This is a genomic window from Kitasatospora kazusensis (assembly GCF_039529945.1).
GTDB lineage: Bacteria > Actinomycetota > Actinomycetes > Streptomycetales > Streptomycetaceae > Kitasatospora > Kitasatospora kazusensis.
In genome coordinates this window covers 1-54,556 of record NZ_BAAANT010000014.1, presented here as the reverse complement: position 1 = coordinate 54,556, position 54,556 = coordinate 1, and the positions used below count along the sequence as shown (strand labels likewise).

The 54,556-nt window shown below is 73.0% G+C and carries 52 protein-coding genes and 3 pseudogenes (1 of these 55 cut by a window edge); 30 read left to right on the top strand and 25 right to left on the bottom strand.

Going from position 1 to position 54,556, the window contains the following annotated elements; translation table 11 throughout:
- From ABD330_RS14685 to ABD330_RS14670, 4 genes and pseudogenes are all read left to right on the top strand, one after another.
- Nucleotides 1-404 carry the 3' portion of a GDSL-type esterase/lipase family protein gene (locus tag ABD330_RS14685; protein WP_344464906.1) on the top strand. It extends 202 nt beyond the left edge of the window, so only the last 404 of its 606 coding nucleotides appear in the window; its start codon lies off the left edge, out of view; it ends in the stop codon at nt 402-404.
- Nucleotides 405-487: 83 nt separating this feature from the next.
- Nucleotides 488-1,303: a class I SAM-dependent methyltransferase gene (locus tag ABD330_RS14680; RefSeq protein WP_344464904.1), complete on the top strand. Its 816-nt coding sequence runs from the start codon at nt 488-490 to the stop codon at nt 1,301-1,303.
- A gap of 225 nt (nt 1,304-1,528) precedes the next feature.
- Nucleotides 1,529-1,858: a hypothetical protein gene (locus ABD330_RS14675; protein ID WP_344464902.1), complete on the top strand. Its 330-nt coding sequence runs from the start codon at nt 1,529-1,531 to the stop codon at nt 1,856-1,858.
- 289 nt (nt 1,859-2,147) lie between these two features.
- Nucleotides 2,148-2,737 (top strand): annotated as a pseudogene (locus ABD330_RS14670) (IS5 family transposase); the annotation flags it as partial.
- Here ABD330_RS14670 and ABD330_RS14665 read toward each other — a convergent pair.
- Genes ABD330_RS14665 through ABD330_RS14655 form a run of 3 tightly spaced genes read right to left on the bottom strand, consistent with a single transcriptional unit; the run spans nt 2,724 to nt 5,404 of the window.
- Complete coding sequence (locus ABD330_RS14665) at nt 2,724-3,980, bottom strand: multidrug effflux MFS transporter (protein ID WP_344464900.1); 1,257 nt, start codon at nt 3,978-3,980, stop codon at nt 2,724-2,726. The pseudogene ABD330_RS14670 and the gene ABD330_RS14665 sit on opposite strands and share 14 nt — an antisense overlap.
- Nucleotides 3,981-3,983: 3 nt before the next feature.
- Nucleotides 3,984-4,628: an NAD(P)-dependent oxidoreductase gene (locus tag ABD330_RS14660; RefSeq protein ID WP_344464898.1), complete on the bottom strand. Its 645-nt coding sequence runs from the start codon at nt 4,626-4,628 to the stop codon at nt 3,984-3,986.
- 23 nt (nt 4,629-4,651) lie between these two features.
- Entirely contained in the window at nt 4,652-5,404 is a 753-nt protein-coding gene (locus tag ABD330_RS14655; protein ID WP_344464896.1) for an MBL fold metallo-hydrolase, read from the bottom strand.
- An 81-nt stretch (nt 5,405-5,485) separates the two neighbouring features.
- Here ABD330_RS14655 and ABD330_RS14650 point away from each other — a divergent pair, with 81 nt between their 5' ends.
- On the top strand, nt 5,486-6,115 hold the full coding sequence (locus tag ABD330_RS14650) for a winged helix-turn-helix transcriptional regulator (RefSeq protein ID WP_344464894.1): 630 nt from the start codon (nt 5,486-5,488) through the stop codon (nt 6,113-6,115).
- Nucleotides 6,116-6,176: 61 nt separating this feature from the next.
- On the opposite strand, the gene ABD330_RS14645 is transcribed toward ABD330_RS14650, so the two are convergent.
- The 3 genes and pseudogenes from ABD330_RS14645 to ABD330_RS14635 form a co-directional block, all read right to left on the bottom strand.
- Nucleotides 6,177-6,785, bottom strand: coding sequence for a recombinase family protein (locus ABD330_RS14645; RefSeq protein WP_425555535.1), 609 nt, complete (start codon nt 6,783-6,785; stop codon nt 6,177-6,179).
- Nucleotides 6,782-8,674 (bottom strand): annotated as a pseudogene (locus tag ABD330_RS14640) (Tn3 family transposase); the annotation flags it as partial. The gene ABD330_RS14645 and the pseudogene ABD330_RS14640, both read right to left, overlap by 4 nt.
- 219 nt (nt 8,675-8,893) lie before the next feature.
- Nucleotides 8,894-9,481, bottom strand: a complete 588-nt coding sequence (locus ABD330_RS14635; RefSeq protein WP_344464890.1) for a hypothetical protein — start codon at nt 9,479-9,481, stop codon at nt 8,894-8,896.
- Between the two features lie 173 nt (nt 9,482-9,654).
- Between ABD330_RS14635 and ABD330_RS14630 the strand changes: the two genes are divergently transcribed.
- A complete protein-coding gene (locus ABD330_RS14630) occupies nt 9,655-10,251 on the top strand; it encodes an HD domain-containing protein (protein WP_344464888.1) in 597 nt (198 codons plus the stop codon).
- A gap of 24 nt (nt 10,252-10,275) precedes the next feature.
- Here the strand turns inward: ABD330_RS14630 and asnB are convergent, their stop codons facing one another.
- Together asnB and ABD330_RS14620 are read right to left on the bottom strand one after the other, a co-directional pair.
- A complete protein-coding gene (gene asnB, locus ABD330_RS14625; protein WP_344464886.1) occupies nt 10,276-12,126 on the bottom strand; it encodes an asparagine synthase (glutamine-hydrolyzing) in 1,851 nt (616 codons plus the stop codon).
- Between the two features lie 63 nt (nt 12,127-12,189).
- Entirely contained in the window at nt 12,190-13,176 is a 987-nt protein-coding gene (locus tag ABD330_RS14620; protein WP_344464884.1) for an alpha/beta fold hydrolase, read from the bottom strand.
- Nucleotides 13,177-13,615: 439 nt separating this feature from the next.
- Here ABD330_RS14620 and ABD330_RS14615 point away from each other — a divergent pair, with 439 nt between their 5' ends.
- Entirely contained in the window at nt 13,616-14,791 is a 1,176-nt protein-coding gene (locus tag ABD330_RS14615) for a serine hydrolase domain-containing protein (RefSeq protein WP_344464882.1), read from the top strand.
- Nucleotides 14,792-14,807: 16 nt separating this feature from the next.
- On the opposite strand, the gene ABD330_RS14610 is transcribed toward ABD330_RS14615, so the two are convergent.
- A complete protein-coding gene (locus ABD330_RS14610; RefSeq protein ID WP_344464880.1) occupies nt 14,808-15,524 on the bottom strand; it encodes a TetR/AcrR family transcriptional regulator in 717 nt (238 codons plus the stop codon).
- Nucleotides 15,525-15,668: 144 nt separating this feature from the next.
- Between ABD330_RS14610 and ABD330_RS14605 the strand changes: the two genes are divergently transcribed.
- The 4 genes from ABD330_RS14605 (at nt 15,669) to ABD330_RS14590 (ending at nt 19,481) form a co-directional block, all read left to right on the top strand.
- Complete coding sequence (locus tag ABD330_RS14605) at nt 15,669-16,691, top strand: NADP-dependent oxidoreductase (RefSeq protein ID WP_344464878.1); 1,023 nt, start codon at nt 15,669-15,671, stop codon at nt 16,689-16,691.
- 92 nt (nt 16,692-16,783) lie between these two features.
- Nucleotides 16,784-17,413, top strand: a complete 630-nt coding sequence (locus tag ABD330_RS14600; protein ID WP_344464876.1) for a DsbA family oxidoreductase — start codon at nt 16,784-16,786, stop codon at nt 17,411-17,413.
- 134 nt (nt 17,414-17,547) lie between these two features.
- Nucleotides 17,548-18,483 (top strand): NADP-dependent oxidoreductase, encoded by a 936-nt coding sequence (locus ABD330_RS14595; protein WP_344464874.1) that lies wholly within the window; start codon nt 17,548-17,550, stop codon nt 18,481-18,483.
- Between the two features lie 317 nt (nt 18,484-18,800).
- Nucleotides 18,801-19,481 carry a hypothetical protein gene (locus ABD330_RS14590; protein ID WP_344464872.1) on the top strand — a complete coding sequence of 227 codons (681 nt, stop codon included), beginning with the start codon at nt 18,801-18,803 and terminating at the stop codon, nt 19,479-19,481.
- An 86-nt stretch (nt 19,482-19,567) separates the two neighbouring features.
- Here the strand turns inward: ABD330_RS14590 and ABD330_RS14585 are convergent, their stop codons facing one another.
- The 3 genes from ABD330_RS14585 to ABD330_RS14575 form a co-directional block, all read right to left on the bottom strand.
- Nucleotides 19,568-19,858: a muconolactone Delta-isomerase family protein gene (locus ABD330_RS14585; RefSeq protein ID WP_344464871.1), complete on the bottom strand. Its 291-nt coding sequence runs from the start codon at nt 19,856-19,858 to the stop codon at nt 19,568-19,570.
- A gap of 118 nt (nt 19,859-19,976) precedes the next feature.
- A complete protein-coding gene (locus ABD330_RS14580; RefSeq protein WP_344464869.1) occupies nt 19,977-20,306 on the bottom strand; it encodes a UBP-type zinc finger domain-containing protein in 330 nt (109 codons plus the stop codon).
- A gap of 109 nt (nt 20,307-20,415) precedes the next feature.
- A complete protein-coding gene (locus tag ABD330_RS14575; protein ID WP_344464867.1) occupies nt 20,416-21,099 on the bottom strand; it encodes an NADPH-dependent F420 reductase in 684 nt (227 codons plus the stop codon).
- A gap of 292 nt (nt 21,100-21,391) precedes the next feature.
- Between ABD330_RS14575 and ABD330_RS14570 the strand changes: the two genes are divergently transcribed.
- On the top strand, nt 21,392-22,270 hold the full coding sequence (locus ABD330_RS14570; protein WP_344464865.1) for a hypothetical protein: 879 nt from the start codon (nt 21,392-21,394) through the stop codon (nt 22,268-22,270).
- A 96-nt stretch (nt 22,271-22,366) separates the two neighbouring features.
- Here the strand turns inward: ABD330_RS14570 and ABD330_RS14565 are convergent, their stop codons facing one another.
- Complete coding sequence (locus ABD330_RS14565) at nt 22,367-22,777, bottom strand: organic hydroperoxide resistance protein (RefSeq protein WP_344464863.1); 411 nt, start codon at nt 22,775-22,777, stop codon at nt 22,367-22,369.
- Nucleotides 22,778-22,891: 114 nt separating this feature from the next.
- Here ABD330_RS14565 and ABD330_RS14560 point away from each other — a divergent pair, with 114 nt between their 5' ends.
- The 3 genes from ABD330_RS14560 to ABD330_RS14550 all read left to right on the top strand — a co-directional run bounded on the left by ABD330_RS14560 (nt 22,892) and on the right by ABD330_RS14550 (nt 27,932).
- Entirely contained in the window at nt 22,892-23,359 is a 468-nt protein-coding gene (locus ABD330_RS14560; protein WP_344464861.1) for a MarR family winged helix-turn-helix transcriptional regulator, read from the top strand.
- A 142-nt stretch (nt 23,360-23,501) separates the two neighbouring features.
- Nucleotides 23,502-25,154, top strand: a complete 1,653-nt coding sequence (locus tag ABD330_RS14555; protein WP_344464859.1) for a phospholipase D-like domain-containing protein — start codon at nt 23,502-23,504, stop codon at nt 25,152-25,154.
- A gap of 282 nt (nt 25,155-25,436) precedes the next feature.
- Complete coding sequence (locus tag ABD330_RS14550) at nt 25,437-27,932, top strand: RICIN domain-containing protein (RefSeq protein ID WP_344464857.1); 2,496 nt, start codon at nt 25,437-25,439, stop codon at nt 27,930-27,932.
- Nucleotides 27,933-27,977: 45 nt separating this feature from the next.
- Here ABD330_RS14550 and ABD330_RS14545 read toward each other — a convergent pair whose 3' ends face one another.
- A complete protein-coding gene (locus tag ABD330_RS14545; RefSeq protein WP_344464855.1) occupies nt 27,978-28,559 on the bottom strand; it encodes a GNAT family N-acetyltransferase in 582 nt (193 codons plus the stop codon).
- Nucleotides 28,560-29,069: 510 nt separating this feature from the next.
- On the opposite strand from ABD330_RS14545, the gene ABD330_RS14540 reads away from it, so the two are divergent.
- The gene (locus ABD330_RS14540) at nt 29,070-29,390 is read left to right on the top strand and encodes a hypothetical protein (RefSeq protein ID WP_344464853.1); all 321 of its coding nucleotides are present in this window, start codon (nt 29,070-29,072) and stop codon (nt 29,388-29,390) included.
- Between the two features lie 228 nt (nt 29,391-29,618).
- The gene (locus tag ABD330_RS14535; protein ID WP_344464851.1) at nt 29,619-30,236 is read left to right on the top strand and encodes a hypothetical protein; all 618 of its coding nucleotides are present in this window, start codon (nt 29,619-29,621) and stop codon (nt 30,234-30,236) included.
- Nucleotides 30,237-30,368: 132 nt separating this feature from the next.
- Here the strand turns inward: ABD330_RS14535 and ABD330_RS14530 are convergent, their stop codons facing one another.
- Nucleotides 30,369-31,322: an AraC family transcriptional regulator gene (locus tag ABD330_RS14530; RefSeq protein WP_344464849.1), complete on the bottom strand. Its 954-nt coding sequence runs from the start codon at nt 31,320-31,322 to the stop codon at nt 30,369-30,371.
- Nucleotides 31,323-31,421: 99 nt separating this feature from the next.
- On the opposite strand from ABD330_RS14530, the gene ABD330_RS14525 reads away from it, so the two are divergent.
- Nucleotides 31,422-32,348, top strand: coding sequence for an MBL fold metallo-hydrolase (locus ABD330_RS14525; RefSeq protein WP_344464847.1), 927 nt, complete (start codon nt 31,422-31,424; stop codon nt 32,346-32,348).
- 97 nt (nt 32,349-32,445) lie between these two features.
- On the opposite strand, the gene ABD330_RS14520 is transcribed toward ABD330_RS14525, so the two are convergent.
- On the bottom strand, nt 32,446-33,198 hold the full coding sequence (locus ABD330_RS14520; RefSeq protein ID WP_344464845.1) for a hypothetical protein: 753 nt from the start codon (nt 33,196-33,198) through the stop codon (nt 32,446-32,448).
- A 253-nt stretch (nt 33,199-33,451) separates the two neighbouring features.
- On the opposite strand from ABD330_RS14520, the gene ABD330_RS14515 reads away from it, so the two are divergent.
- The 6 genes from ABD330_RS14515 to rox all read left to right on the top strand — a co-directional run bounded on the left by ABD330_RS14515 (nt 33,452) and on the right by rox (nt 38,737).
- Nucleotides 33,452-34,855 (top strand): S53 family peptidase, encoded by a 1,404-nt coding sequence (locus ABD330_RS14515; protein ID WP_344464843.1) that lies wholly within the window; start codon nt 33,452-33,454, stop codon nt 34,853-34,855.
- A 95-nt stretch (nt 34,856-34,950) separates the two neighbouring features.
- Nucleotides 34,951-35,223 carry a hypothetical protein gene (locus tag ABD330_RS14510; RefSeq protein ID WP_344464841.1) on the top strand — a complete coding sequence of 91 codons (273 nt, stop codon included), beginning with the start codon at nt 34,951-34,953 and terminating at the stop codon, nt 35,221-35,223.
- A 178-nt stretch (nt 35,224-35,401) separates the two neighbouring features.
- Nucleotides 35,402-35,812: a VOC family protein gene (locus tag ABD330_RS14505; RefSeq protein ID WP_344464839.1), complete on the top strand. Its 411-nt coding sequence runs from the start codon at nt 35,402-35,404 to the stop codon at nt 35,810-35,812.
- A 167-nt stretch (nt 35,813-35,979) separates the two neighbouring features.
- Nucleotides 35,980-36,444, top strand: coding sequence for a helix-turn-helix transcriptional regulator (locus ABD330_RS14500; protein WP_344464837.1), 465 nt, complete (start codon nt 35,980-35,982; stop codon nt 36,442-36,444).
- 5 nt (nt 36,445-36,449) lie between these two features.
- Nucleotides 36,450-37,076, top strand: coding sequence for a glyoxalase (locus tag ABD330_RS14495; protein ID WP_344464835.1), 627 nt, complete (start codon nt 36,450-36,452; stop codon nt 37,074-37,076).
- A 236-nt stretch (nt 37,077-37,312) separates the two neighbouring features.
- Nucleotides 37,313-38,737 (top strand): rifampin monooxygenase, encoded by a 1,425-nt coding sequence (rox, locus tag ABD330_RS14490; protein WP_344464833.1) that lies wholly within the window; start codon nt 37,313-37,315, stop codon nt 38,735-38,737.
- A 54-nt stretch (nt 38,738-38,791) separates the two neighbouring features.
- Here the strand turns inward: rox and ABD330_RS14485 are convergent, their stop codons facing one another.
- The 5 genes and pseudogenes from ABD330_RS14485 to ABD330_RS14465 all read right to left on the bottom strand — a co-directional run.
- Complete coding sequence (locus ABD330_RS14485; protein ID WP_344464830.1) at nt 38,792-39,556, bottom strand: GbsR/MarR family transcriptional regulator; 765 nt, start codon at nt 39,554-39,556, stop codon at nt 38,792-38,794.
- A gap of 277 nt (nt 39,557-39,833) precedes the next feature.
- Nucleotides 39,834-40,496 carry a hypothetical protein gene (locus tag ABD330_RS14480; RefSeq protein WP_344464828.1) on the bottom strand — a complete coding sequence of 221 codons (663 nt, stop codon included), beginning with the start codon at nt 40,494-40,496 and terminating at the stop codon, nt 39,834-39,836.
- Nucleotides 40,493-41,785 (bottom strand): 2-isopropylmalate synthase, encoded by a 1,293-nt coding sequence (locus ABD330_RS14475; protein WP_344464826.1) that lies wholly within the window; start codon nt 41,783-41,785, stop codon nt 40,493-40,495. Before ABD330_RS14475 ends, ABD330_RS14480 begins: the two co-directional genes overlap by 4 nt.
- Nucleotides 41,786-42,076: 291 nt before the next feature.
- Entirely contained in the window at nt 42,077-42,817 is a 741-nt protein-coding gene (locus ABD330_RS14470) for a dienelactone hydrolase family protein (protein WP_344464824.1), read from the bottom strand.
- A gap of 276 nt (nt 42,818-43,093) precedes the next feature.
- Nucleotides 43,094-43,702 (bottom strand): annotated as a pseudogene (locus ABD330_RS14465) (saccharopine dehydrogenase NADP-binding domain-containing protein); the annotation flags it as partial.
- Nucleotides 43,703-43,838: 136 nt separating this feature from the next.
- On the opposite strand from ABD330_RS14465, the gene ABD330_RS14460 reads away from it, so the two are divergent.
- Nucleotides 43,839-44,444 (top strand): DUF4190 domain-containing protein, encoded by a 606-nt coding sequence (locus ABD330_RS14460; RefSeq protein ID WP_344464822.1) that lies wholly within the window; start codon nt 43,839-43,841, stop codon nt 44,442-44,444.
- 57 nt (nt 44,445-44,501) lie between these two features.
- On the opposite strand, the gene ABD330_RS14455 is transcribed toward ABD330_RS14460, so the two are convergent.
- Nucleotides 44,502-44,801, bottom strand: a complete 300-nt coding sequence (locus tag ABD330_RS14455; RefSeq protein WP_344464820.1) for a hypothetical protein — start codon at nt 44,799-44,801, stop codon at nt 44,502-44,504.
- A 90-nt stretch (nt 44,802-44,891) separates the two neighbouring features.
- On the bottom strand, nt 44,892-45,560 hold the full coding sequence (locus tag ABD330_RS14450; RefSeq protein WP_344464818.1) for a Type 1 glutamine amidotransferase-like domain-containing protein: 669 nt from the start codon (nt 45,558-45,560) through the stop codon (nt 44,892-44,894).
- 562 nt (nt 45,561-46,122) lie between these two features.
- Here ABD330_RS14450 and ABD330_RS14445 point away from each other — a divergent pair.
- Nucleotides 46,123-46,533: a hypothetical protein gene (locus tag ABD330_RS14445; RefSeq protein WP_344464816.1), complete on the top strand. Its 411-nt coding sequence runs from the start codon at nt 46,123-46,125 to the stop codon at nt 46,531-46,533.
- 509 nt (nt 46,534-47,042) lie between these two features.
- Nucleotides 47,043-47,606: a GNAT family N-acetyltransferase gene (locus ABD330_RS14440; RefSeq protein ID WP_344464814.1), complete on the top strand. Its 564-nt coding sequence runs from the start codon at nt 47,043-47,045 to the stop codon at nt 47,604-47,606.
- An 883-nt stretch (nt 47,607-48,489) separates the two neighbouring features.
- On the opposite strand, the gene ABD330_RS14435 is transcribed toward ABD330_RS14440, so the two are convergent.
- Nucleotides 48,490-51,249, bottom strand: coding sequence for a GH92 family glycosyl hydrolase (locus tag ABD330_RS14435; RefSeq protein ID WP_344464812.1), 2,760 nt, complete (start codon nt 51,247-51,249; stop codon nt 48,490-48,492).
- A 610-nt stretch (nt 51,250-51,859) separates the two neighbouring features.
- On the bottom strand, nt 51,860-52,840 hold the full coding sequence (locus tag ABD330_RS14430) for a GlxA family transcriptional regulator (protein ID WP_344464810.1): 981 nt from the start codon (nt 52,838-52,840) through the stop codon (nt 51,860-51,862).
- A gap of 299 nt (nt 52,841-53,139) precedes the next feature.
- On the opposite strand from ABD330_RS14430, the gene ABD330_RS14425 reads away from it, so the two are divergent.
- From ABD330_RS14425 to ABD330_RS14415, 3 genes are all read left to right on the top strand, one after another.
- Nucleotides 53,140-53,373: a hypothetical protein gene (locus ABD330_RS14425; RefSeq protein ID WP_344464808.1), complete on the top strand. Its 234-nt coding sequence runs from the start codon at nt 53,140-53,142 to the stop codon at nt 53,371-53,373.
- Nucleotides 53,374-53,564: 191 nt separating this feature from the next.
- Complete coding sequence (locus ABD330_RS14420; protein ID WP_344464806.1) at nt 53,565-53,903, top strand: hypothetical protein; 339 nt, start codon at nt 53,565-53,567, stop codon at nt 53,901-53,903.
- Nucleotides 53,904-53,933: 30 nt separating this feature from the next.
- The gene (locus ABD330_RS14415) at nt 53,934-54,443 is read left to right on the top strand and encodes a hypothetical protein (RefSeq protein WP_344464804.1); all 510 of its coding nucleotides are present in this window, start codon (nt 53,934-53,936) and stop codon (nt 54,441-54,443) included.
- Nucleotides 54,444-54,556: the final 113 nt, after the last annotated feature.

The window sequence follows — 54,556 nt, the reverse complement described above, 5'->3', positions numbered from 1 at the left end:
GCACGGACAGCCGCCTGGTGCTCTCCTTCGGCAGCAACGACGCCGTCGAGGAGAACGGCGCCGTACGTGTCGGCGCCGCACGCTGCCTGGAGCGGCTCGACACCCTCCTGACGGCGGCCGGACACCGGGAGATGCGCGTTCTCGTGGTGGGGCCGCCCCCGGTGACCGGGGCGGGTGCCGACCACCTCGGCCGGCTGCTGGAGCTGGCCGAGGAGATGGCGGCGCTGTGCGAGCGGCACGGAGTCCCGTTCGTCCCGGTGACCCGTGCGCTGGCCGACGATCCGCTGTGGGTGGCCGAGGTGATGGCCGGCGACGGTGCCCATCCCGGCGCCGACGGCTACCGGCAGCTGGCCGACCTCGTGTTGCGCGGCGGCTGGGCGGAGTGGATCCGATCTGACCGCTGACCGCTGACCGCTCGCGCTGACCGGCCGGCGGCCGGTGGCGCCTGCCGCTGCGCGAGCCGGCTCCGATGGGGGAGAGTGGGAAGATGAGGCCGTTGCCGGGCGGACTGTTCGGGTCGACGGTGCCGTACTACGCGCGGTTCCGGCCCGGGTACGACCACCGGCTGTCCGGCCTGCTGCGCGAGCGCTTCGGCCTGGACGGGACTCAGCGCGTGCTGGACCTGGGAGCCGGGAGCGGCGCGCTCACGCTGCCGCTCGCACGGATGGTCCGTGAGGTGGTCGCGGTCGACCCCGAGCCCGCGATGCTCGCCGAGGGCCGCCGGCTCGCCGCCCGGGCGGGCCTCACCGGGATCGACTGGCGGCTCGGCGACTCCGGCGCGCTGCTCGCGCTGGACGTCGGGCCGGTGCTGCTGGCCGCGATGGGCGCCTCGTTCCACTGGATGGAGCGTGAGCGGCCGCTGCGCGACCTGGACACCCTGGTCACAGCCGGGGGAGCGGTGGTCCTGGCCTCCTGCGGCGCCCGGCACGACGACCTCGAACCCCCGCCCTGGCAGCGGGTGGTCGACGAGGTCCGGGAGCGCCACCTCGGCCCGGACCGGCGGCCCGGGGCCGGGCTCGCGGCCTATCCCGAGGTACGGCACCAGGACGTCCTGGCCCGCTCGCCGTTCTCCCGGTTGGAGGAGGCCCACTGGGACGGCACGGTCAGCCGGACGGTGGACCAGGTGATCGGGCTCCAGCTCTCGTTCAGCTTCAGCAGCCCGGCGGCGCTCGGCCCCGACCGGCCCGCCTTCGAGCGCGACCTCCGCGCGGCGCTGACCGGCTTCCAGCCGGACGGCCGGTCCGGCGCTGCCTCCTTCGACGAACGGGTCCGCACCGAGGTGGTCATCGCGACCCGTCCCTGACGGTCGGTCGGTCGGCCGTGCCGGGCTGCGCGGCCTGACCCTGCGGGACGCGGTCCGGGCAGGCGGCCGGGGCGCGTCCGGCAACGGCGTCGGGAGAACGACGCGGCTGGCAAAGTCGGATGAACACACTACATATCTCCCTCTTTCGGCGGGCCGCCCCTTGCCCCTACTGTCGATACACCGCCCACGAACCGAATCGTGGGCGTCGAGGGATGGGAGCCGACCATGCCGCGTATCGCTCGCCAGTACTGGGGGCCCAGGAACGGACGCAACGTCCTCAACTTCAACTGGCCGGGAGTCATCGACTCCCACTCGACGGTGATCGTGACCGCCGGCGAGTACGCCCGCAACGACGACCCGCACGCGCCGCACACCGACTACCCCCGGTTCGTCGGCGCCGCCGACATCCGCGTCTGCAACATCTCGCCGCACGGCGACACGCCGGGCGACGTCGGGGGCGTGACCTTCGTGGTCGACGTCGACTGGGGCGCCCCGCTGCACATCGTCACCGACATCATCGTCCTGGACCCGCCCGAGGACATCGAGATCCAGTAGACCGGATCCGGCACCGCTCCGGGCCCGGAGCAACTGTTCCCTCCGGCGGAAGAACACCGACTCCCGGGAGCTGCTGCCCCTCCGTCAGCCCCCGGGAAGTCCGGGACGGTACCCGGCACCGGTCACAGCCCCGTCGGCCGCCGCGCCCGGTCAGGTCCCCCGAGGAGGCCCCGGTGTCCTATCCCTGACCCACGGTGCAAAGTAGCTGAGACTGATCATGGCTCCGGGGTGGCCGACGACGTCGCCCGCCTAGGCAGTGTCTCTCCGATCATCTGCTCGTTAGCTTTGTATGACTGGTTGCGGTGATCTGACGGACGCTGAGTGGGCTCGCCTGGAGCCGCTTCTACCGGTGAGCAATGGACGTTGTGGCAGGTGGCGGGATCACCGGCAGGTGATCAACGGGGTTCTACACCGGGTGCGAACCGGAGTGCAGTGGCGTGACCTGCCCGAGAGGTTCGGTCCGTGGAAGACCGTGCACAAGAGGCACCTGCAATGGTCGGCAGACGGCACCTGGGAGCGACCCTTGCAGCAGGTCCAGGCCGTCGCAGACGCCGAGGGATCCATCGACTGGGATGTCTCGGTTGACTCCACGGTGATGCGCGCCCATCAGCACGCCGCCGGCGCCCGCAAGGCTGCCCCGCCGCAGGTCGCCTCAAAGGGGGCGACCGTGACGGAACATCAGATCGATCCGGCGTGGACAGGCCTGGCAGGCCATCTGGAGGAGGTGGTGCTCCAGGTGAGGGCCTGGGCCGCTCGCGCGGCGGCTTCACCACCAAGGTCCACCTGAGCGCGGATGGCCGTTGCCGCCCGCTGCCGCTGCTGGTCACACCCGGACAGCGGGCGGACTGCACCCAGTTCGAGCCGGTCATGGAGAAGATCCGCGTGGGTGCCGGCGCGGTCGCCGGTGTCCGGCAGGTCCTTGGCGAGCCGGCCTGCGAGTGCGCTCACCGGGCATCGACCGGGTGAGGACGCCGAGTGTGAGCAGAGCGAGCGCCGGCAGCACGGCGACGATGATTCCCATCGGCAAGGCGTCGGTGGCGCCACCCGCGCTGGCCAGCGGAGCAAGTGCCCCGCCGAACATGAACTGGCTGAAGCCGAGCAGAGCGGCGGCCGACCCGGCGTGTCCGCCGTGGTCGGCCAGGGCCTGGGCCGTGGCGTTCGGCATGACCAGGCCCACGCTGGAGACCAGGACGAACAGGCCGATCAGGAGCACGGGCAGGGGTGCCCGTGTCAGCACCGCGCCCAGGACCGTGGTGCCACCGGCTGTCGCGCCCAGCAGACCGGCGAGCAGCAGCACGCGGGCGCCGGCCCGGGCCACCAGCCGGCCGCTGATCTGGGCGGCCGCAATGAGTCCGGCGGCGTTGACGGCGAACACGGCGCTGTACTGCTGCGGTGACAGGCCGTGGATTTCCTGCAGGACGAACGGCGAGCCGGAGATGTAGGCGAACATCGCCGCGAAGACCAGGCCGTTGGCCAGGACGTACCCGGTGAAGACCCGGTCGCTGAGCAGCTGCCCGACGACAGCCAGCAGCGGCTGGCGTGACGCGGAGGGCCGGGTCTCCGGCAGTCCTGCGGCGGAGGCCGCCAGCATCACGGCGCCGAGTACGGCCAGGGCCACGAAGATTCCAGGCCAGGCCGTGACGCGCAGTAGCTGGCCGCCGAGGACCGGCGCGAACACCGGCGCCAGGCCGGTGATCAAGGTCAGTGCGGAGAAGAGACGTGCGGTGCGGGTTCCGGAGGTGCGGTCGCGGACCATGGCGTTGGCGATGACGATGCCGAACGCCCCGCCGATGCCCTGGACCAGGCGTAGGCCGACGAAGGTCCGGACGTCGGGTGCCACCGCGCAGAGCGCGCTGGCGATCGTGTAGAGGGCGAGGCCCGCCAGCAACGGACGCCGCCGGCCGTAGGTGTCGCTCAGCGGCCCGGCGATCAGCTGCCCGATGGCCAGCCCGGCCAGACAGGCGGTGATGGTGAGCTGGGTGGCCGCGGCGCTGGCGCGCAGGTCGCCGGCGAGGTCCGGCAGTCCGGGCAGGTAGCCGTCGATGGACAGTGGTCCCAGGGCCACGAGCGCTGCGAGCAGGACGATGACTCGGGTGTGCCGGCCGGCGGCGTCGTTGCTCATGGCTCAGTACGCCACGGTGATGCGGCGGCGGATCGCGGTGCCGCTCTCGATCGTGTCGGCCAAGGCGATTGCGTAGTCGGCGTACGAGATGCGGCTGTTGCCGTCGTCGTCGGTGAGCAGGGTGTCCCCGGCGCTGCGGTAGGCCCCGGTCCGCTCGCCCGCTGCGATGACCGCGGCGGGCGACACGTACGTCCAGTCGAGGTCGTGCACGCCGCGGTAGAGGTCGAGCGCTTCGGACTGGGCCTCGGCGTTGGCCTTCCACAGCGCGGGGAAGTCCGGGTCGTCCATGACCCGGGCGCCGGTCGGCGTGCGCAGGCTACCGGCGCCGCCGATGGTGACCAGGCGGGTGACGCCGGCTCGGCGGAGTCCGTCGATCAGCGCACGGGCGGCACCGACGATCGTGGCGCGGTCGTTCTCCTGGCCGATCCGGGGGCCGACGGCCGACAGTACGGCGTCGTGGGAGGCGGCGAGGCCGGCGACCGCGGCGGCGTCTGTGACGTCACCGGTGGTCACGGTCAGGGCCTTGTGCTCGAGTCCGTCGACGTGGCCGGCTCGGGTGACCGCGGTGACGGTGTGGCCGCGACGCAGGAGTTCCTCCGTGGTGGGCCGGCCGATGTTTCCGCTGGCACCGAACAGGACGATCTTCATGTGTTGCTCCTTGTTTCTGATGGTCACAGGACGGGCTGGCCGTCGGCGATGATGGCCGCGGTGATGCCGCGCTCGGCGGCGGCGTGCTGGAAGCGCTGCTCGATGTCGGGTTGTTCGGTGTAGAACGGCGGGTTGTGGAACAGGCCGTAGTGCATGGCGCAGACGGTGGCGGCGCCGAGTGCGACGGCGGCCTCGACGCCCTGCTCGGGGGTCATGGTCGCCGGGACGTTGGCCGCGTAGCCCTCGAAGTGGGCGATGACGCCGTTGACCGGGACGAACGCGACGTCGAAGGGGCCGTGGTCGCGGGCGATCTGCCACCAGCTGCCGTGCCACTGGGTGTCGCCGCAGTGGATGACCCGCCGGCCGGCGCCTTCGACGACCCAGGCGACCTGGTCGCAGTCGTTGCCGCGCCAGTCCAGCGAGGTCACCGGGGTGACGGTCAGCTTTCCGATGCGGCGTGGCTGGCCCAGGTCCTGGGCAACGGGGGTGATGCCCGCCTCGTGCAGCGCCGCCGCGCTCGGGGTGTGGCAGCCGATCGTGCCGGTGGCCGCGATCCGGGCGATCAGGTCGTGGTCGTAGTGGTCGGGGTGCAGGTGGGTGATGAGGGCGTGGGTGCCGGGCGGGGTGTCGACCGGGTCGACCGGCCGGTGCGGCGGTCCCATCACCGGTGCCAGCGGAGCGACGTTCTCGAGCGGGTCGATCAGCAGGCGGGTGTCGCCGAGACGGATCTCGACGCCGGCCCAGGCCAGCCGACGCACGGAAAGGGTGGGGGTCATGGGCAGTGACGCTAGACCGACCTTGTTGAGAAAGTCAACAAGGGAGTTTTGAATCTCAACACCACGATGTAGGGTGGTGGCATGCGCACCTACGGGCAGTACTGCGGCATCGCGAAAGCACTGGACACCATCGGCGACCGATGGACCCTGCTGATCGTCCGTGAACTGCTCGCCCTGGGTCCGTGCCGGCACACCGACCTGCGCAATGGGCTGCCCGGGATCGCCAGCAACCTGCTGGTCGACCGGCTCCGCGAACTCGAGGAAGCCGGCCTGATCCACCGCGAGGCCGCCCCGCCGCCGGTGGCCACCACCCTGTTCTCCCTCACCGAGCGTGGCCGCGCGCTGGAGCCGGTGCTGCAGGAGCTGAGCCGGTGGGGCGTGCCGCTGTTGCGTGAGCCGGGCGGCAGCGACACCTTCCGCACCCACTGGCTGGACATGCCCGCCCGGGCACTGACCGACCACCGCCCCGACCAGCCGGCAATCGCCCTGCAACTGCACGCCGACGGCAACGAAGACCTGGTCATCGAAGTCAAGGACGGCTCGGTGCACACCCACGCCGGCCGGGTCGACCACCCCACCGCGTCCCTGACCGGACCGCCGCACCTGCTGGCCGCGACCCTGCTCGGCGACCTCGATCTGAGCGTCGCAGTACAGCAAGGCCTGCGGCTCAGCGGCGAACACGAGGCAGTACTGCGCATCCTGCCCCGCTGATCCGGGTGTGAGTAGTTGCCGTACAGAAAGTGCCGCTGAGATTGATCTTGCTCGTGCTGGGCTACTTCGCGGGGGCTTCGAGCTGGCGGGGGCCGGCGCCCGCGCGCAGTTCGCGTAGGTCGGGGATGTGGTTGTACAGGGTGCCCGGGGAGACGCCGAGCAGCTTGGCGATCGAGGTGATGGAGCGGCCGGGGTCGGGCAGCAGGTCGCGTGCGGCCCGGATGACTTCCTCGGTGGCGACTGTGGGGCGTCCGCCGACGCGGCCCCGGGCGCGGGCTGCGGCCAGGCCCTCGTTGGTGCCGATGACGATGAGTTCGCGGATGAACTCCGCGAGGGCGGCGAAGACGTGGAAGACGAGCCGGCCGCCGGGGGTGGTGGTGTCCAGGTTCTCGTGCAGCGAGGTGAAGCCGATCCCGCGCTCGCGCAGCTCGGCGACCATGTTGATGAGGTCCTGGAGGCTGCGGCCATAGCGGTCAAGCGAGGGGACCACGAGGGTGTCGCCAGGGTCGAGGAAGGCGTGGCACGCCTTCAGCTCGGGGCGCAGCGCGTTCTTGCCGGACTTCTTGTCCGCGAAGATCTTCCGGCACCCGGCGGCGGTGAGCGCGTCGATCTGCCGTTCGACCCGAACTTCTTCGAGTCCGACGCGCACGCGGTGCCCTGGCCCCACCAGTCGGCGTCGCGGGCCGCGAAGGTGCCGTTCACCAGCCGGGTGACGGCGGCGCGGAGGTTGTCGACGGTGATGAAGTGCCGGCGCACGTGGCGCAGGGCGGCTTCGGCCTCGCCGTGCTCGCCGGTCGCCACGATCGCCCGGATGCCCATATTGGTGCCCAGGGCGAACAGCGCGAGCAGCAGGCGCCGCTGGAGGGTCGCGCGGTCGATGCGCTCGTAGGCGGCGACCGAGGTGAACTCGTCGGTGAAGCCGGTGAGGAAGTCAGCGTTCTTCAGCACGTCCAGGAGGTCGAGCACGCCCCATCGTCGTACGACCTCGTCCTTGAGGGCCGCAAGTCCGGTGGGCTCGTCCAGCGGCTCCAGCTTGGGCACCGTGATCCACGGCTCGCCCTTGCGGGTGGTGACCTTCACCCCGCCCGCCGAGCCGTCCGCGAGCGCGGCCGACAGCCGGTCCAGGCCGTCCGTCATCCGCCGCTTCAGCCCGGCGATGAACTCCTTGGGGTCCTCGGGCTGCCGGATCGCGGCGTAGTGCACGGTGCGGGCCGACTCGAAGTCGCCGGGCAGGTCGTCCTCCGGGTCGCCCCACCGCCTGGCGCCCTTGATGTAGATCTCCCGGCGGCGGATCGCGTCCCGCAGTGCCACCAGGACGCACAGCTCGTACGGGATGCGCTCGACGCGGCTCTTGTCGTCGACGACCGCCTCGCGCCAGTCCTTGCGCACGACGCCGTCCAGCGGCACCACGTCGCCGGCGTCGTAGAAGCGGGTCTTGCCATCGACGTCGGCGTACCTGGCCAGCAGCGCGAGCGCGTCCATCACCGGCCGGTAGGCGGTGTTGTTGCACTGGAAGCCCAGCGTGTTCAGCAGCGGCGGCAGCATCTGCCGGTAGTACGAGCTGTACGAGGAGCGCAGGGTGGTGCGGACCTTGACCTTGAAGACCTTCTCGTTCGCCTTCGCCTCGGCCACCAGCTCGCGCAGTGTCCTCTCCCCGACCACCGGGAACAGTGCCCGGCGTACGACCTCGTCGGGCTTGTCGACTGCGGCCGTCGCCAGCTTGAAGAGGATGCCCTCCTTGCCGCGGACCTTCTTCAACTCGGCGGTCAGCTGCTTCTCCACCCGCCGCTCGGCACGGGCGTTGATCTTGTGGACCAAGGCGACCAGCAGTTCCACCAGGGCATCGGTGATCTCACCCTGGCGGGACGCGCACAGCGCGGCCAGCAGCGTCGTCCGTACGTCCTCCCCCGCATCCCGGAAGTCCGAGGGGTACATCTTGATCGCCCGTGCCCGCCAGGCGGCCACCAGCTTCTCCGAGCAGTCCGCGAACAGTCCCTCCGGCAGACCCAGATGCCGGACGGCGGTCAGCTTGGTGATCTCCGTCAGGAGCGAGTCAAGCCCCACCGCGCCGGGGTCCCGCTTCAGCGCGGCCAGCAGCGCGGTGCCGTCCTCATTGCCCTCCGCCACCAGCTCCAGCAGGCGCCGGGCGCACACGTCACCCAGGCGTGCGACGGTCCTCGCGCAGAAGACCCGGTCCGCCCGCGCCCGCGCGGCGGCCACGATCCGCTCGATACGGCCCGGGGGCTCGATGCGGTCGCTGCGACACTGCACGAGCAGGGCCTCGCGCAGCCGGTCCTCGACCAGCTCGACGGGGCAGACCTCATCGGCGAGCCAGCCGGTCAGCCGTTCCTCGTCGGCGCGGGTCGACGGGCGGAAACCGAGGGCTTCACGGATCTGCGTACGGTGCCCCTTCGCGGACCGGGACGACAGGTCGTACTTCGCCAGGTCCCCTCCCGGCACCTTGACCACGTCGGCGACGTAGTCGACCGCGGCCGGGGGGAACTCCTCCAGGAACTGGGGGAACCGGCCCTCCAGCTCGAAATACTTCAGCATCAGCATCAGCATCAGCATCAGCATCAGCATCAGCACGAAGCCGAGCCGGGTCGGGCCCGACTTGTTCGCGACCAGGTCCCAGTCACTCCCCACCGGCGTCCAACACGCCACCACGTCCTCGGGCGACCACTCCCGGCGCATGAACCCCTACCCTCCACCGACTACTCGTTCGGCCTAACGAACAGGCGGGGCCCGAAGCAACGGGAGGTCGGAGGTCAGCGGCAGCTACTTTGCACCGTGGGTCACGGATAGGACACCGGGGCCGAGGACTGCGGACGGGTCGAGGGAATCCGAAAAGGCCGCGAGAGCCGCGAAGTCGTCGCTGCGCAGACCGATCCGCGGATTGACGTGCCACAGAAGGGCGGGCGACCGGTGACGGGCGGCCATGTAGGCGTGATCGGCCTCGCCCTGCTCGTCGTCCACCCAGGCGAAAGGCCGGCCGTCGGCGTGGGCCAGCAGCGGTCCGGACTTCCAGTGCACCCCGTCAGGACGCTCGTCGAAGAGGGCGTCGCCGAAATCGACGAACGGCAACTCGGGCAGACCCAGGACGGGCCCGATCCACCGGTTGGCGTCACTCATCCAGCTCGTGGCCCAGCAGAGTTCGTAGTCGAGAGCGGTCAGTGCCCGTCCGTGCCCGGGGTTGAGCCATACCTGCAGTGGCCTCCGACGGCCTGGCGAAATCCCGGACTCTGTCGCGCTGCCGCCCGCCCGCGGGACCCGGATCGTCGTGTATCCCTCGGGTCGCCTCTCGGGCTGTGCCGCATAGGGATTGAGCGGCCCGTCGACGTCGAGGAACAGCAACGGCCTGCTCATGGCACCCCCGACCTCGCTTCCGCCTCGCCGTGTCGCCGAAGTCTATCCGTCGTGGCCGGTGCCACCGGCGCGTCCGGCGGATTCGGTGCAGGGAGGGAAAGCCGCCAGTGGCGGGGTGCCATGACGGACAGGCTCACCCGGGCCGGTGCTCATCGGCGGGCTAGGCTGTCCGGGTGACTCTTCCCACCGCCCGGAGTCTGCGCGCTCTGCACGCGAAGTACGCACCGACGCCCGAGGCGCTCGCCCTGGTGCTGTCCCACTGCGAGATCGTGGCCCGGATCGCGATGGGGCTCGCGGCCCGGACCGGGTGCCGGGCCGACCCCGGCCTGGTGGAGATCGGTGCCCTGCTGCACGACATCGGGGTCTACCAGGTCGGCTCCGGCCACTACATCCGGCACGGCGTGCTGGGGCACGAGATCCTCCGCGCCGAGGGTCTGCCGGAGTCGCTGTGCCGCTTCGCCTCCTGCCACACCGGGGTCGGTCTGACCCGGCAGGACATCGAGTCCCAGCAACTGCCCATCCCGGCCGGGGACTACGTCGCCGAGACCGCCGAGGAGAGGCTGGTGATGTACGCGGACAAGTTCCACTCCAAGAGCACCCCGCCGAGGTTCCTCGACGCCGCCGCCTACGCCGCCCGGGTGGCCCGCTTCGGGCCGGACAAGGCCACCGGCTTCTCCGCCCTGGTCACGGAGTTCGGCGAACCCGAACTCGGCCCGCTCGTCGCCGAGTACGGCCACGCCTACGTCCGTGGCCCGGCCGTGCAGCGGTGAACCGCCGCGGCGGTACCGCAGGGTTCACAGGTCCAGCCATACGGGGTACAGGCGCAGCCACGACTCCAGGCAGAGCAGCAGCTCCGCGGCGGGCCGGAGCGCCTCGGCGGGGGTGCCGTCCTTGAGCGCCCGCCGGACGGCCTCGCGGTCGACGAGGCCGTGCAGGGCGCCGTCCGTACGGTCCAGCACCTCGCCCAGCTCGGTCCGCAGCGCCTCGGCGTAGGCCGGGTCCTGGGTGAGGGGGTAGGGGCTCTTGGTCCGCTCGGCGACCGACTCGGGCAGCAGGTCGCGGGCCGCCGCCCGGAGCAGGCTCTTCTCCCGGCCGTCGAAGGTCTTCATCGACCACGGGGTGTTGAAGAGGTACTCGACCAGACGGTGGTCGCAGAACGGCACCCGGACCTCCAGGCCGTGGGCCATGCTGAGGCGGTCCTTGCGGTCGAGCAGGAACGGCACCGAGCGGGTGAGGTGCAGGTGGAAGAACTCGCGCATGCGGCGCTCGGCGGCCGGTTCGCCCGCCAGGCGGGGCACGGCCCGCAGCGCCTCGTGGTAGCGGGCGGCCCGGTAGCCGTCCAGGTCCAGGCCGTCCAGCAGGTCCCGGCTGAGGAAGGACTCCCGCCGGGGCACTCCGGGCGGGGTGGCCAGGGCGAGGGCGGCCAGCCAGGGGAAGTCGTCGGCGCCGACCACCCGGGCCTGGTGGAACCACCAGTAGCCGCCGAACAGTTCGTCGGCGGCCTCGCCGGAGAGCACCACCGTCGAGCTGCGCCGGACCTCCTGGAAGAGCAGGTGCAGTGAGGTGTCGCCGTCCCCGAGCCCGATCGGGACGTCCCGGGCGCGGACCACGGCGTCCCGTTGCCGGGGGTCGGCGAGGGCCGCGGTGTCCAGGACGGCCTCGTGGTGGTCCGTCCCGACGTGCGCGGCCAGGGCGCGCGCGTACGGTCCGTCCGGGCTGGCCCGCTGGAGGTCCGGCGTGAAGTTCTCGGTGTGCCGGGCGAAGTCCACGGTGAAGGTGCGGAGTTGCCCGCCGCCCCGGGCCCGGAGGTCCCCGGCGGCCAGCGCCGTGATCACGCTGGAGTCGAGACCGCCGGAGAGCAGCGAGCCCAGCGGGACGTCGGAGACCAACTGGCGGGTCACCGCGTCCTGGAGCAGCGAGCGGACGGTCGCCACCGTGGCCGGCAGGTCGTCGGTGTGCTCGTGGGCTTCCAGCTCCCAGTACCGCTCCTCCCGCAGGCCCGCGCGCGAGCAGCGGACGGTGTGTCCGGGGCGGACCTCGCGCATGCCGCGGTAGACCGCGTGTCCGGGGGTCTTGGTGAGGCCCAGCAGCTCCCGCAGGCCGTCCTGGTCGACGGCGGCCTCGACGGCCGGGTGGGCGAGGATCGCCTTCGGTTCGGACCCGAACAGGACCCCGTCGGGGGTGGGGTGGTAGTAGAGCGGCTTGATCCCCAAACGGTCCCGTACCAGCAGCAGTTCCTCGGACCGGGTGTCCCAGAGCGCGAGCGCGTACATCCCGTTCAGCCGCTCGGTGAAGGAGCCGCCCCAGGCCTCGAACGCCCGCAGGACCACCTCGGTGTCGCTGCGGGTGCGGAAGTGGTACCCCTCGGACCGCAGTTCCTCCCGCAGCTCCTGGTGGTTGTAGACCTCGCCGCTGTAGCTGAGCACCGTCAGCGTCCGGCCGTCGTGCTCGGAGGTCATCGGCTGCCCGCCGCCGACCGGGTCGATGACGCTCAGCCGGCGGTGGCCGAGGGCCGCGTGCCGGCCGGTCCACAGGCCGGAGGCGTCCGGGCCGCGCGGGGCGAGGGCGGCGGTCATGGCCGCGGGCTCGGGTCGGTGACCACGCAGGTCACGGTCGAACGAAATCCATCCGGCGATGCCGCACATGGTGTCTCCTCCGTCCCGGGCGGCGCTGCCCGGAGTGTCGGTCCGGTGGTCGGCGGGCGGCCGTCAGCGGGCGTGGGGCAGGCGGACGAACCGCTCGACCGGGTTGGTGTACGGCAGGTCGTCGACCGACTCGCCGCCGCAGAACCGGGCCAGCAGGTCCGCGAACACGTCCGCCCGTTCGACCGGGGCCAGGTGGTCGGACTCGGTGACCGTCAGGAAGCGGGCGGCGGGGAGCAGCGCGGCCACCTCGCGGCCCATGGCCGGTGTGCAGAGGGTGTCGTACTCGCCGGTCGCCACCAGGCTGGGCACGGCGGGCACCGGCTCGGGGCGGAACCACTCGTGGCGCATCAGCCGGGTGTTGTGCTCGGCCGACATCCTGAGCTGCTCGCCGCTCTGGCCCGAGATCTGCTGGTACACCAGGCGCGACACGGCCGCGTGCCGGCGGACCACGCCGGTGCCGGGCGGGGACATGAAGCGCTCGGTGAGCTCACGGGCGATCGTCGAGGTCTCGCCCCGCTCGATCATGACCGCCCACCGCCGCATCGCCTCGGCATAGTCCTCCGGGATCCGCGCGGTCATCCCGACCAGGAGCAGCCGTTCGACCATCGCCGGATAGTGCTGGGCGAACCGCAGCCCGACCGCCCCGCCGTAGCACGCCGCCACCAGATTGACCCGCGGGATGTCGAGCTCCGTCAGCATGTGCCGGAGCGCGGCCGCCAGGAAGTCGGGGCCGTACATCGCCGGCAGGAAATCGGCGGTTCCGTAGCCGGGGAGGTCGACGGTGATCAGCGTCCCCAGCGGCACCAGCCGCTTCTCGTAGCGCAGCCAGGAGAAACGGTCCTGGGAGGAACCGCCGAGCACCAGGATCGGAGCCGTCGAGGGATTGTCCTGGTGGACCAGGCGGCAGACGAAGCGGAATCCGGCGAATACCAGTTCGCGTTCCTCCACCCGGCCGCCGGAGTCGGTCGAGGACTGCCCCGCCCATGCGCCGTCGGGCAGTGCTGCCGTGGAGAATCCCGATTCGGGCGTGGTGAGGGTCTCGGTGGCCATGGCGGGGTCTCCAGGGTTGAGAACGGGCGGGCCTGCCCACTATTACAATGAGCCAGTCCGGAGCGGGCTTTCTTCATCGATCGAGTGACATTCGGCCGTGTCTGATGAGTCAGTGAATTCGAAAACCGACTCTCTGTTCGGATCGGGCTCGCCCGGTTCGCCAACACCTTCGGGTACGGTTTTCCGCCGCCGCCGGGTCCGGTCTTCGCCGAGGTGGTTCCGGACGGAGAAACGGAGCCGGGGCGTGGGCGGGCGGAGTTCCGCGACCGTCAGCAGCCGGCGTCCCGCTGCGGCCGACGGAAGGTCAGGGCTCTGGGTGCGGTGGGTTCCCGCGGGCACGCGCCGCTGAGTCCGGCGCGCCTGCGGGCCCGGGGCCGGGCCGGCTGCTAGAGATGACGGTGACCCGTTGGCCTGCGGTGAGGGAAGTACGGCTCGTGCGATGACGTCGGTCGACTGGGAGCGCCTGCTCGCGGTGGTGTCCGGGCAGGTCGAGGCCGGTGCGGTGCCCGGGGCGGTGCTGGGCCTGTCCTGCGGCGGCCGGACGCGCATCGCCGGTCTCGGCACCCGGGCGGTCGGCGACGTGGCGCCGATGCCGCGCGACGCGGTCGTCCGGATCTCCTCACTGACCAAACCCCTGGCAGCGGCGCTGACCCTGGTGCTGGCCGAGGACGGCACCCTGGCCCTGGACGCCCCGATCGAACGGTGGCTGCCGGAACTCGGCGGCCGCCGGGTGCTGCGCCGCCTCGACGGGCCGGTGGACGACACGGTGCCCGCTGGCCGTCCGATCACCGTGGACGACCTGCTGACGATGCGGATGGGCTTCGGTTTCGTCTTCGACCGGCCGTGCCCGGTGGCCGACCGCGCCGCGGCGGCCGGCCTCGGACTGGGCCCGCCGGACCCGTCCGTCCCGATCGGCCCCGACGAGTGGGTGGCACGGTTCGCCGAGCTGCCGCTGATGCACCAGCCGGGCGCGGACTGGAGGTACGAGTTCGGCTTCGGCGTCCTCGGCGTGCTGCTGGCCCGGGCCGGCGGCCGACCGCTCGACCGGCTGCTGGGGGAGCGGCTGCTCGGCCCGCTGGGCATGGGCGACACCGGGTTCCAGGTCCCGGCCGGGGCCCGCTCCCGGCTCGTCCCCTGCTACACCGCCGGCGCGGACGGCCTGGCGGTCTTCGACAGTGCGCAGGACAGCCGGTGGAACCACCGGCCGGCCTTCCCGGACGCGCGCGGAGGGCTGGTCAGCACAGCATCGGACTATCTGCGGTTCGCGCGGATGCTGCTCGGCGGCGGCGGGCTGGACGGCGTGCGGGTGCTCTCCCCGGAAGCGGTCGCGCTGATGACCGGCGACCGGCTGGGAGCCGAACGGGCCGGGTCGGAGTCGGCGGAGGCCTTCCTGGAGGACGGCGCCGGCTGGGGTTACGGGGTCGAGGTCCTCGCCCCGGGCGGGCGGTCCGGGGCGGGGACCGCGCGCTACGGGTGGGGCGGCGGGCTCGGCACCACCTGGTACTCGTACCCCGAACTCGACACGGCCGCAGTCCTGCTGACCCAGTGCCTGCCCCCGCCCGAACCGCTGGTCACGGCGTTCTGGTCCGCGCTGACGGCCATGATCGGGGCCTGACCGACCGGCTGCCCGGTCACGCCACGCCGAGGGGCGCGCCCAGAGGTGCGGCGAGGGGCACGGCGTGCGGAACAGTGTGGGGCGCGGTGCCGGACACGGCGCCGGGTTCGCCGAGGGGCTCCGCCGCGCGGTCGTCCGGGCGGACTGCCGCCGGGCGCCTGATCAGCGCGAACGCCGAGTCCAGGGAGGCGGCGAGGCGGGCCGGGTCGGGGTCGGCCTTGCGCAGGATCTGCAGGCCCTGGACGAGCGCGAGCAGCAGGTGGGCGGCTTCCCGCGGGGTCACGGCGTCGTTGAGCTCCCCGGCGGCCTCCGCCCGGACCAGCTGCGCGGTGAAGGCGTCCTCCGCGCTGCGCAGGCTGGTGCGGGCCAGCTCGGCGACGGCGGCGTCGCCCGGGAGCAGTTCGGCGATGCTGTTGACGCTGAAGCAGCCCGCACCGCTGCACGCGGCATCGGCCCGCAGGAGGGTCTCGAACAGGTGGCGCAGCTGGGGCAGCGCGGGCTGCCGGTCGTCGAGCGCGGCGGCGAGCAGCTCGGACTGCCGGCCGAGGTAGCGGCCGAGCGCCTGGACGAACAGCCGGTGCTTGTCGCCGAACGCGGCGTAGATCGAACCCCGTCCCAGTTCGAGCTCCTCCACCAGGTCGTTCATGCTCGTGGCCTCGTAGCCCTTGCGCCAGAACAGGAGCATCGCCCGGTCCAGGATCGCTTCTTCGTCGAACGTCCGCGGTCTTCCCATGGCCCTACGGTACCCAAGTTCCGGGGGCGGGGCGGCCACTATTTGACCTCTCGTTCCAGAATCTGTACGTTTTGGAACGAGAGGTCAAGTACTGCGCTCGAAGCAGTCGACCGACACCGCCCGCCCCACCCCAGGAGAAGCGCCATGACCGCCGCCCCGTCCGTCCACCGCGAGATCCACCTCACCTCCCGCCCCGTCGGCGAGCCCACCGCCGAGAACTTCGCCCTGGTCGAGAGCGCGATCCCGGAGCCGGGCGAGGGCCAGCTGCTGGTCCGCAACACCTGGATGTCCGTCGACCCCTACATGCGCGGCCGGATGAACGCCGGCACCGGCTCCTACATCGCCCCCTTCGACCTCGGCGCGCCGCTGGGCGGAGGCGCGACGGGGACCGTGGTGGCCTCGAAGGCCGCCGCCGTCCCGGTCGGCACCGCCGTCCTGCACCAGCTCGGCTGGCGCGAGTACGCCGTGGTGGACGCGGCCGCGGTGATGCCGATCGACGTCTCGCTGGCCCCCGCCTCCGCCTACCTCGGCGTCCTCGGCATGCCCGGCCTGACCGCCTACGCCGGGCTGACCGAGGTGGCGCCCGTCGCCAAGGGCGACGTCGTCTTCGTCTCCGGCGCGGCCGGTGCGGTGGGCAGCGTGGCCGGGCAGATCGCCCGCCTGCTCGGCGCCTCCCGGGTGATCGGCTCCGCCGGCGGGCCGGAGAAGGCCCGGAAGCTGGTCGAGGACTTCGGCTTCGACGCCGCCATCGACTACCGGGCCGGCTCGCTGGCCGAGCAGCTCGCCGAGGCCGCGCCGGAGGGCATCGACGTCTACTTCGACAACGTCGGCGGCGACCACCTGGAGGCGGCCATCGCCGCCATGCGCCCCGGCGGCCGGATCGCCCTGTGCGGTGCCATCAGCCAGTACAACGCCACCGAGCCGGTCGCCGGCCCGCGCAACCTGGCCTACGCGATCGGCAAGCAGCTCACCCTGCGCGGCCTGCTGGTCGGCAGCTACTACCACCTCGCCCCGCAGTACGCCCAGCTCGCCGCCGGCTGGCTGGCGAGCGGCGAGCTGCGCACCGAGGAGACCGTGCTGGACGGCATCGACCGCGCCCCCGAGGCCTTCCTCGGCATGATGCGCGGCGCGAACACCGGCAAGATGCTCGTCCGCCTGGCCGGCTGACACCGGTCCGACCGCACACACCGGACGGGCGGCGCCGAGCAGACCGCAGCGCCGCCCGCCCGGACCGTCCCACCAGTTCAGGAGCAGCAGCAGTGAAGGTCGAGATCTATTCGGACCTCGTGTGTCCGTGGTGCTACATCGGCAAGCGGCGCTTCGAGAAGGCGCTGGCGGCCTTCCCCGGAGCCGCCGACGTCGAGGTCGTCTACCGCCCGTTCCAGCTCAACCCCGCCGCCGGCGAGGAGGGCGAGCCCTCGGCGCTGGTCTACGAGCGGAAGTTCGGACGGCCCGCGGAGAGCATCTTCGGCCCGCTCACCCAGGCGGCGGCGGCCGAGGGCCTCACCTTCCGGATGGAGCAGGCGGTGGCCACCAACACCTTCCAGGCGCACCGGCTGCTCTGGTTCGCGGCACGCCACCGGCTCCAGGACGAGGTGAAGGAACGGCTGCTGGCCCACTACTTCACCGACGGCGGCCACCTCGGCGACCACACGCAGCTGGCGGAGATCGGCGTTGCGGCGGGCCTCGACCGCGACCGGGTCGTAGCGTTCCTCGCGTCGCAGGACGGCGCCCGGGAGGTGCGCGCCGAGCTGGCCGAAGCCGCCGGGCTGGGCGTCACCTCCGTCCCGACCTTCGTCTTCGACGGCAGGGTCGCGGTCTCGGGGGCGCAGAGCCCCGAACTCCTGCTGGAGGTCCTGGAGAAGGTCGCGGCCGGGTCGAACGACTGACCGGCCGGGCCCGCAGGCCGGGGCCGCCCTCCGGGGACGGACAGCGCAGCACCGAAGCACCGAAGTCTGGAACACCTGGTCACCGAAGTACTGAACACCTCCGCATCCGACACCGAACGAAGAGGACGAGAACCGTGAAGGCAGCAACGATCGACAAGTACGGCCAGGTCGGCGACGTGGTGCAGGTCACCGACGCGCCCGTTCCCGGGGTCGGGCCCCAGGACGTCCTGATCGAGGTCAGGGCCGCCGGGGTCAACCCGGTCGACCACCTGATCGTCAAGGGCTTCATGCAGCCGGAGGGGCTCACGCAGACCCGGATCCTGGGCAGCGAGGTCGCGGGTGTGGTGACGGCGGTCGGGGACGACGTCACCTCGTTCGCGGTCGGTGACGAGGTCTTCAGCCGGGTCGACCCGAGGGTGGGCGGCGGGTTCGCCGAGGCCGTCGCGGTGCACGAGAGCCTGGTCGCTGCCAAGCCCGAGCGGCTCTCCTTCGAGGAGGCGGCCTCGCTGCCCCTGGTCGCGCTCACGGCCTGGCAGGCCCTGACGGAGCAGACGCAGCTGCGGGCGGGCCAGCGGGTCCTGATCCACGGCGGCCTGGGCGGCGTGGGATCCGCCGCGATCCAGATCGCCAAGCACCTCGGCGCCGAGGTCGTCACCACCGTGGGCACGGACGGCGTGGAGGCGGCCCGGCAGCTCGGCGCCGACCAGGTCGTCGACTACCGCAGCGAGAAGTTCGACGAGGTCGTCGGGAAGGTGGACGTCGTCCTCGACACCGTCGGCGGGGAGACCCAGGAGCGGTCCTTCGGCCTGCTGAAGCCGGGCGGCGCGCTGGTGTCGATCGTCGGCGCCCCCGATGCAGAGGCTCAGCGGGCGCGCTGGGGCGTGTCCGTGAGCGCGTTCCTCATGCACCCGGACGGCGCCCAGCTCGCGGCCATCGCCGGACTGGTGGAGTCCGGCGAACTGCGGCCCCTGGTCCAGCGGGTCTTCCCGCTCGACCAGGCCGTGGAGGCGTTGCAGTACGTCGAGGCCGGCCGGGCCCGTGGCAAGACAGTCATCAGGATCCCTTCCTGAAAGAAGGTGCCAGGCCGGATACCCCGGTCCTGGGCGGGCGTGGGCTGCCGCGGAACTCCACGGTCACCCACGCCGCCCGGGCGTCAGCCGATCCGGCGGACACAGGAAGCTGATGCATCGTCACTTCTCACGGCTCGCGGCCGTGGCCGGGGCCGTGGTGCGGGCGTCGGCGCCGAAGTCCCGGGAGAGACGGACCCACTGCGGACCGGCGGGTGCGGCCCGCGGCGCGGTCGGGCCGCACGGGGCCCGTGCAGCTGAAAGAATCAGCTGCCGCTCCTTGACCTGACGGGCGGCCAGCACATCTCCGGGAGAACCAGATGGCCCCTTCGGCCCGCATATCCGCCGTGATCGGCGCACTCCTCCTCACGGCGGCCGCCGGCTGCTCCCACCAGCCGGCCGGCAAGGCCGTCGACACGGCGCCGCCGAGCGCCGTCCAGCACGGGAGCATCCCGGTGGGAGCCGGTCCGCAGACGACCTACCAGGCGGCGGCCCAGCCCGCCGCGGGCAGCTGCCACTACCACTACACGGCGGCCAAGCAGCCGCTGCCCGACCCCGCCTGCACCCCCGGGGTGGCCAGCCCGGCCGTCACCCAGGCCACGATGACGACGACGATCTGCAAGCCGGGCGGCTACACCTCCGGGATCCGTCCGCCCGCCGCCGTCACCAACAAGGAGAAGGCTGCGAACGCCAAGTCCTACGGCTACACCGGGCCGATGGGCGACGCGGAGTACGACCACCTGGTGCCCCTGAGCCTCGGCGGAGACCCGAACGACCCGCGCAACCTGTGGGTCGAGCCGCCGTCGCCGGACCACGTGCCCGGCAAGGGGCCGAACAACGACAAGGACGTGGTGGAGACGCATCTGCACACCGCGCTCTGCAAGGGCCAGGCCACCCTGGACGCCGTCCGGTCCGCGATCGCGACCGACTGGACGACGGCGGAGGCCAAGCTCGGACTGAAGGGCGGCAGCGCACCCGCGGATCCGGCCGAGGACGACTGAGCGGGACGGCTTCCCGGTGCCCGGGTCACCGGCCGGCGGCCCGGGTCGCCAGCCGGCCCGGGCCGCCGCCTACCGGCCCGGGTCGTCTACCGGCCCGGGTCGTTCGGGTGCGGGGACAGCGGCGTCACCGTGTCCTGCCGCCAGATCCGCAGCGGCATCGACGCGAGCGACTGTTCCAGGTGCTCCGCGTCGTCGGCGCTGAACAGGCCCCAGGTACGCCACTCGCCGGGGGCGAGCGGCGGACGCCAGAGCCGCAGCAGGCTTCCCTGCGCGGCCAGCTCCCGCGCCCGGACCGCCTCCCGGGCCCGGATCTCGGCGACGGCCTCCTCGGTCGTGCCCTCCGGCACGGTGGTGACCATGTCCACCAGGAACTCCATGGGCTGTACTCCTCATCAGATCGTGCCCGAAAGTCGGATCAGTGGCCCCGGCTCCCGCCCGCGCGCGGTCACGCCGGGGCGTGGTGCCCGGGCACGGGGGTGCTCCGGCGTGGCGGCGTCAGCCGGCCGGCCGGAGGAAGACCTCGTCGGCGTAGCACCAGGCCCAGTCCTCGCCGGGTTCGGCCGACCGGGCGAGGTCGTGACCGCTCTGCGCGTGCGCATGGGCGTAGGCGTGCTGCCCGGGCGAACTGTCGCAGCAGCCCAGGTGTCCGCAGACCAGGCACTCGCGCAGGTGCACCCACCTGGTGCCGATCCGAAGGCAGTCCTCGCAGCCAGGCGGGCCGTCGGCGGCCGGGGCGGTCACCCGGGCCTCGTCCAGGTGGTCGCAGGAGGGTTGGACGGATGCGCCCAGGACCTCGGCGACCTCCCATGCGCGCTGCTCGCTCATGCCGCCCACGACACCCAGCGACGGCCGGGCGGCCACGCCCTGCGGGGAGCGGCCCGAGGCCGTGTGCCGCCGGGATCCCGGCGGCACACGGCAGGCGGCAGCGGCGCGGTCAGCGGGTCGCGGCGGCGAGGGCCCGGCGGACGGTGGCCGCGTCGGCCGGCTGGCCGGGGTCCTCGTTGAGGGCCGTCTTCGGGTCCTTCAGGTACGGGAGCCCGTAGGCCGGGGTGTCGGGCTGGAAGCGCCAGCTCTCGGCCAGTGCACCGACGTCGACGGCGTCGAAGCCGAGGACGTCGAGCAGGGCGACGGCCCGCTCCTTGCCGGTGGTGTCGTCGCCGGCGATCGGCAGGGCGGTGCGGTCGGGGGCGCCGGCCGGGCGGGCCAGCGAGGCCAGGTGGCCGAAGTAGATGTTGTTGAAGGCCTTCACCACGTGGGCGCCCGCCAGATGCTCCTGGAGCAGCCCGCTGCTGGTGGTCTCGCCGGAGTCGAGCCGGGCGAAGTGGCCGTCGCGCTGCGGGTAGTAGTTGTTGGTGTCCAGTACGGTGCGGCCGGCCAGTGGTGCGGCCGGGATCTGGAGGTAGGCCTTCAGCGGGACGGTCACCACGACCCAGTCACCCGCCTCGGCCGCCTGCGCGGGAGTGCCGGCCCGGGCGCCGGCGCCGAGTTCGGCGACCAGGCCGGCGAGGGTCTCCGGCCCGCGCGAGTTGCTGAGGACGACGTCGAGCCCCGCGTTCACCGCGAGCCGGGCCAGGGTGCCGCCGATGTTTCCACTGCCGATGAGTCCGAGAGTAGCCATACCGGTGACAGTGTCCGGCGCGGCCCAGGTATTCCTGCCACGGCGAGCCGTCACCTGACCGGACGGGTGGTCATGAGGTGGCCGCGGTAGGCGAGTCGGGCCGGGCCGGGGCCGCGGGCGCCCGGCCGCGCCCCGGACAGGCGGTGGCGGCCGCCTTGAAGACTGCCCGTACCCGCCGGCCGGCCGGATCGGTCGCGGGCGGCGGTCGGGCGCCGCCGGTGCGGAGTGGCGGTGCGGGGCAGCCGGACCCTCGGCGGAGTGCGCCCCGAACCCGCACGTCTAGACTCACGGCGTGCTTCTCGGACTCATGATGGCTCTCGCCGCCGCCCTCTGCTTCGGCATCGCCATGGTGCTGCAGGCCCTCGGCGCGCAGCGCCATGCCGACACGCCCGATGCGGGCCTGCTCGGCACGGCCAGGGCGATGCTCAACCTGCCGTTCGCCGCCGGCCTGCTGCTCGACTGCGTGGGCTTCGTCGCCCAGCTGATCGCGTTGCGCTCGCTGCCGCTGTACGTGGTGCAGGCCGCGCTGGCCGGTGCGCTCGCGGTGACGGCGGTGCTGGGCGCGGCGATCCTGAAGATCCGGCTCGGGCGCGGTGAGTGGTGGGGCGTCGGCGGGGTGTGCACGGGCCTGGCGGTCCTCGGCGCGACCTCGGGGGCCGAGGGGCACGGGCAGCCGTCGCAGTTCTTCCACTGGCTGCTGCTCGCGGCGGTCCTGGTGCTGGTCGCCTTCGGCGGGCTGGCGTGGAAGCTGCGCGAGCCCCGTCGCGCCGCCGCCCTGGGCAGCCTCTGCGGGCTCGGGTTCGGCGTCGTCGCGCTCGCCGTCCGGGTGCTGCCGCCGTTGCACGGACTGGACCTGCTCCCGCTGCTGCGGGATCCGGCGGCCTACGCGCTGGCCGGCGGCGGCGCGGTGGCGTTCACGCTGATGACCGAGGGCGTGCGCGGCGGCAAGGTCACCACGGCCACCGCGAGCATGGTCCTGGGCGAGACCGCGCTGCCCGCCGTGCTCGGCGTGGTCCTGCTCGGCGACGGAACCCGTCCCGGCATGCTGCCGCTGGCCGTCGGCGGGTTCGCCGTCGCCGTGGCGGGGGCGCTGGCGCTGGCCCGCTTCGGCGAGGTCGCCCCGGCGGAGCAGCGGGCCGTGACCGAGGAGATCCCGGTCGGGGCCGGCTGACCTCGTACCGCGTCCCGGTACGCGGTCGAGCCTGGACGTACGGATGCCCCGGACCGCTCAAGCGGTCCGGGGCATCCGTACGTGCGCGGCGGGCGACTACTCGGTGACGAGCTCGACGCTGATGTTGCCGCGGGTGGCCTTGGAGTACGGGCAGACCTCGTGGGCCTGCTTGACCAGCAGGTGGCCGGTCTCGCCCGCCAGGGAGTCCGGGAGCTCGACGCGGAGCACCACGGAGAGGCCGAAGCCGGTGTCGTCCTTGCCGATGGAGACCTCGGCGGTCACCGAGATGTCGCCGGTGTCGACCTTGGCCTGGCGGCCGACCAGGCCCAGCGCGCTGGCGAAGCAGGCGGCGTAGCCGGCGGCGAAGAGCTGCTCGGGGTTGGTGCCCTGGCCATTGCCCCCGAGCGCGGGCGGCATCGCCAGCGGGAGGTCCACCTGGCCGTCGGAGCTCACGGCGCGACCCTCACGCCCGTTGGCGGTGGCGACAGCGGTGTACAGCGCGTCCATTTAACCGGTCCCTTCTCACGTCGGCGGCCGTTCCCGGCTCGCCCTCTGCCCACTAGTAGAGCACGCAATTCAATTGCGCACAACTGAAATGTGCGGCAGGGCTATGCTGGGGGCATGACCAAGCTGTCCCAGGTGTCCGAAAGCGAGTCGCTCCGACTCGGCAACCAGCTGTGCTTCTCCCTGCAGGCGGCCTCGCGGGCCTTCGGGAGCGTGTACCGGGTGCTCCTCAAGGACCTCGGGCTGACCTACCCGCAGTACCTGGTCATGCTGGTGCTCTGGGAGCACGGCGAACTGCCGGTGAAGCGGATCGGCGAACACCTGCGGCTGGACTCCGGCACGCTCTCCCCCCTGCTCAAGCGGCTGGAGGCCACCGGCTACGTCCGGCGCGCGCGCAGCGCCGAGGACGAGCGCTCGGTCACCGTGGCGCTGACCGAGGCCGGCACGTCCCTGCGCGAGCGGGCCGTCTGCGTGCCGCAGCACATCCTCGGCGTCACCGACCTCTCGCTGGACGAGGCGATGGCCCTCCAGTCCCTGCTGGCCCGGGTCACGGCGTCGCTGGACGCCGCCGCCCCGCCCGACTGACCGGCGAACGCGCCCCGGCCCCGGCATGCCCTCGGGCGGGGTGAACCGGAACGGGGCCTGGTGACGCCACGTCAAGTTACCATCGGGTAGTTTCAAGGGGTCGAACGGGTGAACAGCCCGCCACCTCTTGAGGGAGTCGCTCTTGCTCCGCCCCCAGTCCCACCGCCCCGCCCGTCTCGCGGGATGCGTACTGGCCGCCACCGCCCTGCTCGCCGCGACACCCGCGGCACCCGCCTTCGCCTCGCCCGTCGCGGTCCGGGGCCCGGCCGTGGCGCCGGGATCCGCCACCCCGCACCTCGACGCGATCGAGCAGACGCTGCGTCAGGTGTCGCCGGGCCTGGAGGGGTCCGTCTGGCAGCGCACCGACGGCAACAGCCTCGACGCGGCGGCGGGCGACCCCGCCGCCTGGCTGCTGCAGACCCCCGGCTGCTGGGGCGATCCCGCCTGCGCCGACCGGGCCGGTACGCGACAGCTGCTCGCCAGGATCACCGGGAACATCGCGAAGGCGACCCGGACGGTGGACATCTCCTCGCTCGCCCCGTTCCCCAACGGCGGGTTCGAGGACGCGATCGTGGCGGGCCTGAAGGCCGCCACAGCGGCCGGGAACAAGCTCCAGGTGCGCGTCCTGGTCGGTGCCGCGCCGCTCTACAACATCAACGTGCTGCCGTCGTCCTACCGTGACGACCTGGTGCGCAAACTCGGCGACGCCGCTGCCGACGTCACGCTGAACGTCGCGTCGATGACCACCTCCAGGACCGCGTTCTCCTGGAACCACTCCAAGCTCCTGGTGGTCGACGGCCAGAGCGTGATCACGGGCGGCATCAACGGCTGGAAGGACGACTACCTCGACACCGCCCACCCGGTGTCGGACGTCGACCTCGCGCTGACCGGCCCGGCCGCCGCCTCCGCCGGGGCGTACCTCGACACGCTCTGGGGCTGGACCTGCGCGCACAGCGGGCTGCTCTCGGCCGCCTGGTTCGCCTCGTCCAACGGTGCCGCCTGCCGGCCAACGCTGGAGAAGGACGAGAACCCCGCACCCGCCGCGACCGGCACCGTGCCGGCCATCGCGGTCGGCGGCCTCGGCGTCGGCATCCGCAGCAGCGACCCGCTGTCGACGTACCGGCCCGACCCGCCGGCCCCCTCCCACGACGGCTGCAACGTCATCGGCCTGCACGACAACACCAACGCCGACCGCGACTACGAGACGGTCAACCCCGAGGAGAACGCGCTGCGCGCGCTGGTCGCGAGCGCCGGCAGTCACATCGAGATCTCCCAGCAGGACCTCAACGGGACCTGCCCGCCGCTGCCCCGCTACGACATCCGGCTCTACGACACCCTCGCGGCCAAGCTCGCCGCCGGGGTGAAGGTCCGCATCGTGGTCAGCGATCCGGCCAACCGGGGCACCGTCGGCAGCGGCGGCTACTCGCAGATCAAGTCCCTCGCCGAGATCAGCGACACCCTGCTGGGCCGGCTCGCCGCCGTCACCCCGGACGCGCCGGCGGCGAAGGCCGCGATGTGCCGGAACCTGCAACTCGCCTCGTTCCGCTCCGCTCCGGGCGCCACCTGGGCGGACGGCCATCCGTACCCGCTGCACCACAAGCTGGTGTCGGTCGACGGCTCGGCGTTCTACATCGGCTCCAAGAACCTGTACCCGGCCTGGCTCCAGGACTTCGGCTACATCGTGGAGGACCCGGCCGCCGCCGCGCAGCTCGACACGGACCTGCTGTCCCCCGAGTGGGAGTACTCGCAGGCGACCGCGACAGTCGACTACACCCGGGGCATCTGCCCGGCCTGACGGCACGTCCGGCCTCCGAGGCCGCGCCCCCCGGACCCCGGGGCGCGGCCTCGGGGCCCGGGGGCAGGGGTCGGACCGTCCGCGTCCGGGGCTCCCGGGGAATCGCAAGTTCCGCCCGGTGCAAGCATCTTGACGGCGTGCAATCACCCTCTCTATGTTTACTTTTGGTTGTTCAAGTTAAATTTTGAGAGAAAATGTGGATCGGTGGACCTGTAGCCCCGCGCGATCACGCAGGCCTGCGACTTCGCCGAGCCCGCTGACGTCAGGGAGGGCTCCACCACGATGCGACCCACTCCACCCGCAGGCCGGCCGATACGGACGGCCGGCGCCGTCCTCGCACTCTGCCTCACCCTGTGCCTCGCCACCGCGACCGCCACCGGGCGGGCGACCGCCACCACGACGGCCGCCCGCACAGGAACCGCCCGCACGGCAACCGCCGCCGCGACGGCCACGGCCGTCACCGTCGACGGCACCTCCCCGGGCCGCACCTTCGACGGCGTCGGCGCCATCAGCGGCGGCGGCGGCAACTCCCGCCTGCTGCTCGACTACCCCGAACCGCAGCGCGGCCAGATCCTCGACTACCTCTTCAAGCCCGGCTACGGCGCCGCGCTGCAAATCCTCAAGGCCGAGATCGGTGGCGACACCAACTCCACCGACGGCGCCGAGTCCTCCTTCGAACACACCCGGGGAGCCGTCGACTGCTCGAACGGCTACGAGTGGTGGCTGATGGAACAGGCCAAGGCCCGCAACCCCGCGATCAAGCTCTACGCGCTCGCCTGGGGCGCACCCGGCTGGGTGGGCAACGGCAACTTCTGGTCCCAGGACATGATCGACTACCTGATGGACTGGCTCGGCTGCGCCCGGCAGCACGGACTCGCCATCGACTACCTGGGCGGCTGGAACGAGCGCGGCTACAACGCCGCCTGGTACGAGAACCTGCACGCCACCCTGGCCGCGAAGGGCTTCACCGGCACCAAGGTGGTCGGCGCGGACGACAACTGGTCCATCGCCACCTCCATGCGCACCGACAGCGCACTCGACTCCGCCGTCGACATCGTGGGCACCCACTACCCGTGCGGATACATGTCCGCGATGACGAGCTGCTCCAGCACCCCCGACGCCCTCGCCACCGGCAAACAGCTCTGGGCGAGCGAGAACGGCTCCGAGGACGCCGAGACGGGCGCCGCCCCGATGGCCCGCGCGATCAACCGCGGCTACCTGGACGCCAGAATGACGGCCATCATCAACTGGCCGGTGGTCGCCGCGCTCTATCCCAACCTCGGCTTCAACACGATGGGCCTGGTCACGGCCGACCAGCCCTGGTCCGGCGCCTACACCGTCGGCCGGAGCGCCTGGGCGACCGCGCAGACCACCCAGTTCACCGCCCCCGGCTGGCAGTACCTCGACACCGCCTCCGGCTACCTCGGCGGCAACCGGGCCAACGGGAGCTACCTCAGCTACGCCGCACCGGGCAAGGCCGCCTGGAGCACCGTGTTCGAGACGATGGACGCCACCGCCGACCAGACCGTCACCCTCCAGGTCGCCGGCGGCCTGCCGGCCGGCGCGCTGCACGTCTGGTCCACGGACCTCTCGGCGAGCGCCGCCACCACCCGGATGACCTCCGGCGCCGACCTCACCGCGACCGCCGGGGTGTACCGGCTGACCCTGCGGCCCGGCCGCCTCTACACCGTCACCACGACCACCGGCCAGGGCGCCGGTACGGCGCCCTCGCCGCAACGCGGCCGGCTCGCGCTCCCGTACACCGACTCGCTGGCCGGCACCGCCACCGGCCAGGAGGCCGCGTACTTCGCCGCGATGAACGGCGCCTTCGAGACCGAACCGTGCGCGGGCGGCCGGGCCGGGCGGTGCCTGCGCCAGCAGGCCCCGACCACCCCGATCCGCTGGACCGCCGAGTCCGCCGACCAGCCGTACACGCTGATGGGTGATCTGGGCTGGTCCGACTACACCGTCGCCGCCGACGTGCTGCTGGAGCAGGCGGGCACCGCCGAACTGCTCGGCCGGGTCGGGACCCAGGCCAGGAACAACAACGGCCTGAACGCCTACAACCTGCGGATCAGCGACACCGGGGTCTGGACGCTCCTCAAGAGCGACACCGCGTGGGCCTTCACCACGCTGGCGAGCGGCACGGTACCGGGCGTCTCCGCCGGCAGCTGGCACCACCTCGCCCTGTCCTTCCAGGGCAGCGCCATCACCGCGCGGATCGACGGCGCCGTGGTCGCCGCCGTCACCGACGGCAGCTACGGCGCCGGGCAGATCGCGCTGGGCACCGGCGGCTACTACGGCGCCCAGTTCAGCAACCTGAGCATCACCCCGGGCACCACCGCCCCGCTCGACGGCACCTACCAGCTGGCCGACGCCAACAGCGGCCAGCTCCTCGACGCCGCCAACCAGGGCACCGCCGACGGCACCCCGGTCATCCAGTGGCCGTCCAACGGCGGCGCCAACCAGAAGTGGCGGCTCGCCTCGACCGGCGACGGCTACTACACGATCACCGGGGTGGCCAGCGGCAAGGCGCTCGACCTCCCGGGCCCCAGCACGCTGCCGGGCACCCAGCTCGACCTGCGCAGCGCCGACGGCGGCACCGGCCAGCAGTGGCTGGTCGTGCCGTCGACCGGCGGTCACTACACCCTGGAATCCCGTGCGGACGGCCAGTTGGCCGACGTCAGCGGGGCATCGCTCACGATGGGCGCCGGGGTGATCCAGTGGCCGGCGAACGGGGGAGCGAACCAGAGCTGGCAGCTGGTCAAGGCCGGCTGACCCGTCCGCGGGGGCCCGGCCGGGACGCCGCGCCCCCGCTGACGGTCAGCCCTCCCGGCGGAAGTCCAGCTGGTAGAACACCTTGTCGTAGCGGCGCTGCCCGACGGCGACGAAGTCGCGCAGCCGGCCGTACTCGGCGAAGCCCAGCGAGCGGTAGAGCGCCAGGGCCCCGGTGTTGTCGCCGCGTGCGTCCAGCGTGAGCACCTCGACACAGGCGGCCCGGGCGTCCTCGACCAGTGCGGCGGTCAGCGCCCGGCCGACGCCGCGGCCCTGGAGGCCGCCGTCCACCGCGACCTTCTCCAGATCGGCGTGCGGCCGGTGGGTCGGCCGGGCGTACCGCAGCCAGTACCCCAGCCCGACCAGCCGGCCGCCCAGGTAGGCGGCCCGCAGGGCGCCGTCCCCGGCCCGTACCGCGCCGAGCACGTGGTCGAGCAGCTCCGCGACCTCCTCGGGCGAGGGCGGCTCGACCCACCCCAGCGCCGCACCCCGGCCGACCAGGTCCGCCAGGATCCGGTGCGCCGCCTCGGCGAGCCCGGCCGCCGCCTCTTGATCGCGGCTCAGCTCCGCCGCACCGAGGACGGCGAGACGGTCGGTCACATCGGTGGGGGACATCGAATCCGGAGTCATGATCCGTACCTTAGCCAGGGCCGAGCGCCCGCCCCTCGGCTGCGCCCGCCCGACGGGAGCGTCCGCCTGGGCGGCCGCCGAGGTACTGGACAGGTCCGCCGGTGCCTTGCCGTGCGGGGGAGGTCCCGGGTGCGTCATCGGGGCGTTAGTGGTTCGCATGCGGGACGTGAGCGGGGCACGGCAGAGTGGGATCCAAGCGAGCCGGCCGCCGGAAGGCACCGTCCGGGGGACCGGCCGCCGTGCACCGCCGGTGCGGCGTTCCGACGCGTAGCGAGAGGCGCCGTCAAGCAGTGCAGCCGGGATTCTGACAGGGGTAGCCGTTGTGCCGTCTGTCGCGTCCCGGACCGTCCTGCGGCCCGGGTGGGCTGTGCCGCGGGACGACCACCCCCCGTGGCGGTGCGGCCTGCCAAGGCGGCCGCACCGCTGCAGGGCCGGTCGGACGGGGCCCGCGGCGGGGTCGCGAGCTGTGCGGCGTGCCGCCGTGTTCCCGTTCTCCCGAGAGGCATCGTTGTGTTCAAGTTCCGGCGCTCCGAGCCGGTGAACGTTGTCGTCATCCGTGAGGCCGACGAAGTGCAGGCGATCCTTCGGCAGGCCCTGGAGACCGCGGATCCCTCCGCCCGGGTCGGCCTCGGAGCGGCGATATGCGCCGTCGCCGGGTCGGCCGAGCTGTCCGACGGTGACCTCCGCCGCCGTTGGGTCCGCCGGGCCCTGGGGGACGCGGGTGTCGAACCCGGCTGCGACCTGTCGGACGCGGTCAGGGAGTTGCGCCGGGTCGCGCCCGCGCTGTCGGCGGCCGCCGCCTACCAGCTCGTCAAGGAGACCGCGGGGTAGGGAAGTTCTCGTCGGGCGAGTGCACCGGTGGCCGAAGGAGATTCCGGCATAGGCGGACGGGTGTGTCGGCGCGGGGAGCGTGGTCTCGTACGAGGAGTTCGAAGCCACGAACGCTCGTGCTGTACTTGGCCCATGGGTGGTGACGACGGTCGGATGCGCTTGCAGGTGACGAGCCATGCCATTGCCGGTCCCGGATCCGGGCTCGGCCGGATCCTGAGCACCGGTCCCATGCTCCGCAACACCTTCGTCCACCCGCCCGACCGCCAGGTCGGGTACCTGAAGGCGAGCCGCGCCGATCTCCTCCGGCTCGGCGCCCTGTTCCGCGTCGCGGCGACGAGCCCGCACAGCGCGATCCACATCCCGGTTCCGCCGGGCGCCCGGCAGACGACCCCGGCCGACGGCGCCACCCGTACGCTGCCCGTGCTCCTGGCCCGCGAGGACGCGGGCCTACGGGTGTCCGACTGGCCGGAGCTGCGGCACAGGATGCGCCGCGCCGGCGCGCCGTTGCGGGTGACCGCTCCAGCGGCGCGATCTGCGGACCGCCCCGAGGAGGTCCGCCGCCGGGCCGATCGCCGCCCCGCCCGCTTCGCCGAGCACGCCGCGACGATCGTCCTCACCGCCCGTGCCGAAGTCCTCTTCCGGATCGGTGACTGGCTCACCGACGCCGGCGACCGCGTCGCCCGGGACCCACACGTCCATCGGCACGGCGAAGGCTTCCTCGGCGACCTGGCCGGGTTCTTCGACCCCGAGGGCACGAACCGGCCCATGCACGCGTTCTGCGTCGTCGCCGTCGAGCCGATCTTCCACCAGGCTCGTTGGCGCAAGCAGCGAACGCCCACTGGTTGAGGTGGTTTCGGGTCGGAACGTACGGACAGGCGGACCGTCGGCTCCTCCGGCTCGCGGTAGGTCGGGCACCAGGACACACCGCGCCACCGGCATCGTGGCCGCGGGCCGGTGCGCGGCAGCGCCCCCGAGCGGTCAGGGCCGGCCGGCGGTCGCTGCCCGGTACCGCCCGGGGGTGGTGCCGAATTCGCGGTTGAAGGCGTGCGAGAGGGCGTAAGGGGTGCTGTAACCGACGCGTTCGGCGATGGCGGCCAGCGGGTCGGTGGTGTCCCGGAGTTGGGCGGCGGCGGTGGTCAGGCGCCACCAGGTGAGGTAGGCCATGGGAGGGCGGCCGACCAGAGCGGTGAAGCGGCGGGCCAGGGTGGGGCGGGAGACGCCGGCCTCGGCGGCGAGGCTGTCGTTGGTCCAGGGCGCCGCCGGGTCGGAGTGCAGGGCCCGCAGGGCGGCGGCCGCCACCGGGTCGCCCAGGACGGCCGGCCAGGCTCCGGTGCCGCCCTCCGTCATCCAGGAGCGGATCATGTAGACGAGCAGGAGGTCGAGCAGGCTGGGGACGGCGATGCAGGACCCGGGCTGCCGCGCGCCCACTTCGAGCCCCAGCAGGTCGATGGCGGAACGGAGTTCGGGGTGGCTGCCGGCGCGGTGCGGCAGGTGGACGACCTCCGGCAGCTCCGCCATCAGCGGGTGCACCCGGCTGCGGTCCAACCGGTACTTCCCGCAGAGCAGTTCCACCTCGCCGGAGCCGGAGCCGGATCCGGACCCGGATCCGGAGACGGCCGGGGACCGGTGGGGCGAAGCCCGGTCGCGCCAGCTGTCGAACGGCACTGCCCGCTGCACGGCCGCCGCGTCGACGGGGGAGTCGGCGAGCACGTGCCCGGTGCCGTACGGCAGCAGCACCGCATCACCCGCGCCGAGCGACACGGGCGCGCCGCCGCCGTCGGGCAGCAGCCAGCAGCCGCCCTCCAGGACGACGTGGAAGCCCGCTCCGTCGTACGGGGCGAACCGCGTGCACCAGCTCCCGCCGACCCGGACCCGGTTCGAGGAGGGCCGTCCGATGCGTACGGCCGAGATCGCGTCGCTCACCACATCCATCGGCCCAGGGTATCTCCGGCCTCAACCGTGAGCCGGATGCGTATTCCAGTGAGCCAGGCGGGCATTGAGAGGCTCAATCGATCTTCATAGGATGAGGGCATGACGAACGAGAACGTGCAGGGCATGGTGCTGGGAGAGGTCGAGGTCGTCCGGGTCCTCGAATGGCAGCGGGCGTTCGCGCCCGCCCGGCGGATCGTCCCGGATTCCGGGGCCGGGCTGTGGAAGGACAACGAGGACTGGCTGGCGCCGGACCACTGGGAGCCGGACACCGACCTGTTGACGGTCGCACTGCAGACCTGGGTGCTGCGCAGCGGCGGGCAGACCGTCCTGGTCGACACCGGGGTGGGCAACGGGCGCGAGCGCCCCGGCTCGCCGCACTTCCACCACCGGCAGGACGACTTCCTCGGCCGGCTGGCGGCGGCCGGCGTCCGCCCGCAGGACGTCGACGTCGTCGTCAACACCCACATCCACGGCGACCACGTCGGTTGGAACACCATGGAGGCCGACGGGGAGTGGGTGCCGACGTTCCCCAACGCCCGGTACCTCATCCCGGCCGCCGACGACTTCCACTTCGGCCCGGACAACTCGTACGGAGGCGGCGGGCGGGAGGACGACCGGCTGATCTACCAGGACAGCGTCGCGCCCGTCCACCGGTCCGGGCAGGCCGTGCTCTGGGACGGCTTCCACCGGATCGACGAGCACCTCACGCTGGAGTCCGCGCCCGGCCACACGCCCGGCTCGTCCGTGCTGCGGCTCGCGTCCGGGGGCGACCGGGCGGTCTTCGTCGGCGATCTGCTGCACAGCCCGGTGCAGATCCTCCAGCCCTCCTGCAACAGCTGCTTCTGCCTGGACCAGGTGCAGGCGGCGGCCAGTCGTCATCGCGTACTCGAACGCGCAGCTGACGAGCGGGAGTTGGTCGTGCCCGCGCACTTCGGCGGCGCCGGCGCGGTGGAGGTCCGGCGAGCCGGTGCCGGGTTCGCACTGGGGCCGTGGGCGGCCTACGGCGCGGGCCGAGCCGAGGCCTGAGCCCGGTCCTGAGCCCGGTCCTGAGCCCGGGACGGGCGTCTGTTCCGGGCCGCTGCCGCCGCCGCCCCTCGCCGGTCCGCCGGGCGCCGTCGGACCGTCAGCTGGGCACCGCGTGCGTGACGGCCTTCATCAGCGGTGCGAGCTGGTCCTCCAGGTGCTGGAAGTCGCCGCTGTGGCCGTCGGACCATTGCGCCATCCCGACCACCATCACGGGGCCGACACCGGCGAACGCCTGGACCAGGCCGCTGTCGGCCGGCAACTCCCGCAGGCCGGAGCCCTTCGGGGGCAGCTGGACGGCGACCTCGTCGTCCATCGGGTTGGCTGCGAGCTTCGTGGTGATGGCGGCCGCGTCGGCCGCGTCCTTCATGGTGAAGACCGCGAGGCTGTACTCGTTGTTGGCGGCGTCCTTGTACAGCGCGAGGTCGACGCCGAGGCAGCCGTGGCTCTGCGTGATCATCCCGGCCAGGGCGACCCCCACCGTGTCGGTGCCGGTGCAGCTCTTGTCGGCGATGTCGGCCACCCTGGTGTAGCCCTGGACCTGCGCCGGGAAGACCATGAGCGGGACGGCGGTCGGCGCGGTGGTCGTGGCGGCAGTGGTCGGCGCGGCGACCACGGACGGCTTGCCCGCGGCGTGCGCCGGCCAGAACCGGTAGACCATCGCACCGGCGGCCGCGGTCAGGCAGAGCAGCAGGGCCAGGATCAGGCGTTTCCGTCCGCGCAGCTGCGACTCCGGCTGCGGCTCGGGCCGCAGCCGTGCCCGTTCCGCGGCGCTCGGCTCCCGCACCGCGTTGTTCTTCTCGAACTCCCGGAGGAATTCGCCCCACACGTCATCGGTCTCATGTTCGGCCACGGTAGAACTCTAGTGAGCACCCGGGACACTTGAACAGTCGTCCGTGTACACGGTTTTGGAACGTCCCGGTGCGCCGCCGGGCGCGCTGGCCGCGAGCGCCCGGCGCCCAGCGTCCTTGCGCCGCAGGGGTTCTGCCATGCCACCGCAAAGACTTCCCTATAAGTACGACAAGGTGATGACTCGTTGGCCGTGGTAGCAGTCTCATGTGTCCCAGCCGTCGTCGACGGGATCAACCACCACCCCAGGGACACCCATGCGACGTACCACCAGCCGCCGGACCATGTCGGCGCTCGCCATCACCGCCCTCGCCGCCACCACCGCCCTCACCGGGGCGGGCACGGCCGGGGCAGCCCTCACGGCCACCGCCGCCGGGCCCGCGCACCAGGCGCGCCAGGCACGGCCGGTACCGGCGGCGATCGGCCACCGGGTCGGCAAGGGCCAGTACCCCAGCCCGCTGAGCCTCGCCGACTGCCAGGCGCAGCTCCAGTCCTCCTGCTACGGCGCCACCCAGCTGGAGCAGGCCTACAACGAGCACCCGCTGTTCGGCAAGGGCATCACCGGAGCGGGCCGCACCATCGTGATCGTCGACTCCTTCGGCTCGCCGACGATCCAGCACGACCTCGACGTCTACAGCGCGCAATACGGAATACCGAGCGCCCACGTCAAGGTCGTCCAGTCCGGCACCGTGCCGCCGTTCGACCCGACCGACGGTGACATGCTCGGCTGGGCGGAGGAGACGACGATCGACGTCGACATGGCCCACGCGATGGCGCCCGGCGCGAACATCGTGCTGCTGGAGACCGGGGTCTCGGAGACCGAGGGCACCACCGGTTTCCCGGAGATGATGAACGGTGAGGACGCGCTGGTCAAGCAGGGTGTCGGCGACGTCATCTCGCAGAGCTTCGGCGCCACCGAGAACACCTTCCCGGGCTTCGACCAGGGCGACTACTCCAGCCTGCTGAACCTGCGCTACGCCTTCAAGGACGCGGCGGCGCACGGCGTCTCCGTACTGGCGGCCTCCGGCGACAACGGCTCGACCGACGCCGGGCCGGACGGCTCGACGCTCTACCCGTACCAGGTGACCTCCTGGCCCCCCTCGGACCCGCTGGTCACCGGCGTCGGTGCGACCACCGTCCAACTGGACGCGCAGGGCAACCGGCTCAGCCCCGACACCGTCTGGGACGACCCCAGCACCAACAGCGGTGCCTCGGGCGGCGGCAAGTCCAAGGTGTTCGGCCGCCCGCTGTTCCAGGCCGGCGTGCAGAACGTGGTCGGCAACACCCGCGGCGTGCCGGACGTCAGCATGCTCGGCGACCCGCTGACCGGCGTCTGGACGTACAACAGCTTCGGCCCGGACGACACCGGCTGGGAGCTGTGGGGCGGCACCAGCGTGGCGACGCCGATCTTCTCCGGCGTGGTGGCACTGGCCGACCAGGCCGCCGGCCACCGCCTGGGCAACCTCAACTACGCCCTCTACGCACTGGGCGCACTCCAGCGGGCGGGCGCCAAGGGCACCGGCCTGACCGACGTGGTGGGTGGCTCCAACACCTACAACGGCGTCCCCGGACAGCCCGTGACCCCCGGCTACGACCTGGCCACCGGCTGGGGCACCGTCGACGCCTCGAAGTTCGTCCCGGCCATCGCCGCCCTGGGCTGACCGGACCGGGGCCGGCGCGCCGGCGGGTGCGCCGGCCCCGGCAACGGCCGGGCCGTGGCGGGCCCGCTGTCGGTGCCTGCTGGGATGCTGCGGCCATGGACGACGAACAGCTGATGCGGGGCCGGGTGTACGGGGCGGACCACGACGATCCGGACCCGGGCCCGCGGCGCGGCCGCGAGTACCGGGAGCTGGTGGCCGGGCCGCTGGACGGGCTGCTCCTCGACGTGACGGGCCGGAGCGCCGAGGAGCTCCGCGACGGGGCGGCCCTGCCCACGGAGATCGGCGCCTACGGGGGCGGCGGCCGGGCCTGCTACCGCCCCCGGGCCGGGGATCCGCTCCGCTGGGACTGGGCGGGCGACCTGCCGTGACCGTCGGCGACCGGGCACGGCGGATCACCCGGCTGGATCGGTCGGTCGGATCCTCCGGTCGGATCGATCGGATCAGCCGGGCCGGATCACCCGGCCGGATCAGTCGGCCGGATCAGCCGTCCCGATCGGTCAGGAATCGAGAAGCGCACCGCACGGGGCCGTGCCTAGCATGGCCGTCATGGACATCACCATTCACACGAGCTTTCTCCCGCACGACGACCCGGACGAGTCCCTGGCCTTCTACCGCGACGTCCTCGGCTTCGAGGTCCGCGCCGACGTCGGACAGGGCAGGATGCGCTGGATCACGGTCGGACCGGTGGGCCAGCCCAGCACGTCCATCCTGCTGGCACCGCCCGCCGTCGACCCGGGGGTCACCGAGGCCGAGCGCCGCACCATCGCCGAGATGATGGCCAAGGGCACCTACGGCTGGATCCTGCTGGCCACCCCGGACCTCGACGCCACGTTCGAGAAGGTGCAGGCCGGTAACGCCGAGGTCGTCCAGGAGCCGACCCAGCAGCCGTACGGCATCCGCGACTGCGCCTTCCGCGATCCGGCGGGCAACCTGGTCCGTATCCAGGAACTCCGCTGAACCGTCCGGTCGCAACCCCCGTGGAACCCGGGCCGCTGCCCGGCCTGTCAGGCCCGCCCGAACGGCCGGCCGCCTCCGGCAGGCCGGGCAGCGCCGTCGAGCACCTCGCCGCCTGCTCCGGAACGTGCCCCGGATGCTCGCGGACACCGACGAGAAGGAGTTGTCCCATGTGCCAGCCCGCCTGGGGGCGCGCACGCGCCGAGCAGCAGCGCCTGAGCGACCTCGCGCGGCTGCGCCGGGTCCGCGACCGGATCGACCGGGAGTACGCGCAGCCCCTGAACGTCGAGGCGCTCGCCGAAGGCGTGAACATGTCGGCCGGGCACCTCAGCCGCCAGTTCCGGCTGGCGTACGGCGAGTCACCGTACTCGTACCTGATGACGCGTCGCATCGAGCGGGCGACGGCGCTGCTGCGCCGGGGCGACCTGAGCGTCACCGAGGTCTGCTTCGAGGTCGGCTGCTCGTCGCTGGGCACCTTCAGCACCCGCTTCACCGAGCTGGTCGGCATGCCGCCCAGCACCTACCGGCGGCGTGCGACGGGCGCCGGGGCGGGCCTGCCGGCGTGCGTGGCGAAACAGGTGACCAGACCGGTCAGGAATCAAGAAGCGTCGTCCGCCGAGCCGCAACTAGCGTGATGACCATGGCAACCATCGAATCCGTCACCCTCGACGTGGCCGACCCCACGGCCGCCGAACGCTTCTACACCGCCGCCTTCGGCCTCGACACCCGGCTGCGCCTGCGCGCCTCGGAGGCACCCACCTCCGGCTTCCGCGGGTTCACGCTGGCGCTGACGGTGTCCCAGCCGTCCACCGTCGACAGCCTCATCGGCACGGCCCTGGGCGCCGGCGCCACGGCGCTGAAGCCCGCCGCGAAGTCCCTCTGGGGCTACGGCGGAGTCGTACAGGCCCCGGACGGGACCATCTGGAAGGTCGCGACCTCGGCGAAGAAGGACGGCGGCCCCGCCACCCGCCGGATCGACGACTTCGTACTCCTGCTGGGAGTCGCGGACGTGGCCGCGAGCAAGCGGTTCCACGTCGGCCAGGGCCTTGCCGTGGCGAAGAGCTTCGGCCGGATGTACGTCGAGTTCGCCGCCGGGACGGGGCCCGTCAAGCTGGCGCTGTACCGGCACCGCGCCCTCGCCAAGGAGGTCGGCGTCTCTCCCGACGGCACCGGCTCGCACCGGCTCGTGATCGGCGGCAGCGCCGGCTCCTTCACCGACCCGGACGGGTTCGCCTGGGCGGCTGCCCCGCCCCCGCCCGCGTCCTGACGCACCGCCGCCGCGCTGCCGCAAAAGGAAAAGGCAAGGAGAAAATCCACTCCTTGCCACTCCTAATGTATAGCGCACCGGGGGCCTTGCGGCAAGGCCCCGGTCGTGCCCCAGAATGGTCGGCCTGGGCCGGTACCTGCGGAAACAGCAGATTCACGAAATGCGCGCGCTCCGTCGCCGGACGGGTTTCGTGAATGCGGCCGGCCGAAATCCATTCTCGGTGAACGGGTGTTCTGATGATTGACGTGGTCGTGGTCGGCAGCGGACCGACCGGCCTGATGCTGGCCTGTGAGTTGCGCTTGCACGGTGTGCGGGTGGTCGTGCTGGAGAAGTTGGCCGCGCCGACCGGGCAGTCCCGCGGACGCGGCCTGCACGCGCGCAGCGTCGAGGTGATGGACCAGCGCGGGCTGCTGGACCGGTTCCTCGCGGTCAGCGAGAAGTTCCAGGTCGGCGGATTCTTCGGCGGTATCCATAAGCAGTGGCCGGACGGGGTGGACACGGCCCACCCGTACGGCCTCACCACCCCGCAGCCCGTCACCGAACGACTGCTCGAAGAGCGTGCCGTGGAACTCGGTGCCGAAATCCGGCGCGGCTGCGAGCTGGCCGGGCTGAGCCAGGACGAGGACGGCGTGACCGCCGAGCTGGCGGACGGCACGCACCTGCGCTCGCGCTACCTCGTCGGGTGCGACGGCGGCCGCAGTACGGTGCGCAAGCGGATCGGTGTCGGCTTCCCCGGTGAGCCGGCCAGAGTCGAGACCCTGCTGGGCGACATGGAGATGACCGAGGAGCCGGAGCGGGTCGCCGCCGTCGTCGCGGAGGTCCGCAGGACCCAGCTGCGGTTCGGCACGATTCCCAACGGGGACGGGACGCACCGGGTGATCGTGCCCGCCGACGGCGTGTCCGGGGACCGGACGTCCGCGCCGACCTTCGAGGAGTTCAAGCGGCAGCTGCGGGCCTGCGCGGGCACCGACTTCGGCGTGCACTCGCCGCGCTGGCTCTCCCGGTTCGGCGACGCCACCCGGCAGGCCGAGCGCTACCGGGTCGGCCGGGTGCTGCTGGCCGGCGACGCGGCGCACATCCACCCGCCGACCGGCGGGCAGGGGCTCAACCTCGGCGTGCAGGACGCCTTCAACCTCGGCTGGAAGCTGGCCGCCGCCGTCGGCGGCTGGGCGCCGGAGGGGCTGCTGGACAGCTACCACGCCGAACGGCACCCGGTGGGCGCCCGCGTGCTGGAGAACACCCGCGCGCAGATCACACTGATGGGGACCGATCCGGGTGCGACCGCCCTGCGGGAGCTGTTCTCGAAGCTGATGGACTTCGAGGAGGTCAACCGGTACGTGACCGAGATGATCACCGCGGTCGGGATCCGCTACGACTTCGGCGAAGGCCACGAACTGCTCGGCCGGCGCCTGCGGGACGTGCAGCTGAAGCAGGGGCGCCTCTACCAGCTGATGCACGGCGGCCGCGGGCTGCTGCTGGACCGGACCGGCCGGCTCTCGGTGGCGGGCTGGGCGGACCGGGTCGACCACGTCGTCGACGCCGGCGAGGAACTGGACGTCCCCGCGGTGCTGCTGCGGCCGGACGGCCACGTGGCGTGGGTCGGTGAGGACCAGCAGGATCTGCGCGGCCCGCTGACCCGGTGGTTCGGCGCCGCCGGCTGACCACGCGGGCCGGTGGGTGGCAGGCCCGGCCGCCGCCCGCGGTCCGAGCGAGGGTCAGGTGGTGCTGTCCGGGGTCGCCGCGGGTCCGGTCGTCGCGGGTCGGGACGTTTCGGGCCTGGTATGGAGGATCTCGCGGGCCTGGTCCGCGGCGCGGGCGATGCTCTCGGAGATGAAGTCGACGAAGCGGGCGATGTTCTGCAGGCGGGCGGCGGCGGGGGTGCCGGGGCCGAGGATGCCCACGCCTTGTCGGGCGATGTCGCCGAGGTGGGCGGTGGCGCGGGCGCTGGCCAGGGTGGACTGGTACATGACGTCGTCGTCGACGACGTAGCGCTCGCGGCGGCGTTCGTCGCGTTCGCGGCGGATCAGGCCCTGGCTTTCGAGGAACGTGATCGCCTTGGAGACGGAAGCAGGGCTGATCCTCAGGCGGGCGGCGAGTTCGGCGGCGGTCAGGCTGCCCGCGTCGGTGGTGAAGAGGCTGGCCAGCACCCGGGCCGTCATCGTGGGCAGGCCCGACTGCACGAAGACGGTGGTGAAGGTCTCCTCGTAAGCGCGGACGGCTTCGGCGTCGCGTCCGTGGGCCTGCGGGGGAGGGTGCGAGCCGGGGGGCGCGGCCTTCCTGCGGCGGTGGGCGCGCTGTTCGGTGGCGCGGTGGGCGAGGTCGGCGCGGTAGGCGGTGGGGCCGCCGTTGCGCATGACCTCGCGGGTGACGGTCGAGGTCGGGCGCTCCAGGCGCCGGGCGATCTCCGCGTAGGCGAGGCCGTCGGTCACTCCCAGCGCGATCTGCTGACGCTCCTGCTGGGTGAGTCTGCCTCCCGGCATCGCGGTCTCCCCTTCGTGGTCCGTAGGTTCCAGCCTAGCGTTCGGTTTCGGCCGGTTGCAACGAAGCGGCTCGAGGCTGTTGCGTTGAACCGGTCCCGATGCCATGGCCTTACGGATTCTTCCTCCGCTTTGTCGCAGGCATGTGCAGGGAGTCCGTTGCCTGGACACTGAAGGCAACGTAGCTTTTCCAGCACTGGAAACCCCGCCGCCGTCCGCCGGGGCGCCTGTCGCCGGGCGGGGGAGCGCGGCAGGGGCCCGGTTCGACCGCGCCGGGTGGTCAGCGGAGCCGGGCCAGGTACCGGTCGGCGTTCGGATGCCCTCGGTCCTGGGCGCCCCGGCGGTGCAGGTCGAGCCGGCCGTCGGGGTGCAGGCGCAGGGTGGTGGTCGCCGAGCGGGGCGGTTCGGCCGGGTCGCGGTCGGCGCCGGGCAGGGAGGCGCATCCGAGGACGGGTACGGTCGCGTCGAACATCGCGGTGGCTTCGGCGGCCGTCGCGGCCGGCGCGTGGCCGGTGCGGTTGGCGCTGCTGACGTACAGGACCGGGTGCTCGGCGAGGACGGGCCGCAGCGGCGTCCAACGGGCGCCGAACAGCAGCGTCCAGCCGTCCAGGGCGGCCGGTGCGAGCCAGGGCGGCGGTTGGACGTCGGAGCGCAGCGGCACCAGCAGGGTCACCCGCTCCTCGGTGAGCAGCCGGTGGGCCAGGGCCGCCGGGCCCGGGGCGAGATCGAGCACGCCGTCCAGCGCGGCCAGCACGGCGGGGTCGTGGGCCCAGAGCGCGACGGCCTGCCCGAGCGGTCGGCCCTTGGCGGCGTTCACCGCCCGTGGGTCGGTCGCGGCCACGACGTAGGTCAGCGGCGCCGGGTTGGGCAGGACCACCGCCGCGCCGCCGCGCAGGGCCCGGCGGGCGCCGTCGGCGTCGACGCTTCCCAGGTCGGGGTTCAACTCCCGTTCTCCGTCGGATCGGTGCGCAGTCCTTCGAGGTAGGCGTCGAAGGCGTGGTCGTCGACCACGGCCCGCCCGGTGCGGAAGGCCCGGCGCTTCACCCACGCCGTCGCGGCGTGTGCCTGCGCGTCGTCCAGCGGCCTGCCGAGCCGGGCGGCCACCGCCTTGACCACCCGTGCACTGGCCAGCTGGGTGAGCACCACGCTCGGCGCGATCCCCAACGACTCCTCAGGGTCGAAAGGCTGGAAGAGCCGCGGGTGGACGAACGGGGTGCCGGTGGAGATCGTGCCGACCCCGGTGCCGACGATCGGAGTCGTCACGCCCAGCGGCACGCCCGTCTCGTCGGCCACCATCCGGGCGATGCCCGGCAGCCGGGTCAGGTCCGGGGGAGTCCACCACGGATCGGCGCCGGTGCCCAGCAGCCGGGCAGTGTGCTCGGCCCGGTGCGCGAGCAGGAACAGCAGCTGCTCGGTCGCCACCATGCCACTGCGCTCGGCGATGCCCAGCCAGGAGCTGGAGACGACCCGTACCCCCGCCGCCAGGGCCTCGAGCGTGTTGGCCAGCCCCAGCCCCAGGTCGTTGTGCAGGTGGGAGGCCAGGACCACGTCGTCGCCGGCCGCCGCCCGTACCCGGCTGAACAGGTGCGAGACCTCGGCGGGCAGCTGGTCACCGACGGTGTCGGCGAGCAGTACCGTCCCCGCGCCGGCCGCGGTGAACGCCGCCGCGTACTCGGCGAGCAGGCCGTGGTCGGCCCGGGCCGCGTCCGCCACGCAGACGTCGACCGCCACCCCGGTGTCCAGGTTCCGCGCGTCCTTGACCAGCGCCACGCCCTGCTCCAACGCCTCGCGCGCGGTGCGACGGGTCATCACCCGGGCCATCGCCTCCGAGCCGGGTACGACCACCATCACCCGTGCGTGCGCCGTGCCGCGGACCGAGGCGACGGCCTGGCGCACATCCTCGGATCTTCCCCGGCACACCGCCGCGACGCTCACCGCCCCCTCGGCCTCGACCGCGACCTGCCGCACGGCGTCGAACTCCTCCGCGCACACCGCCGGGAAGCCCGCCGCGAACACCACGTGCCGCGGCCCGTCCGTCCCGAAGATCCGCCCCTGCTCCCGGGCCAGCCGTACCCGGAACCCCGCCGTCATCAGCGTCTTGGCCTGCGCGCCGTCCCGGGCCGACTCCTCCCAGAACACCACGCGCCCCGCCGCCGCGGACTCCCGCACCACATCCCCGCCCACCACACCCGCCCCGATCCCGGGCGGCCTCGCGAGCGGCCCGGCAGTCACGCCCTCCACTGACGGAGAGCAGCCACCGCCCTACTCTAGGTGCAGAAGGCATCGTCGGCCCGAGGACTCCCCGGCACTGCGGTGGACCTTCCCGGTCCAGCCCACGCGATCCGATGGCCACTCAACTTCCCGGCACGGCACGCCACCTGCAGCGGACGGCGTACCCTGACCGCCGCGCGCTGCCGTGTCCTGCCGCCGGGCCGGGGCCGGTCCCGCGGGGTTCCCGCAGGCGTCCGGCCGGCCCGTGTCGCGGCTCCGGCCGCTCCGCGAGGGGATGTGGCAGGTGGTGTCCTACCGGGCCGGCTGCTTCAGGGTGCGGCCGAGGAGGGGGAGCAGGCGGTCCCAGTGGAGCTGCCGTGCGGCGGGGTTGAAGGCGTCGGTGTCGGACATGGTGAAGCCGTGGACGGTGCCGGGGTAGATCTCGGAGGTGTAGTTGACACCAGCGGCGTCCAGGACCTTGTTGAGCTCGCCGAGCGTTTCGGGCGTCAAGTCGGTTGCGGCGTGGCCGAGGTGGACCTCCGCGGTGAGGTGGCGCAGGCTGTCGGGGTCGTCGGTGCCCGCGGGGCCGTGGAATCCGGCGACGGCGGCCACCCGGCCGGGGTGGGCCGCGGCGGTGCGCATCGCCAGCAGGCCGCCGATGCAGTAGCCGGTCACGGCGACCGGTCCGGCGTCGACCTCGGGCTGGGCGGTGAGGAAGTTGAGGTAGGCGTCGGCGTCGCTCAGCACGCGTTCGGTGGTGTGCGCCTTGATCAGGGGCATCAGCTGGGCGATCAGCGCGGACCGGCTCTCCCCCGCGATGTGCCCGGGAAGTTCGATCACCGGTGTCGGGCCGTGCCGGTAGAAGAAGTTGGGGACGAGCACGTAGTACCCGTGCCCGGCCAGTTCGCAGGCCATCTCCCGCAGCGCGGGCCGGATGCCGAAGGCGTCCGCGTACATCAGCACCCCGGGGTGCGGCCCGCCGTCGTCCGGGAGGGCGGCGAAAGCGTCGGCCTGGCCGTCAGGGGTGGGGATCCGCAGGGTCTTCGTGGGCATGGGTTCTCCTGTCGCGGTTGATGTGCCGGGCCCGGGACCAACACGACGGGAGACGGAGCCCGCACAGCAGCACAGGGCCCTCGCTCGGACAGCGGGCCCGCACCCGCCCCTACGGCCCTCAGCGGAGCACCGGGTCGCCGATCCGTGTACGGCGCAGCGCCGTCCCGGTGGTCACGGCGTAGAGCGTAGCCCACCGGCGTTGCGGCCAGCGGTACTTCGGAACGCCCCTGGTCCGGGGCCCGCCCGGCGGGCCGGCGTCCCCGGGGGCGTGTGCGGCGGCCGGGGTCCGACCGGTTCCGGAAAAGCCCACTCCAGGGTCGGCGCGGCATCGGTGCGCCGCTCCCACCGCCCGCCGCCGTAGCGCAGGCGGTGCCCGCCGCGCCGCTCGCGGGAGACAGCTCCCGACAGCCGGGTGCCGGTGGTGGGGTGCCAGCTGCTGAGCGCGTAGGCGATGTGCGCCTCGTCGGCCTCGGCCCAGTCGCCCATCGCCGCGGTGGCCAGCAGGTCACCGAGGCCGCCGAAGAAGGCCATGGCCGGGACGATCACCGCTCCCGACTCCCGGGCCCGCTCGCGGTAGTGCGCGAAGGTGTCGAGGTTGGCCTCGATCTCGGCTGCCACGTCCAGATAGGGGATCTTCGCGCGGAGCGCGGCGTCGATCACGGGGCCGGTGGTCGAAGCGAAGGGCCCCGCACAGTTGATGACCGCCACCGTGCCCGCCAGGGCACGATCCAGCGAGGCCGGATCGTCGACCGACGCCACCCGGGCCCTGAGCCCGTGTTCACCGGCCAGTTCCTCCAGCGCCCGCGCGTCACGCCCGGACGGCACCGGGCTGCGCCGTCCAGCGGCTGCGCCGGCGTCGGCCGTGATCCCGCGTCCCGATCGGATCCGGCGGCAGGGAGCGGCGGCAGGCCTGCCGGCCACCCGCTGCCGGCCACCCGCCACAGGCGCGCCGTGGGCGGTCCGCTAGGGTCTCGCGACGCAGCATCCGGACGGGCATACGAACAGCGAAGCAGGGGCGGGCATGACGCAGCAGGACACCTCGGTCACGGACAGGCCGGGGACGGCCTCCCGCTACGCGGACGGCCCGCCGATGGGGGTGAACCGGTTCGCGGGCTGGGCCCGGATCTGCGGGCTGCTCGCGCTGGCGCCGTTCGCGGTGGTCTTCGGGGTGATCGCCCTGGTGCAGGTGCGGCGCAGCGGGCAGCGGGGCAGGGGCGCGGCGGTCGTCGGGATGGCGGCGGCGGTGGCCTGGGTCTTGCTCGGGCTCGGCGTGTCGGACCTGGCCGGTCCCCAGGTGCAGCGCGACCACTCGGGCGGGGTCTCGCACAGGCAGGCGGACAGCGTGTTCGACCTGGGGGTGGGCGACTGCTTCACCGTGCGCGACCGGGATCCCGAGGGCGGGATCCAGTGGGTGCTGCTGGTGCCGTGTTCCCAGCAGCACGACGGACAGGTCTATGCCACCCCGGCGCTTCCCCGGGACAGCCTCGACCCCGAGGCCGCCGCGAAGGCCGCCTGCCGGAAGGCCCTGCCGTCCGACATGCCCGCCGACGCCTCGCTCAGCTTCCTGTACCCGGAATCGAGCACGCTGGCCCACGGACGCGCCCGCGCCTCCTGCTTCAAACTCTGACGCTTCGGGCACTCGGCGGTGCGCCGTCATCGACCTGTGCAGCCGCTCGCACCGGGGTTAACGAGCCCCCCACGGGCAGTACTGACATCCCGCCTGACGGCAGGGCGTATCGGACGGGTGGGACTTGTAGATGTACATCGGGAAGTCCGGCTCCGCCATGAAGAGGGTGGCGCCGAGGTCGGCCTGAACCGCGTACGACGGGTCGTAGTCCATGAAGGCCCAGATCATGGTGCTGGTCGGGTCTCCGTACATCGGGCCTATCCGGTTGATGAGCCACGGCAGGTGGTTCTTGGACCAGACGCGGTCCCCGACGCCTCCCGCCGTCAGCTCCGGCCCCGACAGTGACGACGCCGTCAAGGGGTTCCCCGTCACCGCCGTCACCGGCCCCGCTGTTGGTGTCGCTGTTGGTGTCCTGGGCTCCCCGGGCCGGGCCGGGCTGGACAGGGCTCAGGCGGGGAACAGCCTCCAGTGCCCCTCGGAGACGACCTCGACGACCCCGCCGCTCACCTTGATAGCGGTGTCGTCGTCGATCGCGTACGCCGGGTTGGAGAGGCCGGCCGCCCACCGCTCCGCATCGGCCATGGTGTTCTCCGGCAGGGCCGGGTGGTCCAGGTGCGGGAAGACCGAGAAGTCGACGATCCCCAGCGTGCTGTCATCCCCGGTGGGCGGCTTCCACTCCACGAAGTCCTCCCCGATGCGGGGGGCCATCACCATGCTCCCGGCACTGAGCCCCACCCAGACCAGCTCCTGCAGCGACGGCAGCAGGTCCGCCAGCCCCGACTGCCGCATCCAGTGGCACAGGTACAGCGCGTCGCCGCCGTTCACCAGCAGCACATCCGCCTCCTGGACCCAGGGGATCCAGCGCCGCGCGCCGATGCTGGGCAGCGCGGTGAGCTCCAGGACACCCATCGACTTCCACCCCAGCTCGCACATCGGGGTGGTGGACTGTCCGGTGATGAAGCGCCAGGCCCCGGCCGGAGTCCCCATGGGGTGCCCGTACCCCGCGGTCGGGATGCAGAGGGCGTTGGACTCGGCGACCGGTTTGCCGAGGAGGTCGACCAGCGCGTCGTGGATGCTCGTGTTCTTGACGCCTGCGGACGTGAGAAGAAGCTTCATGGTGCCTCCAAGCTTGACTGCTCCCTGCCCGAGGGCGGGGACCGCGCCTCGTCCGGGAGTCCGACCCGGTTCGCGTCGCGTACGGTTGCCTGAAGACTCGCACGCACGACTGACAGGCCGGGCCGCCCCCGGCGTCGGCCGCGCGGGATTCGGCGGGTCCTCGATTTCGCCGCGGCCGACGCCTTGCGCTGTGTGCCGCCGACGGAGCAGGCGCGCGTTCGGAGGGTCCTGTGCACCTCTTCCGATGTGGCGATCCGGATGAAGCCGTCGATGTCGACGTCGAGAGGCAGAGCGCCGGGGCCTCCACCGCTCCAGATCAGGCCGTGGCCACCGCGGTAGGCGTTCTCGTGGTGCCTGAACGTCCGGACTGCCGCTTCGTCCAGGGCGCCCCGCCGGCCCTGCCTGTCGCCTGGGCGTTGCCCGGTGGCCTCTCCGTGTACACGCGCGTTTGTTAGCGTCGCGGCTCGCGCGGACGTGTGGGGGCCGCGCACGGGAGACGGAGCGAGATCCATTGAGCGTGCCCAATGAAGTCTCACAGTTTCGCCTGGGCCATCGAACGAGCATGACCCGCACCGAGGGGGTGCGTAGCACGACCTATCGGTCGCAGTGGCACCTGTTCCCGCTCGGCGCGGGCCGGCGCCCGGAGTCGGGGTCGGTGGTCCTCGACGCGTTCTGCGGGGACTGCCGCGTCCCCGTCAGGGTGGTGCTGGAATCAGAGCCGACCGCCGCGCAGAAGCAGCGGACCCGTGGCACGCTCGGCCGGCTCTTGCTCGCGGCGGGGATCGTCCTCGTCGTCATCGCCTGCCTCATCGGCGGCGGCGGCGCGGTTGCCGGCCTGGCGGGTGTGACCGGCTTGCTGGCCGTGGCCACCAGCTTCGGCGTACGCAACGCGGGAAGGACGTACCCGGGCGTCCGCCTGGACCGTGACCAGCCGGCCACCACGAACACCCAGCACCGGATCTTCGTCCGCTGACACTGCCGGACGGTGACAGTGGCACCAGTGAGCCCGGCTGCGGATCGTGGCCGGGTACGACGCTGCGTCCGGGAGCGGGAAGGGCGCGGTCGCGTGCCGGGGTGCCTGTACCCGGCGTACGAGCCCTGCCTGTCCTGCCTGTCCTGCCCGTCCGTCCTGCATGGTCCGTCCGTCCCGCCCGGCGCCGTGCGGGCAGGACGGACGGCGCCGTGCGGCTCGGCCCGGTCGGGCCGCTCTGGTAGGTGTAGAGCTGAGCGGTGCAGGTGACCGCGACCCCGGCCGGCGGTGCCGAACCGTCAAGGCCTTCTGGTTCCGGACACCGCGGGCTCCGTCCCGGCGGCCGGGGGCCGGCTGTGCGCGTGCGGGAGGCGATCTCCCGGGGCCCGGGCAGTGGCGGCCAGGAGCGCCGGGGCCCTGGGCAGTTGTACTCGTGAACACTTCCGGCAAGGTGCCGTGCCGCCGGGGAAAATCCGTTGGGCTGTCCGGGCCGCCTCGGGCATGATCGATCCGTGGACACTTATCTGGAGACCGGGCGTCTGGCCTTGCGCCGCTTCACCGCCGGTGACGCGGACCTGCTGATCGAGCTGGACAGTGACCCGGCGGTGATGCGCTACCTGAGCGGCGGCAGTGCGACCGCGCCGGAGGTCGTCCGCGAGCGGCATCTGCCGAACATCCTCGCCGGCTACGAGAAGTGGGGCGGCGAGCTCGGACTGTTCGCCGCGCACGAGAAGGACGGCGGGGCGTTCATCGGCTGGTTCATCCTGCGTCCCGGGCCGCAGGGCCCGCTGGACGAGGTCGAACTCGGCTACCGGCTGCGGCAGGCGGCGTGGGGCAGGGGCTATGCCACCGAGGGGTCGCGGGCCCTGCTCGGCAAGGCGTTCACGCAGCTCGGCGTGCGGACGGTCTGGGCCGAGACGATGTCGGTGAACCTCGGTTCGCGCAACGTCATGGACAAGCTCGGCATGACGCTCGCGGAGACCGTCCCCGTCCCCTCCGACATGCAGATGATCGAGGGCTCCGAGCACGGAGGCGTGCGGTACGAGATCACCAAGGAGCGGTGGGAGCGGCTGTAGCCGCGGCGCGGACGGCCGTTCCGCGTCCGTGCCCGCCGGAACCGGCAGGCGGACGCCGCAGCCGTACCGGACCCGGCGCCCGCCACGGGCTGGTGGCCACCAGCGGCGACGCCTCCTCCCCGGCGGTTCGGCCCCGGCCGGCGGCGGTTCCGCTCTGCAGCCGGGACACCCCGGGCCGCTCCCGTCACAACTCCTCTTCCGGGGCGGGTGCTTGGAGCGGTGCGGGCGTTCCGGGGGCCGACCGGGGGAGTGTGCCGACAGCACTGTCCAGAGCGGGGGCCGTCCCTTGATCTTCGGGAATCCCGGCCTTCGGGCCGGGCGGGAAGGCGATCCTTGACGATGCTCGGCGGTGCGCCGCCGCAGGACCCGCGAAGTGGGAGGGTGCCCGGAACGCGGACCCCGTGCCGATCCGGTTGGTCCGGCCGGTGTACTCGGCGCGCGGACAGCGGGAGCTGACGCCCTTGAGGGAGTCGACGGGCTCGGGCAGGGCGGCCTTCGCCGGGTAGTGCACCGGCCGGTGGGCGTGACCGCCTTCGCCGTCGGACCCGCGCGGCTTTGCGCCGGAGCTCTCGCACACGTCGGCGGGACCGTCGTGGAGTCCGGTGCCGGCCGGCGTGCGCCGTACCGGGCGGTGGGCGTCCACCGCCCGGTCCGACAGCTGATGATCCACAACGGGCCCGGCGTACGGACGTCCGACACCCTCGGCCTGCTCCTGACCGTCCCGCCCGGTGCGCGGCCACCGGGAGGTTCCCCGGCCACCACTACGCCGAGTACGTGATGCGGCGGGCCGGCCGCAACGCCGAAGCAGTCCTGCGCAGGTTCCCCGTGGCCGGCCCGGCGCAGTGCCCGGCCGGCCCGGCGGCCGGTTGATCCGCGGCGTGCCTCAGCGCGGTGTCCGCCAGCGCTGCCAGGCCTCCCCGTTGCAGTCCCAGAGCTGGAGTCCGGTGCCGTCGGCGGTGCGCCCGCCCGGCAGGTCCAGGCAGCGGCCGGCCGACGGGTTGTACAGCGAACCGTCCGGGCGTGGCCACCACTGCTGGGCGCCGGTGCCGTCGCAGTCCCTGAGGCTGACGGGGGTGCCGTCGGCGGTGCCGCTGCGGTAGCCGTCCAGGCAGCGGCCGAGGGCGCGCAGGGTGCCGTCGCCGGCCGGTGTCCAGCGCTGGGCGTCGGTGCCGTCGCAGTCCCGGAGCCGGGCGGGCACGGCGGCGGCGGTGCCGCGCCGGACGTCCAGGCACTTGCCGCCCGCGCCGGTGACCTCGCCGGTCACCGGGTGGGCCGGGCCGACGTCGAAGGAGGGCGGCGCGTCGCGCGGGTCGCGGCCCCAGGCCGGGTCGGGGTCGGCGGCCAGCCGGTACTCCATCGTGCCGCCCCGGGCGGCCAGCTCGGCGCCGACCCAGGGACGGCCGGAGGGGGCCCCGTCGACCCGCAGCGCGTGCACGTACCGGACCTGTTCGGAGGCGCCGGGCGCGCTGATGTCGATCGCGGCACCGGTGCCGCGGGTGATGGTGATCCGGGGGAAGAGCGGGCTGGCCAGCACCAGTTCGGCGCGGCCGGGAACCTGCGGGTAGAGACCGATCGAGCCCCAGACGGCCCAGGAGGACATCTCGCCCAGGTCGTCGTTGCCGGCTTCGCCGTCGGGCGTGTCGCCGAACAGCGTGGTCACCGCGCGTCGTACCACGTCGGCGGTACGGTCCGGACGGCCCGCGTAGTCGTAGGTCCAGGGGGTGTTGAGCGAGGGTTCGTTGCCCAGATAGGCGTGCGCCGAGTCCGGGCCGGCGTTCAGCTGCTCGAAGAAGCCGTCCAGCCGCGTCACCACTGCCCGGTCGCCGCCCATCGCGTCGAACAGGCCGCGGTGGTTGAACGGGACCATCCAGGTGTACTGGGAGCCGTCGCCCTCGGTGTAGCCGTCCCGCTGGGTGGGCCGGAAGTCGGGCCAGCCGTGCTCGGCGTCGCGGGGCTGGAGGTAGCCGCCGGCGGGGTTGAACAGGTTGCGCCAGCCGGCCGAGCGGCGCAGCAGCGCGTCGTGGTCGGCGGTGTCGCCCAGGCGCCCGGCGAGCTGCGCGAGGGCGAAGTCGGCGCTGGTGTACTCCAGCGTGCTCGCGACTGTTCCCCATTCGCCCGGGGTGTTCACCGGCAGGTAGCCGAGGCTGTCGTAGGCCGCGTGTCCGGGGCGTTCGCGGCTGTCGCCGCGGCCGGCCAGGGCGAGTTTGAGCAGGCCGGCGGCGTCGAAGTCGGTGGCGCCGAAGGCGTGGACGGCGGCCGCGATCATCGGCAGCGGGTCGCCGGTCATCACTGCGGTGCCGCCGTCGGCCAGTGTCCAGCGGTCGAAGTAGCCGGCCTGGGCGCCCTGGTTGAGGATGCTCTGGGCGATGTCGGAGGCTTTCCCGGGGGCCAGCAGGGCGATCAGCTGGACCTGGCTGCGGTAGACGTCCCAGCCGGAGAAGTCGGCATACTGGGCTCTTCCGGGGGCGGTGCTGTGGACCGTGCCGTCGAAGCCCGGGTAGCGGCCGTCCACATCGCTGAGCACGCTCGGGTGCAGGAAGGCGTGGTAGAGCGCGGTGTAGAAGGTGCGCAGCTGTTTGGTCGTCCCGCCGGCCACCGCGATCCGGCCCAGCATGTCGTTCCAGGCGGCCCGGGTGGTGTCACGGACCCGGTCGAGGCCGGGGCCGGCCGCCTGCTCGGCGTCGAGGTTGGCCCGGGCGCCCTCGGCGCTGGTGAAGGAGATGCCGACCCGGGCGGTGACCGGGGCGCCGGAGCCGGTGTCGAAGGAGACCAGCGCCTGCGCGCCCGAGCCGGTGTCCGGGGCGTCGGGGTGCGGCGCCTGCCGGGGGGTTCGGTGTCCGTCCGGCAGGGCCTGGGCCGCGGCGGTGCGCGGCGGCTGCGGGGCGATGCCCTCGCTCCCGCCGGTGGCGGACCGTCGGCCGGTGTCCAGCCGGCCGTCGTGCACGATGCCGGCCCGGATGAACGGGTGGTCGAAGCGGGCGGTGAAGTAGATCCGGTAGCGGTTGCCCGTCCCGCAGAAGCCGCCGCTGTCGGTGTAGCCGGAGATGCTGTCGGTGCCGATGGTCAGGGTGCCGTCGGCGTGGTTGAAGGCGCGGCCGGCGTCCACCGTGAGCGAGGCGGTCTGCCCGGCCGGGTAGGTGAACCGGGCGATGCCCGAGTGCTGGGTGGCGGTCAGCTCGGTGCGCAGCCCGTTGTCGAAGGTCACGGTGTAGCTGCCCGGCGCCGCGGACTCGTGGTCGTGCGAGAAGGTCTCGTGGCCGACCGGGGTGTCGCCCAGGATCGGCAGGAACGGGATGTTGCCGTAGTCGCCGCAGCCCGCGCCGGAGATGTGGGTGAGGCTGAAGCCGCGGATCCGCTGGTCGTCGTAGAGGTAGCCGCCGTGCTGGTAGGTGACCGTGTCCGGGCTCCACTGGACCATGCCCAGCGGGGCGCCGGCCCCGGGGAAGGTGTTGCCCGCGCCGCCGCCGTTGCCGTAGTCGACGGCGCCCTGCCTGGTGCCGACGAACGGGTTGACGTACCGGGCGGGGTCGCTGATGGCGGTCCGTTGCCTTGCTGCCGCCACGAGGGCGGGGGCGGGGGTGCCGCCCACGCCGGCCAGCAGCACAGCGGTCAATGCCGCTGTGGTCATGCGACGAGCAGTCATCTCGCCATGGTGCAGTTCGTATCCGGCCGACAGCGCGCGCGACCGGCCCGGTGTCGCCCGGACGGCTGAGCGCCCCGGCCCGGCGACAGCCGGCTCCGGTACTGGCACACAAGCTCCTCCGCCTGCGCGAAGGCCGCCGAGAGCAGCTGACCGGCCGGGCCCGCCGCCCGGACCCTGCACTGCCTGGAGTCCGGCCGCCGCGCCGACCCCCGCCGGCCGCGCCGGATCCGCCGCGCGCTGGAGCGGCTCGCCGCCGACCCGCGCCACCCCGGACTGCGCACCCACCGCTACCACGCTCTCCCCGGCCACCTGGACCGGCGGGTGGGGGACTCCTACGTCGACCAGGGCCGCAGCGCCTGGCGGATCCTCTGGACGTACGGGCCGGTGACGAGCACGGCGAGCAGCCGGGAGCGGTCACCGTGCTGGTGATCGGCCCGCACTTCTAGGCGGCGCGTCAGGAGGGCGCGAGGGCGCCGCAATGCGCCCGGGCGGAGTGCGGGACGCCATGCGGCTGGGTAGGCCGGCGGCGTGACCGATACCGAAGAACGGCTGATGGGGGAAGCTGCGGGGCTGTCGGTGTGCCTTGGGGAGTCGAGGACGGCTCCGGGTTTCATGCCTTGGCACGGTACTGGAGCGGGCTGAGTCCCAGGGTGCGGTGGAAGGCGCGGCGCATGGCTTCCTGGGTGGGGTAGCCGGCGCGGCGGGCGATGTGCTCGATGCTGTCGGTGCTGTCCTCCAGGAGCCGACGGGCGGTCTCCAGGCGGGTGCGGTCGACGTAGCGGCCGGGCGGGATACCGGTTTCGGCGGTGAAGGCCCGGGTGAAGTGCCTTGGGGACAGGTTGGCGCGGCGGGCCAGTGCCTCGATGCCGAGGTCGGAGTCGGGGTGGTCGGCGATCCACTGCTGGACCTCGCGCAGGCCTGGCCGTTCGGCGCTCTGGGCCCTCAGCTGGGTGGAGAACTGCTGTTGGTTGCCGTGGCGGCGCAGGAAGACGACGAGGTGGCGGGCGATGGTCAGCGACGCATCGCGGCCGAGGTCCTCCTCGACGAGGGCCAGAGCCAGGTCGATGCCGCTGGTGATGCCGGCGGAGGTCCAGACGCGTCCGTCGCGTACGAAGATCGGCTCGTCCTCGACCCGCACGCCGGGGTGGCGGGCGGCGAGTTCGGCGGTGCGGCTCCAGTGGGTGGTGGCGCGGCGCCCGTTCAGCAGGCCCGCCTCGGCCAGCAGGAACGCCCCTGTGCACACCGAGGCGATCCGTCGGCAGCGCCGGGCGTTGCCGCGCAGCCAGGCGACCGCGTCCGCGTCCGGGACCACGCTGCCGTCCGGTGCGGTGGACCCGCCCGGGACGACGACGGTGTGGGGCAGGGGCGCCGCTTGCAGGTCGAGGTCGGGGGAGAGGGTGAGTCCGCTGGTCGTGCGTACCGCCCGCCCGTGCGCGCTGGCCGTGCGGATCCGGTACGCCGCTCCGTCCGGCGTCGCGGGCGGGTGGCCGGCGGCGTAGGCGTTCGCGGCGGCGAACACCTCCAGCGGGCCGGCCGCGTCCAGTGCGACGACACCGTCGTACAGGATGAACAGGACGTTGCGGACGCTCACACCGTCCAGCCTGCGCCTCGCGGCCCAGGGCCGCAACGCGACGAATCCCGCCTTTTACGCCAGGTTCCGTCGGTACCGCCGCCCACCCCCGTGCGCAGCGGACCGACACGCGTCGGCCGACTGCCCCCTGCGCGTGTGGCGGGCGCTCGGGGGAGTGGGCGAGGGCGAGGCGTGGGCCGACCGAGTGGATGCCGCGCGGGGTGCGGGTGGCGTAAAAGGAGGGAACTGCGTCGTTGCCGCAGCACCCGCCCCGGAGAAGGCTGGGCAGCAGTAGCCGATCGAGCAGATTGGAGAAGGCCATGAGCTGGTGGGCCGTCACTCTCCCCACCGTTCAGGCGACCGGAGCCGGCCCGGTGACCGGCACCCAGACCTGGTTCCTGACGAGCGATTCGCCCGAGCGAGCCGCCGAACTCGCCCTGAGCCGTTCGCAGTCGCCCGACTGCGTGCGCCACCGGCGCGGTGCGGCGCTCGTACCGGACCGGATGACCTGCGCACCGTTGAGTTACGGCGGTCCCCGCGGATTCCGGCTCTGACCGTGCTTCCCCAGCCGGTCCACATCGGACAGACGTCGCACCGGCCGGAGGGCACTCGAAGTACCGCCCCGGCCACGCGGACCCAACCGCCTGTCTGTCCGGGCCGGGCGTGCGTTGCACCCGTGCCGACGCCCCGCGGCCCTCTGGCCGCAGGTCACGATCCCAAGGAAGTGATCCGTTTGTTCTCCCCCATGCGCAGGACCGTTCTTCCGGGCCTGGCCCTCATACTCGGCGCGTCCGGCGCGCTCGCGGCCCCCTCGCAGGCTCAGGCGAGCGTGCCTGCCTCCTGCAGCGTCAGCGCGCAGCTCAACCTCGGCCGGGGCGAGGCCACCTCGTACTGCGTCAGCCCGGGACCGCTGAACGTGAACGAGCACCGCGCCGTCATCAAGTGCACCGTGGAACGCGGGCGCGGCAACCCCCACGACATCACCTTCTCGGTGTGGGGGCCGTGGGCGGGCGTCGGCAAGAAGTCGGTCGCCCGGTGCCCGTTCAGCTCCAGCACGGCCGGCTTCTCGTACGAGAAGCGCTAGACCGTGGACCACGACACCCCAGGAGACGACATGCTCAGCGCAACCGTGGACGACCCCGTATTCGGCACCGTGGAACTGACGGTCGACCACGACACCGCGGCAGCGACGGTCCGCGGGCAGTCGCTGCCCCCGGTGAGCATCCGGCGCAGGCCCGGCACCACCTCCGACCACCGCACGCCGATCGGCAGTCGCGCCCCCGCCGACCTCGAACTGCTCGTCGACGGCGAGCCCGTCCCCGTCCGGCCGGGCCTCGGATTCGTCAGCAGGCGCTCGCGTCGGGTCGACGTCCGTTACGGCGGCCACGACTACCGCCTGTGCCCCACCACGAGCACCCGCAGCGTCCTGCTGCGTGACGGGGTGCCGATCGGTGACCTCCAAGCACTGGCCGGCGCCGGCACGAGAGCGCACTGGTCGGCCGGGTCAGGAGTCACCGGGGTCGAGGCGGCCCTGGCCTACGCCCTGGCGGCGGCGTTCGGGATCGGGTCGCCCGGCCTCGTGAAGTCCGCCATCGGCGCCGGCGCCGTCTCGCCCCCCTTCTGAGGCTGACCCCGGCGGGCTTCGCCACGACCGGCCAGGCCGTTCGTGCAACAGAGCCAGGGGATCCAGCCTGAGCTGCGGGCGGCCCGGCAGGCCCGCATGCCTGCCGGGCCGCC

Excerpts from the sequence above, each read along its gene's own strand:
- ABD330_RS14680 (WP_344464904.1), top strand. The coding sequence starts at position 488 with ATGAGGCCGTTGCCGGGCGGACTGTTCGGGTCGACGGTGCCGTACTAC.
- ABD330_RS14675 (WP_344464902.1), top strand. The coding sequence starts at position 1,529 with ATGCCGCGTATCGCTCGCCAGTACTGGGGGCCCAGGAACGGACGCAAC.
- ABD330_RS14665 (WP_344464900.1), bottom strand. The coding sequence starts at position 3,980 with ATGAGCAACGACGCCGCCGGCCGGCACACCCGAGTCATCGTCCTGCTC.
- ABD330_RS14660 (WP_344464898.1), bottom strand. The coding sequence starts at position 4,628 with ATGAAGATCGTCCTGTTCGGTGCCAGCGGAAACATCGGCCGGCCCACC.
- ABD330_RS14655 (WP_344464896.1), bottom strand. The coding sequence starts at position 5,404 with ATGACCCCCACCCTTTCCGTGCGTCGGCTGGCCTGGGCCGGCGTCGAG.
- ABD330_RS14650 (WP_344464894.1), top strand. The coding sequence starts at position 5,486 with ATGCGCACCTACGGGCAGTACTGCGGCATCGCGAAAGCACTGGACACC.
- ABD330_RS14635 (WP_344464890.1), bottom strand. The coding sequence starts at position 9,481 with ATGAGCAGGCCGTTGCTGTTCCTCGACGTCGACGGGCCGCTCAATCCC.
- asnB (WP_344464886.1), bottom strand. The coding sequence starts at position 12,126 with ATGTGCGGCATCGCCGGATGGATTTCGTTCGACCGTGACCTGCGTGGT.
- ABD330_RS14620 (WP_344464884.1), bottom strand. The coding sequence starts at position 13,176 with ATGGCCACCGAGACCCTCACCACGCCCGAATCGGGATTCTCCACGGCA.
- ABD330_RS14615 (WP_344464882.1), top strand. The coding sequence starts at position 13,616 with ATGACGTCGGTCGACTGGGAGCGCCTGCTCGCGGTGGTGTCCGGGCAG.
- ABD330_RS14610 (WP_344464880.1), bottom strand. The coding sequence starts at position 15,524 with ATGGGAAGACCGCGGACGTTCGACGAAGAAGCGATCCTGGACCGGGCG.
- ABD330_RS14605 (WP_344464878.1), top strand. The coding sequence starts at position 15,669 with ATGACCGCCGCCCCGTCCGTCCACCGCGAGATCCACCTCACCTCCCGC.
- ABD330_RS14590 (WP_344464872.1), top strand. The coding sequence starts at position 18,801 with ATGGCCCCTTCGGCCCGCATATCCGCCGTGATCGGCGCACTCCTCCTC.
- ABD330_RS14585 (WP_344464871.1), bottom strand. The coding sequence starts at position 19,858 with ATGGAGTTCCTGGTGGACATGGTCACCACCGTGCCGGAGGGCACGACC.
- ABD330_RS14580 (WP_344464869.1), bottom strand. The coding sequence starts at position 20,306 with ATGAGCGAGCAGCGCGCATGGGAGGTCGCCGAGGTCCTGGGCGCATCC.
- ABD330_RS14575 (WP_344464867.1), bottom strand. The coding sequence starts at position 21,099 with ATGGCTACTCTCGGACTCATCGGCAGTGGAAACATCGGCGGCACCCTG.
- ABD330_RS14565 (WP_344464863.1), bottom strand. The coding sequence starts at position 22,777 with ATGGACGCGCTGTACACCGCTGTCGCCACCGCCAACGGGCGTGAGGGT.
- ABD330_RS14560 (WP_344464861.1), top strand. The coding sequence starts at position 22,892 with ATGACCAAGCTGTCCCAGGTGTCCGAAAGCGAGTCGCTCCGACTCGGC.
- ABD330_RS14550 (WP_344464857.1), top strand. The coding sequence starts at position 25,437 with ATGCGACCCACTCCACCCGCAGGCCGGCCGATACGGACGGCCGGCGCC.
- ABD330_RS14545 (WP_344464855.1), bottom strand. The coding sequence starts at position 28,559 with ATGACTCCGGATTCGATGTCCCCCACCGATGTGACCGACCGTCTCGCC.
- ABD330_RS14535 (WP_344464851.1), top strand. The coding sequence starts at position 29,619 with ATGCTCCGCAACACCTTCGTCCACCCGCCCGACCGCCAGGTCGGGTAC.
- ABD330_RS14530 (WP_344464849.1), bottom strand. The coding sequence starts at position 31,322 with ATGGATGTGGTGAGCGACGCGATCTCGGCCGTACGCATCGGACGGCCC.
- ABD330_RS14525 (WP_344464847.1), top strand. The coding sequence starts at position 31,422 with ATGACGAACGAGAACGTGCAGGGCATGGTGCTGGGAGAGGTCGAGGTC.
- ABD330_RS14515 (WP_344464843.1), top strand. The coding sequence starts at position 33,452 with ATGCGACGTACCACCAGCCGCCGGACCATGTCGGCGCTCGCCATCACC.
- ABD330_RS14510 (WP_344464841.1), top strand. The coding sequence starts at position 34,951 with ATGGACGACGAACAGCTGATGCGGGGCCGGGTGTACGGGGCGGACCAC.
- ABD330_RS14505 (WP_344464839.1), top strand. The coding sequence starts at position 35,402 with ATGGACATCACCATTCACACGAGCTTTCTCCCGCACGACGACCCGGAC.
- ABD330_RS14500 (WP_344464837.1), top strand. The coding sequence starts at position 35,980 with ATGTGCCAGCCCGCCTGGGGGCGCGCACGCGCCGAGCAGCAGCGCCTG.
- ABD330_RS14495 (WP_344464835.1), top strand. The coding sequence starts at position 36,450 with ATGGCAACCATCGAATCCGTCACCCTCGACGTGGCCGACCCCACGGCC.
- rox (WP_344464833.1), top strand. The coding sequence starts at position 37,313 with ATGATTGACGTGGTCGTGGTCGGCAGCGGACCGACCGGCCTGATGCTG.
- ABD330_RS14485 (WP_344464830.1), bottom strand. The coding sequence starts at position 39,556 with ATGCCGGGAGGCAGACTCACCCAGCAGGAGCGTCAGCAGATCGCGCTG.
- ABD330_RS14470 (WP_344464824.1), bottom strand. The coding sequence starts at position 42,817 with ATGCCCACGAAGACCCTGCGGATCCCCACCCCTGACGGCCAGGCCGAC.
- ABD330_RS14460 (WP_344464822.1), top strand. The coding sequence starts at position 43,839 with ATGACGCAGCAGGACACCTCGGTCACGGACAGGCCGGGGACGGCCTCC.
- ABD330_RS14450 (WP_344464818.1), bottom strand. The coding sequence starts at position 45,560 with ATGAAGCTTCTTCTCACGTCCGCAGGCGTCAAGAACACGAGCATCCAC.
- ABD330_RS14445 (WP_344464816.1), top strand. The coding sequence starts at position 46,123 with ATGACCCGCACCGAGGGGGTGCGTAGCACGACCTATCGGTCGCAGTGG.
- ABD330_RS14435 (WP_344464812.1), bottom strand. The coding sequence starts at position 51,249 with ATGACTGCTCGTCGCATGACCACAGCGGCATTGACCGCTGTGCTGCTG.
- ABD330_RS14425 (WP_344464808.1), top strand. The coding sequence starts at position 53,140 with ATGAGCTGGTGGGCCGTCACTCTCCCCACCGTTCAGGCGACCGGAGCC.
- ABD330_RS14420 (WP_344464806.1), top strand. The coding sequence starts at position 53,565 with ATGCGCAGGACCGTTCTTCCGGGCCTGGCCCTCATACTCGGCGCGTCC.
- ABD330_RS14415 (WP_344464804.1), top strand. The coding sequence starts at position 53,934 with ATGCTCAGCGCAACCGTGGACGACCCCGTATTCGGCACCGTGGAACTG.